This is a genomic window from Brenneria goodwinii, assembly GCF_002291445.1.
Taxonomy (GTDB): domain Bacteria; phylum Pseudomonadota; class Gammaproteobacteria; order Enterobacterales; family Enterobacteriaceae; genus Brenneria; species Brenneria goodwinii.
Window position 1 is genome coordinate 4,433,294 of sequence record NZ_CP014137.1, and the last position, 57,671, is coordinate 4,490,964.

General features: G+C 52.7%; 51 protein-coding genes and 2 pseudogenes (2 of these 53 running past the window's edge). 24 read left to right on the forward strand and 29 right to left on the reverse strand.

The features are described from left to right. Together ACN28R_RS19620 and ACN28R_RS19625 are read right to left on the reverse strand one after the other, a co-directional pair. On the reverse strand, positions 1-506 hold the 5' portion of the coding sequence (locus ACN28R_RS19620) for an ABC transporter permease (RefSeq protein WP_095835272.1). Its footprint begins 442 nt before the window's first position; 506 of the gene's 948 nt are visible here — the first part of the coding sequence; it begins with the start codon at positions 504-506; its stop codon lies beyond the left edge, outside the window. 57 nt (positions 507-563) lie between these two features. Then, entirely contained in the window at positions 564-2,186 is a 1,623-nt protein-coding gene (locus tag ACN28R_RS19625; RefSeq protein WP_095835273.1) for an ABC transporter substrate-binding protein, read from the reverse strand. 731 nt (positions 2,187-2,917) lie between these two features. Here ACN28R_RS19625 and ACN28R_RS19630 point away from each other — a divergent pair. Then, on the forward strand, positions 2,918-3,817 hold the full coding sequence (locus tag ACN28R_RS19630) for a LysR family transcriptional regulator (protein ID WP_048636972.1): 900 nt from the start codon (positions 2,918-2,920) through the stop codon (positions 3,815-3,817). Positions 3,818-3,850: 33 nt separating this feature from the next. Here ACN28R_RS19630 and ACN28R_RS19635 read toward each other — a convergent pair whose 3' ends face one another. From ACN28R_RS19635 to ACN28R_RS19655, 5 genes are all read right to left on the reverse strand, one after another. Continuing rightward, entirely contained in the window at positions 3,851-4,600 is a 750-nt protein-coding gene (locus ACN28R_RS19635) for an amino acid ABC transporter ATP-binding protein (RefSeq protein WP_095835274.1), read from the reverse strand. Between the two features lie 65 nt (positions 4,601-4,665). Continuing rightward, positions 4,666-6,183: an argininosuccinate lyase gene (argH, locus tag ACN28R_RS19640; RefSeq protein WP_183096806.1), complete on the reverse strand. Its 1,518-nt coding sequence runs from the start codon at positions 6,181-6,183 to the stop codon at positions 4,666-4,668. 16 nt (positions 6,184-6,199) lie between these two features. Then, the gene (locus ACN28R_RS19645) at positions 6,200-6,871 is read right to left on the reverse strand and encodes an amino acid ABC transporter permease (protein ID WP_095835276.1); all 672 of its coding nucleotides are present in this window, start codon (positions 6,869-6,871) and stop codon (positions 6,200-6,202) included. Beyond that, complete coding sequence (locus tag ACN28R_RS19650; RefSeq protein ID WP_095835277.1) at positions 6,871-7,530, reverse strand: amino acid ABC transporter permease; 660 nt, start codon at positions 7,528-7,530, stop codon at positions 6,871-6,873. The genes ACN28R_RS19645 and ACN28R_RS19650 overlap by 1 nt, the downstream gene beginning before the upstream one ends. A gap of 32 nt (positions 7,531-7,562) precedes the next feature. Continuing rightward, positions 7,563-8,399, reverse strand: a complete 837-nt coding sequence (locus ACN28R_RS19655; RefSeq protein WP_095835278.1) for a transporter substrate-binding domain-containing protein — start codon at positions 8,397-8,399, stop codon at positions 7,563-7,565. A gap of 258 nt (positions 8,400-8,657) precedes the next feature. On the opposite strand from ACN28R_RS19655, the gene ACN28R_RS19660 reads away from it, so the two are divergent. Next, positions 8,658-9,593 carry a LysR substrate-binding domain-containing protein gene (locus ACN28R_RS19660; protein WP_095835279.1) on the forward strand — a complete coding sequence of 312 codons (936 nt, stop codon included), beginning with the start codon at positions 8,658-8,660 and terminating at the stop codon, positions 9,591-9,593. Between the two features lie 276 nt (positions 9,594-9,869). Here the strand turns inward: ACN28R_RS19660 and ACN28R_RS19665 are convergent, their stop codons facing one another. Next, on the reverse strand, positions 9,870-10,478 hold the full coding sequence (locus ACN28R_RS19665) for a TetR/AcrR family transcriptional regulator (protein ID WP_095835280.1): 609 nt from the start codon (positions 10,476-10,478) through the stop codon (positions 9,870-9,872). Positions 10,479-10,581: 103 nt separating this feature from the next. Between ACN28R_RS19665 and ACN28R_RS19670 the strand changes: the two genes are divergently transcribed. The 7 genes from ACN28R_RS19670 to ACN28R_RS19700 all read left to right on the forward strand — a co-directional run bounded on the left by ACN28R_RS19670 (position 10,582) and on the right by ACN28R_RS19700 (position 21,916). Then, positions 10,582-12,033, forward strand: a complete 1,452-nt coding sequence (locus ACN28R_RS19670; protein ID WP_236840154.1) for an efflux transporter outer membrane subunit — start codon at positions 10,582-10,584, stop codon at positions 12,031-12,033. Positions 12,034-12,055: 22 nt separating this feature from the next. After that, entirely contained in the window at positions 12,056-13,249 is a 1,194-nt protein-coding gene (locus tag ACN28R_RS19675; RefSeq protein WP_095835281.1) for an HlyD family secretion protein, read from the forward strand. 11 nt (positions 13,250-13,260) lie between these two features. Next, on the forward strand, positions 13,261-14,796 hold the full coding sequence (locus ACN28R_RS19680; RefSeq protein ID WP_048636982.1) for a DHA2 family efflux MFS transporter permease subunit: 1,536 nt from the start codon (positions 13,261-13,263) through the stop codon (positions 14,794-14,796). 844 nt (positions 14,797-15,640) lie between these two features. Then, positions 15,641-16,915 (forward strand): HlyD family secretion protein, encoded by a 1,275-nt coding sequence (locus ACN28R_RS19685; RefSeq protein ID WP_095835857.1) that lies wholly within the window; start codon positions 15,641-15,643, stop codon positions 16,913-16,915. After that, entirely contained in the window at positions 16,908-19,019 is a 2,112-nt protein-coding gene (locus tag ACN28R_RS19690) for a peptidase domain-containing ABC transporter (RefSeq protein ID WP_095835282.1), read from the forward strand. The genes ACN28R_RS19685 and ACN28R_RS19690 overlap by 8 nt, the downstream gene beginning before the upstream one ends. Positions 19,020-19,579: 560 nt before the next feature. Continuing rightward, the gene (locus ACN28R_RS19695; RefSeq protein WP_156186727.1) at positions 19,580-19,726 is read left to right on the forward strand and encodes a hypothetical protein; all 147 of its coding nucleotides are present in this window, start codon (positions 19,580-19,582) and stop codon (positions 19,724-19,726) included. Positions 19,727-20,776: 1,050 nt separating this feature from the next. Continuing rightward, a complete protein-coding gene (locus ACN28R_RS19700) occupies positions 20,777-21,916 on the forward strand; it encodes a PIN domain-containing protein (RefSeq protein WP_048636984.1) in 1,140 nt (379 codons plus the stop codon). 538 nt (positions 21,917-22,454) lie between these two features. Here the strand turns inward: ACN28R_RS19700 and ACN28R_RS19705 are convergent. From ACN28R_RS19705 to ACN28R_RS19715, 3 genes and pseudogenes are all read right to left on the reverse strand, one after another. Beyond that, positions 22,455-22,769 (reverse strand): annotated as a pseudogene (locus ACN28R_RS19705) (STM2901 family protein); the annotation flags it as partial. A gap of 250 nt (positions 22,770-23,019) precedes the next feature. Beyond that, positions 23,020-23,421 carry a hypothetical protein gene (locus tag ACN28R_RS19710; protein ID WP_095835283.1) on the reverse strand — a complete coding sequence of 134 codons (402 nt, stop codon included), beginning with the start codon at positions 23,419-23,421 and terminating at the stop codon, positions 23,020-23,022. Next, positions 23,418-24,111: pseudogene (locus tag ACN28R_RS19715) on the reverse strand (hypothetical protein). Before ACN28R_RS19715 ends, ACN28R_RS19710 begins: the two are co-directional and overlap by 4 nt. 719 nt (positions 24,112-24,830) lie before the next feature. On the opposite strand from ACN28R_RS19715, the gene ACN28R_RS19720 reads away from it, so the two are divergent. Then, the gene (locus ACN28R_RS19720) at positions 24,831-26,726 is read left to right on the forward strand and encodes a P-loop NTPase fold protein (RefSeq protein ID WP_095835284.1); all 1,896 of its coding nucleotides are present in this window, start codon (positions 24,831-24,833) and stop codon (positions 26,724-26,726) included. A gap of 1,410 nt (positions 26,727-28,136) precedes the next feature. Here the strand turns inward: ACN28R_RS19720 and ACN28R_RS19725 are convergent. Then, entirely contained in the window at positions 28,137-28,400 is a 264-nt protein-coding gene (locus tag ACN28R_RS19725; RefSeq protein ID WP_039550300.1) for a helix-turn-helix domain-containing protein, read from the reverse strand. 121 nt (positions 28,401-28,521) lie between these two features. Here ACN28R_RS19725 and ACN28R_RS19730 point away from each other — a divergent pair, with 121 nt between their 5' ends. Together ACN28R_RS19730 and ACN28R_RS19735 are read left to right on the forward strand one after the other, a co-directional pair. Then, positions 28,522-28,785 (forward strand): helix-turn-helix domain-containing protein, encoded by a 264-nt coding sequence (locus tag ACN28R_RS19730; RefSeq protein ID WP_095835285.1) that lies wholly within the window; start codon positions 28,522-28,524, stop codon positions 28,783-28,785. 129 nt (positions 28,786-28,914) lie between these two features. Beyond that, positions 28,915-29,166, forward strand: a complete 252-nt coding sequence (locus ACN28R_RS19735; protein ID WP_034918379.1) for a helix-turn-helix transcriptional regulator — start codon at positions 28,915-28,917, stop codon at positions 29,164-29,166. Here the strand turns inward: ACN28R_RS19735 and ACN28R_RS19740 are convergent. The 4 genes from ACN28R_RS19740 to ACN28R_RS19755 all read right to left on the reverse strand — a co-directional run bounded on the left by ACN28R_RS19740 (position 29,148) and on the right by ACN28R_RS19755 (position 33,776). Further along, positions 29,148-30,431: a tyrosine-type recombinase/integrase gene (locus ACN28R_RS19740; protein ID WP_095835286.1), complete on the reverse strand. Its 1,284-nt coding sequence runs from the start codon at positions 30,429-30,431 to the stop codon at positions 29,148-29,150. The two genes, ACN28R_RS19735 and ACN28R_RS19740, sit on opposite strands and share 19 nt — an antisense overlap. A gap of 236 nt (positions 30,432-30,667) precedes the next feature. Next, positions 30,668-31,531 carry a YicC/YloC family endoribonuclease gene (locus tag ACN28R_RS19745; RefSeq protein WP_095835287.1) on the reverse strand — a complete coding sequence of 288 codons (864 nt, stop codon included), beginning with the start codon at positions 31,529-31,531 and terminating at the stop codon, positions 30,668-30,670. Between the two features lie 132 nt (positions 31,532-31,663). Further along, positions 31,664-32,572 (reverse strand): LysR family transcriptional regulator, encoded by a 909-nt coding sequence (locus ACN28R_RS19750; RefSeq protein WP_095835288.1) that lies wholly within the window; start codon positions 32,570-32,572, stop codon positions 31,664-31,666. A gap of 127 nt (positions 32,573-32,699) precedes the next feature. Continuing rightward, on the reverse strand, positions 32,700-33,776 hold the full coding sequence (locus ACN28R_RS19755) for a dipeptidase (RefSeq protein ID WP_095835289.1): 1,077 nt from the start codon (positions 33,774-33,776) through the stop codon (positions 32,700-32,702). Between the two features lie 207 nt (positions 33,777-33,983). On the opposite strand from ACN28R_RS19755, the gene ACN28R_RS19760 reads away from it, so the two are divergent. Genes ACN28R_RS19760 through ACN28R_RS19785 form a run of 6 tightly spaced genes read left to right on the forward strand, consistent with a single transcriptional unit; the run spans position 33,984 to position 40,561 of the window. Further along, positions 33,984-35,579, forward strand: coding sequence for an ABC transporter substrate-binding protein (locus tag ACN28R_RS19760; protein ID WP_095835290.1), 1,596 nt, complete (start codon positions 33,984-33,986; stop codon positions 35,577-35,579). Further along, the gene (locus tag ACN28R_RS19765; RefSeq protein WP_048636990.1) at positions 35,579-36,589 is read left to right on the forward strand and encodes an ABC transporter permease; all 1,011 of its coding nucleotides are present in this window, start codon (positions 35,579-35,581) and stop codon (positions 36,587-36,589) included. Before ACN28R_RS19760 ends, ACN28R_RS19765 begins: the two co-directional genes overlap by 1 nt. Beyond that, positions 36,586-37,488, forward strand: a complete 903-nt coding sequence (locus tag ACN28R_RS19770; protein WP_048636991.1) for an ABC transporter permease — start codon at positions 36,586-36,588, stop codon at positions 37,486-37,488. Before ACN28R_RS19765 ends, ACN28R_RS19770 begins: the two co-directional genes overlap by 4 nt. Then, the gene (locus ACN28R_RS19775) at positions 37,489-38,316 is read left to right on the forward strand and encodes an ABC transporter ATP-binding protein (RefSeq protein WP_048636992.1); all 828 of its coding nucleotides are present in this window, start codon (positions 37,489-37,491) and stop codon (positions 38,314-38,316) included. Next, the gene (locus ACN28R_RS19780; protein WP_048636993.1) at positions 38,316-39,056 is read left to right on the forward strand and encodes an ABC transporter ATP-binding protein; all 741 of its coding nucleotides are present in this window, start codon (positions 38,316-38,318) and stop codon (positions 39,054-39,056) included. Before ACN28R_RS19775 ends, ACN28R_RS19780 begins: the two co-directional genes overlap by 1 nt. Continuing rightward, a complete protein-coding gene (locus tag ACN28R_RS19785) occupies positions 39,053-40,561 on the forward strand; it encodes a serine hydrolase domain-containing protein (RefSeq protein WP_095835291.1) in 1,509 nt (502 codons plus the stop codon). The genes ACN28R_RS19780 and ACN28R_RS19785 overlap by 4 nt, the downstream gene beginning before the upstream one ends. Before the next feature lie 192 nt (positions 40,562-40,753). On the opposite strand, the gene ACN28R_RS19790 is transcribed toward ACN28R_RS19785, so the two are convergent. The 10 genes from ACN28R_RS19790 to ACN28R_RS19835 all read right to left on the reverse strand — a co-directional run bounded on the left by ACN28R_RS19790 (position 40,754) and on the right by ACN28R_RS19835 (position 51,315). After that, positions 40,754-41,686, reverse strand: coding sequence for an Rpn family recombination-promoting nuclease/putative transposase (locus ACN28R_RS19790; RefSeq protein ID WP_095835292.1), 933 nt, complete (start codon positions 41,684-41,686; stop codon positions 40,754-40,756). 254 nt (positions 41,687-41,940) lie between these two features. Beyond that, entirely contained in the window at positions 41,941-42,891 is a 951-nt protein-coding gene (locus ACN28R_RS19795; protein WP_095835293.1) for an isoaspartyl peptidase/L-asparaginase family protein, read from the reverse strand. Positions 42,892-42,948: 57 nt separating this feature from the next. After that, positions 42,949-43,770: a M55 family metallopeptidase gene (locus tag ACN28R_RS19800; RefSeq protein WP_095835294.1), complete on the reverse strand. Its 822-nt coding sequence runs from the start codon at positions 43,768-43,770 to the stop codon at positions 42,949-42,951. Positions 43,771-43,780: 10 nt separating this feature from the next. Next, positions 43,781-44,839 carry a DmpA family aminopeptidase gene (locus ACN28R_RS19805; protein WP_095835295.1) on the reverse strand — a complete coding sequence of 353 codons (1,059 nt, stop codon included), beginning with the start codon at positions 44,837-44,839 and terminating at the stop codon, positions 43,781-43,783. Between the two features lie 9 nt (positions 44,840-44,848). Continuing rightward, a complete protein-coding gene (locus ACN28R_RS19810; RefSeq protein WP_048636999.1) occupies positions 44,849-45,748 on the reverse strand; it encodes an ABC transporter permease subunit in 900 nt (299 codons plus the stop codon). Positions 45,749-45,756: 8 nt separating this feature from the next. Then, positions 45,757-46,677 carry an ABC transporter permease gene (locus ACN28R_RS19815; RefSeq protein WP_095835296.1) on the reverse strand — a complete coding sequence of 307 codons (921 nt, stop codon included), beginning with the start codon at positions 46,675-46,677 and terminating at the stop codon, positions 45,757-45,759. Between the two features lie 19 nt (positions 46,678-46,696). Then, the gene (locus tag ACN28R_RS19820) at positions 46,697-48,238 is read right to left on the reverse strand and encodes a glutathione ABC transporter substrate-binding protein (RefSeq protein WP_095835297.1); all 1,542 of its coding nucleotides are present in this window, start codon (positions 48,236-48,238) and stop codon (positions 46,697-46,699) included. Positions 48,239-48,278: 40 nt separating this feature from the next. Then, complete coding sequence (locus tag ACN28R_RS19825) at positions 48,279-50,168, reverse strand: ABC transporter ATP-binding protein (protein WP_095835298.1); 1,890 nt, start codon at positions 50,166-50,168, stop codon at positions 48,279-48,281. A 20-nt stretch (positions 50,169-50,188) separates the two neighbouring features. Further along, positions 50,189-51,154, reverse strand: a complete 966-nt coding sequence (gene dgcA, locus ACN28R_RS19830) for an N-acetyl-D-Glu racemase DgcA (protein WP_095835299.1) — start codon at positions 51,152-51,154, stop codon at positions 50,189-50,191. 2 nt (positions 51,155-51,156) lie between these two features. Next, positions 51,157-51,315 (reverse strand): hypothetical protein, encoded by a 159-nt coding sequence (locus ACN28R_RS19835; RefSeq protein ID WP_156186728.1) that lies wholly within the window; start codon positions 51,313-51,315, stop codon positions 51,157-51,159. 323 nt (positions 51,316-51,638) lie between these two features. On the opposite strand from ACN28R_RS19835, the gene rph reads away from it, so the two are divergent. Next, on the forward strand, positions 51,639-52,355 hold the full coding sequence (gene rph, locus ACN28R_RS19840) for a ribonuclease PH (RefSeq protein ID WP_048637004.1): 717 nt from the start codon (positions 51,639-51,641) through the stop codon (positions 52,353-52,355). Between the two features lie 146 nt (positions 52,356-52,501). Continuing rightward, positions 52,502-53,143: an orotate phosphoribosyltransferase gene (gene pyrE, locus ACN28R_RS19845; RefSeq protein ID WP_095835300.1), complete on the forward strand. Its 642-nt coding sequence runs from the start codon at positions 52,502-52,504 to the stop codon at positions 53,141-53,143. 226 nt (positions 53,144-53,369) lie between these two features. Here pyrE and slmA read toward each other — a convergent pair whose 3' ends face one another. The 3 genes from slmA to coaBC all read right to left on the reverse strand — a co-directional run bounded on the left by slmA (position 53,370) and on the right by coaBC (position 55,786). Beyond that, complete coding sequence (slmA, locus tag ACN28R_RS19850; protein WP_048637006.1) at positions 53,370-53,966, reverse strand: nucleoid occlusion factor SlmA; 597 nt, start codon at positions 53,964-53,966, stop codon at positions 53,370-53,372. Positions 53,967-54,084: 118 nt separating this feature from the next. After that, positions 54,085-54,543 (reverse strand): dUTP diphosphatase, encoded by a 459-nt coding sequence (gene dut / locus ACN28R_RS19855; protein ID WP_095835301.1) that lies wholly within the window; start codon positions 54,541-54,543, stop codon positions 54,085-54,087. Beyond that, the gene (gene coaBC / locus ACN28R_RS19860; RefSeq protein WP_095835858.1) at positions 54,512-55,786 is read right to left on the reverse strand and encodes a bifunctional phosphopantothenoylcysteine decarboxylase/phosphopantothenate--cysteine ligase CoaBC; all 1,275 of its coding nucleotides are present in this window, start codon (positions 55,784-55,786) and stop codon (positions 54,512-54,514) included. Before coaBC ends, dut begins: the two co-directional genes overlap by 32 nt. A 186-nt stretch (positions 55,787-55,972) precedes the next feature. Here coaBC and radC point away from each other — a divergent pair, with 186 nt between their 5' ends. The 4 genes from radC to mutM all read left to right on the forward strand — a co-directional run. Next, a complete protein-coding gene (gene radC / locus ACN28R_RS19865; protein WP_095835302.1) occupies positions 55,973-56,638 on the forward strand; it encodes a RadC family protein in 666 nt (221 codons plus the stop codon). Positions 56,639-56,876: 238 nt separating this feature from the next. Beyond that, complete coding sequence (gene rpmB, locus ACN28R_RS19870; protein ID WP_048637009.1) at positions 56,877-57,113, forward strand: 50S ribosomal protein L28; 237 nt, start codon at positions 56,877-56,879, stop codon at positions 57,111-57,113. 11 nt (positions 57,114-57,124) lie between these two features. Next, positions 57,125-57,292 (forward strand): 50S ribosomal protein L33, encoded by a 168-nt coding sequence (rpmG, locus tag ACN28R_RS19875; protein WP_004392084.1) that lies wholly within the window; start codon positions 57,125-57,127, stop codon positions 57,290-57,292. Between the two features lie 254 nt (positions 57,293-57,546). Then, on the forward strand, positions 57,547-57,671 hold the 5' end (the start) of the coding sequence (gene mutM, locus ACN28R_RS19880) for a bifunctional DNA-formamidopyrimidine glycosylase/DNA-(apurinic or apyrimidinic site) lyase (protein WP_048637010.1). It continues 685 nt past the right edge of the window; 125 of the gene's 810 nt are visible here — the first part of the coding sequence; the start codon lies at positions 57,547-57,549; its stop codon lies beyond the right edge, outside the window.

Below are 57,671 nucleotides of genomic sequence, written 5' to 3' on the forward strand. Positions count from 1 at the left end.
GGGTTATAGCCCTGCACCGGCAGCCATTGCAGCTTGAGCGCCAACACATAGATCAGCAGATAGCCGATGACGAACACCGGGATGGAAAACCCCACCACGGAGCAGGACATCACGCAGCGATCCAGCCAGCCGCCCATGCGCCAGGCCGCCAGCGCCCCCAGCGGCAGCGCAATGATGACGGTGAACAGCAGCGTGCCGAACGTCAGCGACAGCGTGGGTTCCATCCGCTGCATCAGCAGCGCGGTCACCGGCTGATTCATGAAAAAGGAGTAGCCGAAATCGCCGTGCAGCACCCCTTGCGCCCAGATGGCGAACTGTTTCCACAGCGGCAGGGTCAGGCCCAGCTGTTCGCGGATGCGGTCGATATCCTCATTGGTCGCGCTATTGCCGCCGATAACCGCCGCCGGATCGCCGGGAATCAGCCGGACTATCATAAAAATGGCGACCGCCACCACCAGCAAAACAGGGAGTGTCGCCAGTAGGCGTTTGCCGGTAAATGTCAACATGCTCGTTCCTCGTTCTTTGTTGCGACTGGCCGACTGGCGCCAGTGCGTCCGTCAGGTTTACTGTTTGCGAATATTCCAGTACACCTGCGCGCCCGATGGCACCAGGCCGGTCACGTTCGAACGCACCGCCACCCGCAGCTCATACTGCCCCAGCGGCACATGAGTGACGGTTGCAAAGGCGCGCAGCTGAATTTGCGCGGCGATTTTCTTTTTCTCATCTTCATCCATGGTGCGGGCGAAGCGGGCTTTCATCGCTTCCAGCTCGGGATCGTCCTGCCAGCCGAACCAGCCCTTTTCCCCACGGGCGTTCATCATCGCCATGGTGAGCGGATTGAGCACGTCCTCCGCCGCCCAGGCGGTCATAAACGCATTCCAGCCGCCGGCCGACGGCGCGTCTTTTTTGGCGCGACGCGCCACCAGGGTCTGCCAGTCCATGTTCTGCAAATCGACCTTGAAGCCGGCCTGTTCCAACTGCTGTTTGGCGACCAGCGGCAGTTTGGCGATGGTCGGGGAGTCGGTGGGGCGCATCAGGACAATCGGCTGACCCTGGTAGCCCGCTTGTTGCAGCAGCGCTTTGGCTTTTTGCGGATCGGCTACGCCGGTAAACTCGCCGGTTTCGTCCGAAGCGAAGGCGGTGCCGCAGGGATACATGCTTTTGCAGAATTTTTGCAGTTCCGGCACGCCGATCTGCACGCGCAGCATTTGCTGTTCGCCCAGCGCCAGCATGGCGGCGCGGCGAATACGCACATCGTTGAACGGCGGCTGCAGGAAATTAAAGCGGATGATCTGCAACATGCCTATCGGCTGCGATTTGACCAGATTGATATTGGGCGCTTTGCCCAGCGACGGGATCTGTTCGAACGCCGGCTGTTCCAGAATATCGGCTTCGCCGTTAACCAGCGCGTTATATTGGGTTTGCGGATCGCGGATGATGAGCCATTCTACGCGGTCAATGTAGACTTTTTTCCCGCCCGCGGTGCCGGATGGCGGCTCATCGCGCGGCACGTAGTTGGGGTTTTTAACGTAGACCACCCGTTCGCCGGATTTGTACTCGTCGGTCTTGAACATATAAGGGCCGGAACCGACGGTGTTGCGGATTTGCACGTCGCCGGAGGTCTGCGCGACCGCTTTCGGCATAATAAACGGTACGTTGGAGGAGGGTTTGCCCAACGCTTCCAGCATCATGCCAAAGGGCTCTTTCAGCGTGATGGTAAAGGTTTTCGCATCCACCGCCTGATAATGGTCGATGAACGACGCCAGCACGCTGCCGAAGCTGTCGCGCGTGGACCAGCGTTGCAGCGAAGGGATAACGTCATCGCTGGTCACCGGGGAGCCGTCGCTGAATTTCAGCCCGTCGCGCAGCACGAATGTCCAGGTCAGGCTATCGTCCGATATTTTCCAGCTATCGACCATTTGCGGTTTGATGTTGCCGTCGATATCGGTACCGAACAAGGTGTCGTAAATCATATAGCCATGATTGCGGGTGACATTGGCCGTGGTCCACATGGGATCGAGTGAAACCAGATTACTGCTGGGGATGATTTTCAATACGTCGGCAGGCGTTGCGGCAAAGGACGATGTGCTGAAAAACAACGCCAGCACGCCGTAAATAATTCGATGTGAGGTTAATTGTGTGGTTATTTTATTGATGAATGCATTTTTAACCATCATGAGTTTCATAGTATCCCCGATGTTATCCAACAGCCGGTCCGGCTATGGCATTAAGTGGAATTGAAAGTAAAACGCATTATTGAGATATCACGGTGTTTATAAAATAAAAGATCTTCTCCTGATATTAAAAACACTACAAAAGTATGGCTCACTAGGCTATCACAACATCAGCGACCCGGTGTCTACAAAAAGTAGACGCTAATTTTTTCTTATGGGACAGGTCATTAAATTATTATTGTTTATTATCATGATGTTATTTTTTATATCGCTCATGCGGTGCTGGTAAAAAGTAATCAATAAAGTAGATTTTTGCAGTGACGATGCATATTAGTGCAGTTTGAAAAGAGATATTACTATTAATTATGAATCCTATTTTCATAGTAAATTGATGTTTTTAATTGATAATTGATCGGCAATAGCGGCCATGTTAATCGTTTTATTCTTTGTCGCGGCGTGATGCACCTGTTTCCGGCGATAGTTTGCACTGGCATAGTGCAAATTATCGCAAATACATTAGGTTACTCAGCCATAAGAAAATAGCCTGTCTTGGTCGGAACAATAAAAAACCGGTGCTAATGAAATTAGCGTGGAGGGAAATAAACAGGGAATGGCACGTTTATTGCTGGTTTATACTCTGAATAATTAATTCGAGTTGCAGAAAAGCCATGCGCCTGCGGCTTGAAGTATGACGAATATATTGACTGATAGTCAGCATCGATCCACGGGTTTCAGGAGCCGCCATGCAACTCAGGGCATTAAGATACTTTAACGAAGTGGCGCAATGTGTTTCGTTGCGTAAAGCGGCCACCCGTTTATATGTGACGCCCAGCGCGGTAAGCCGTCAGATTGAGCAACTGGAACATTTTTATGGCGCTTCGCTGATTGAAAGAAATCCGCGTGGTATCCGCTTAACGCGCGAGGGCGAATTCCTGGCTCAGGCCATCAATGCCACGTTGCGTGAACTGGACCATGTGAAGGAGCATATCGCCAACAGCCAGGGAGTGGTGGCGGGAACCATTCGGATGTTCGTCAGCGAGGGCTTAATTTCCAGCATGCTGGCGCCGGTGCTGGCTAAATTTTCCCAGCAGTATCCCAAGGTGCAGTTTCAAATCGAAACCGGCAGCGCGCCCCGCATCGCAGATGCGTTTCGCGCCGGTGAAGCGGATATCGGGCTGACGTTCTACATGCCGCCCTGCGCCGAAATTGAAGTGACCCACCATTGCGATTTATGGCATCGCATCCTGGTGCCGCAGGGACATCCGTTCACCGAGCGCCACTCCGTCACCATCAAGGATCTTGCCGGGCAGCCGCTGGCCATCCCCAACGCCACCTTCTCCACCCGGCAAATCATCGAAGCCGCCGCCAGAAAAGAGGGGGTTCAGCTTAACGTCGCCTACACCACCAGCTCGGTGGAAGTACAAAAGTGCCTTGCGCGAACCGGTATCGCTCTGCTGGTTCTGCCGCAGGCCGCGCGTCAGGACAGGGATCTGGGCGATGGCCTGATTGCCGTACCGTTGCTCGATCCGCTGATTGAACGCGTGCGGGTCGATCTGTGTTTGCCCCGGCAAAGAACGGCATCCATCGCCATCAAAACCTGCCAAAGCATGCTGGCGCAAATCATGGCGGACTGCGCAATTTAACGCCCTGCGTTGCGCTTTCAATGCGCGGTGAACTCATGTCATCATATGGCCCAGAAACGCTTTGATCCGCGGCTGAGCGACCGCGGAGAAAAACTCCTCCGGCGGCAAGTCCGCCGCGATTTTCCCCCGATCGATAAAAATCATCCGGTCGGCGACTCTCCTGGCGAAGCGCATTTCATGCGTCACGCACAGCATCGTCATACCGTTTCCCGCCAGATTGACCATGATGTCGAGGATTTCGTTGACCACTTCGGGATCCAGCGCCGAGGTGGGTTCATCGAATAACATGATGTCCGGCGCCATGCATAGGGCGCGGGCAATGGCGACGCGCTGCTGCTGTCCGCCGGAAAGCTGCTCGGCATACTTGTCCGCGTGTAACGTTAGCTTAACCTTGCCCAGGAAATGGCGCGCCCGATCTTCCGCCTCGGCGTGCGATATGCCCAGAACCTTGAGCGGGGCCAGCATGCAGTTCTGCAATGCCGTCATGTGTGGGAACAGATTGAAGCTCTGGAAAACCATACCTACACGGCGCCGGATGTCGTGGATATTATCGATGCCCTTGCCGGTCAAGGTGTCGATGACGGTTATCCGCCCGCCCTGATAATCCTCAAGGCCGTTGATACAGCGGATAAAGGTTGATTTCCCAGAGCCGGAAGGGCCGCAGATCACGATCTTTTCGCCCTTTTTGACGAAAAGATCGAGACCCTTCAGAACTCTGGTGTCGCCGTAATACTTTTCCAGACCGCTGATACGGATAATGATGTCGGAATTGTCAGGTGTCATTTATAGATACCTTATTAATCATGGCCTTGCGTGATTACGCGCAAGTCGTTGCCGCCGGGGATAACTCATGCAGACAGTTGTTCCAGGGCGTTGCGGAGCGTATCGGCGGTATCCTTATGACGATCGATCCGTTGCTGATTGAGTCCGGCGGCATCCGCGATCGCGGCGAGGGAATCCGCTATCATCGCGTTTACCGATGCGGCGGACGGCCCGCCGGAAAGACGCCCCTGGACGCATTTCACCGGGTCGAGACACGCCTGTATCTCTTGCGCGGACATCCCCAGCGTACGGCCGATTTCATCTTGCGCCGCTTTGTCGATCATCTGCGTGTTAATGCGATCGGCGGTAAGCCCCTGCGCCAAGGCTTCATGGACCACGGCTCCCACAATATGGTGCGCTTCGCGAAAGGAGATGTCGTAGTGTTTGACCATGGCGTCGGCCAGATCGGTGACGGTACAGAAATCCGCATAGGCTCTGGACAGCATGGCCTGCCGGTTTGGTCTGCCGGTGCGCACCAGCAGGGTCAGGATTTCCACGGCGTCGGCGCACAGCGCGAGCATATCGGGAAATGAAGAGATGCTTTCCCGGTTGGCGTCGCCGGAGTGGCTGAAGTTGGTGATCCGCTGTGCGCTCATGGCGGCGGTATACATGCCGAGCACATGGGCGGCCCGGCCTTTCAGATACTCCAGCGCCACCGGATTCTTTTTCTGCGGCATGATGCTTGAGGTGCCGGCGACGCTATCCGGGAAATCAATAAAATTGAATTCATTGGTCACCCAGATGAAGTAATCCTGCGCGATGCGGCTCCAGGTGGTCGCCAACTGGGTCATGGCCGACATGATTTCGAACAGGCCATCGCGCGAGGCGACCGCGTCCAGGGTATGCTGGGTGACGGAAGAAAAGCCCAGGGCGCTGGCGGAAGTCTGACGATCGATAGCGAAGGTGGTGCCGGCTAATGCGCAGGCGCCCAGCGGACAGCTGTCAATATGCGCGTAGGCCGCTGCCAGCCTTTCGGTATCACGGGCCAGCGCCTGCTCGATGCCCGCCAGCCAGAATCCGTAGGTAATGGGCTGTGCCGGCTGCAAATGGGTGTAGCCCGGCATAACGGCATCCGCATATTGTTTGGCCTGCTGAACGAGCAACCGCCGTAGCGTCAGCAATTGCGCGATCAAACCCGTCAGCCCTTCTCTGGCCTGAAGGCGGTCGATGGTCGCCAGAATATCATTACGGCTGCGCGCCATATGCAACCTGCCCGCATGGTCCATGCCGATACGATCCACCAGACAGCTTTCATAATTTAAATAGGCGTCTTCTTTAAAGGGATCCAGCTTTACCGCCGCCGGCCCGTCATTAACTAAATCCAATAAGCCGCGCGCCAGGATTTTTACCGATGCGGCGGGTAAGAGATGCTGTTGATTCAGCATGATTAAATGTGCCGCATTAATTTGCGTAATAAAGAAAAAGTTTTTCTCAAAGCTTTTGGTTAAGCGCGGCAGATAAATAAGACGGCATATTTCTTCCGCAGTGGGTTCCGACAGGCGTGGGCTTACCGGCGATCCTGATGGTTGACGATCGATAGACATGATATTACTCCAATGATTACTGATATTTTTTGCCGACTCTTTTCTCGTATAAACGGCCAGCCTGGGTGAATAAGGAACAAATAACAAAATAGGTCGCCAATATTCCGGCATAAACGAAAAACGAGGGATTATTGCCAGACATTAATGTCGTCTGCTCGATATAGTTTTTCCCATTGAGAAATAATTCATCAACGCCGACGAGCGCCCCCAGCGATGACGCCTGAATAAGCAGCGTAATTTGTCCAAGATAGGCGGGAATGATTGCCCGCAACGCCTGCGGCCAGATAATCAGCAGATAAATTTTCCAAGCTGAAAGCCCCAGAGAAGCGGCGCTTTCGCGCTGGCCTTTGGAGACTGAAGCAATACCGCCGCGCACGATTTCAATGCCGTTGGCGCTGGCCCAAAACGTCAGGCCGACAGAAACCGACAGAAACGGCGGCAGAGTCAATCCCAGCAACGGCAGGGTAAAGTAAATAAAAAATACGATAACAACGAGTGGAATGGAGCGAAAACACTCCACATAACCGCGAATGATAAAACGCAGCCAGGGTAAATCAACCGTTGAGAGCGAGCCGAATATAACGGAAATCAGGGTGGTGGCGACCAGCGTGACGATAGATATTTTAAAGGTGCCTAATAAACCATAGCCAAATAATGCGAGCTCGGTGAGGAAAGTATAGGTATTCATTATCTGGCCCCCCTGTTTAGACGCATTTCCAGGCGGTGGCCAATAAATACCAGAATCAAAACCAGGGCGATGTAGATCACCGCGATCGCGGCGAACATTTCGAAGGCTTTAAAATCAAGAGAGATACGGTCCACCGCAACATAGGTCAGCTCGGCGAAGCCGATGGTTTGCAGATAAGACGAGTTTTTCAGCATGGATATCGCCGTATTCAATACCGCCGGCAAACACGACTTTAAGGCAATGGGTAAGGCGATATAGATAAAATAGTGTAATCGGCTCAAATCCAATGCCATGGCGGCTTCTTTTATGCCATGATGAACCGTTATTAATCCACCGCGAAAGTTTTCTACCTGATAAGCGCCCGCCCAAAGCGAGAGACATATTATCCCCGACCAGAATGATGATAACTGTATGCCAATACTCGGCAGGCCGTAATAAATAAAAAACAGTTGAGCCAGGATGGGCGTATTTCTAATAACTTCAATATACCATTTAAATATTCCACTGATGATGGGTATAGATAATGTTCTGCATATCGCCCCCAATATACCGATAAATAATGAACAGAATAAGGCAATGACGGTAACGATAAGCGTCATTGCCAATCCGTTCATCAACATTGGGATATGCTGATAAATATAGATGAAATCAAAACCCATTCGCTATCCCCTGATTTATCAATACGGCTGTTTTATTTCCCGTCCGGACGGGGATTCTGAAACATATTGATGTAATATCCGGTTATCTCTTGAGGGACCGATTGATTAATCCATTGCCTGAATAAATCATCGCTGCGCATTTTATCGATTGATGCATCGATAAAGGCTTTCCATTGCGGTTCATTTTTACGTAATCCGATCCCGGTATTGGAATACTGATAGGCATCGTCAAGCATATAAACGGACGTGTCTTTGGTGGTCAGCATCTTCAATGTCGCGCCGTCATGGGCATAGGCGTCGGCGCGCCCTTGTTTTAATGCCTGCAATGAATCACTGGAGCTATTGAGCCGCAATGTCGTAACGGTCGGCATATTTTCCTCGAACCACTGGGCCTGAACGGAGCCTTTCGGGGTGGCGACGATATGGCCGGCCAGATCGGCGACCTTTTTAAGCGTGCTTCCCTGCTTGACCAGCACGCCGCTCTCGCCCCAGCGGTAAGGTTTGGAGAAATCGATGACGCGCTCGCGTTCCGGGGTGATGCCCAGCGTGGCTATCAAGAGATCGACCCTGCCGGCGGCCAACTGCGACACCCGGTTTTCCGCGGTCACGCAGGTTAAATCCAACTTGGCGGCGTCGCCGAATAGCCATTGCGCTATCTGCCGCGCCATATCGACCTCGACTCCCGCCGGAGAACGCGTTGCATCGATGAAGCCATAGGGCGGCTGGTCGCAGCGGACGCCGGCTTTTAACACCCCTTTGGCTATGATGGACGGCGGGGCCGGGGGCAGCTCGGCCGAAAACAGCGGAAAGGAGGATAGGGCGATGGCCGTGAACAGGACGCAACGACTTGTTTTCAGGGGCAAATTCATACATTGACTCCTTACACAAAAGATGACTGACAGAGGCGGCGCCGCATGGATAGCGCGCGGCGGCCAAAACCGGATCCTGTGATGAAATTGAGTCTAAAAGGTTTGAATCCGCAAAGATAATTCCGATGTATGACCGCCCTATGCGTTTTTGATATACAGTGGCTTGGGCGTAAGACGGGAAGAAAAAAGCGTTGGCGTTATAAAAACGGACGGGATTGCTCTTATATCAGGGACGGGCTCTGTTTTTATGAGGTAATAATGATTAATTTCAAACAAATAGAAGCCTTCCGCGCCGTTATGCTTTCGGGCTCCATGACCAAAGCGGCCAAACAGCTCCATACCTCGCAGCCGAATGTCAGCCGGATTATCGGTCAGTTGGAGCGCCGTATCGGTATCCGCTTGTTTGAACGGGTAAGCGGCCGGCTGATACCCACTCAGGAGGGGAGCGGCTTTTTCAACGACGTGGAGTATGCCTTTTCGGCCTTACGCAGTCTGGAGGATTCGGCGGCGTCCATTCGTAATTATCTCACCGGTAGACTGCGGATTGTCGCGGTTCCTTCGTTGGCGGCGATCCTGGTGCCGACGGCGATAGCCGATTTCACCCAGCGGTATCCCAATGTGTCCGTATCCCTGCACGTCAGCGATTCACTGACCGTCTGCCAGTCGGTGGCTAATGGCAACTTTGATATCGGCATCGCCTCCGAAACCTATGACAGCGTCGGTTCAGATTCCGTGGTGCTCTGCCAGTCCGAAGGGGTCTGTATCTTACCGCAGAATCACCGCCTCGCGCTGCGCGATACGCCGCTTACCCCCGATGACCTGAACGGCGAGCGGTTTCTGTCCATGGCGCGCGGTGATAGCATGCGCCGCCGGATAGACCTCCTGTTTAACCAGGGCGGGGAAGATCGGCGCAAACTTATCTATGAAACGCACTATGCCACCGCCCGCAATAATATGGTGGGGCTGGGCATGGGGGTAAGTCTCGTTGATCCATTGACCCTGCAAGATGTCGGCGGCGGCGACAGCGCGATAAAAGTGCTGCCTTTTGCGCCGACGATCTATTTCCACACCTTCCTGGTGTTCTCGCAAAACCATCCGAATACCATATTGGCAAAACAGTTCTCCGGTTACCTGACCAGTTGCATTGAGAAAAAACTGGAAAAGCACAAAGGTCAGGTGCGGCATCTTGTTTAGAACTGAGCATTATTCATTCGCGTGGCAAACGCGGTGCGGCTTTTGTGTTTTAAAGGATGCCGTTATCGCCGCAATGGTTGCCTGAACGCGGCCCGCCGACCAGACATCCGGATTGACCACCAGCCAGATATCGGCGGATTCGCTGCGCGCGGGCATGACAGTGGTGGGACTGCGGGAATGACCGCGGTGGGGCCGCGGAGGGTGACAAGGGGATATTGTGGGTTTTGTCGCAGTCTGAAGCGTATGGCGACATACGCTTTTTTATTGCACGGGGAATTATGCTTTATCGGCCCGATAGGCGAGCAGAAATACCGTAACGGCGCGGGAGATGACGTCTTCAATTTTCTTCGCGTCCGGGACGGATTCGACGCCCAGCGCCACGCCAAGAAACAGCTCTGCTTCAATCAGCCCTTTCAAATGCATGGCGCAAATCCAACTGTCTGATTTACGCAGCACGCCTTCCTCGATTTTCTTGCCCAGATAATCGCTTAACAGCGTCCAGCCACGTTGCGGCCCCTGCGCGTAGAAGCGTCGGCCAATGTCGCTGCGCTCCGATTCACTGACGGCCATACGCCAGATAGCCAGAATACTGCTGCTCAATATCGACGAGAGATACTGGCGGCCAAACTTGTTCAACGTAAATTCAATATCTTGTTTCAGATCTAATGATTCGAACGCATCCGCGATCTCTGTTTTTGCCGATGCTTCTACCACCGCGGAGAAGATATCTTCTTTGGAACTGAAATAGTTATAAAGCGTCGATTTCGAACCGCCCACCCGACTGGCGATTTCCGACATTGAGGCATTGTTAAGCCCCAGCTCAATAAAGGCATTGGTCGCGACGTCCAGGATTGTTTGTCGCTTCGTTTCACTTTTAACCCGCATACGCTTCTCTTTTCGCTTCATCCATCCCGCAAGTTTCGCTTGACTGTGAAGTTATGTCAATTTATAACGAAATCGTACGGTACGGTACGAAAAAGGATGAATCTTGAAAATTAATAAATTGATATCCCACCGCCGCCGGTTATCCTCTGTCGCCCGGTTTACCCTTCTTACGGCATTACTCATTCTGGCGGGATGCTCCGTCGCGCCAGATAGTCGACTCGGCCATATTAAGAATGCCGATGAATTTGCCTCTTCGCAGTCGCTGACGACGGAGAAAGCGGACAACTGGCCCGACACGCAATGGTGGCGGCGCTATCACGATAACCAACTGAATAGCCTGATGGAAAAAGCGCTGGCCTCAGCGCCGACGCTGAAAGTAGCGGAAGCCCGCCTGCGGAATGCGGCCGGGATTGCCGAACAGATTGGCGCGATTCGCTCCGTGCAACTGGGCGCTGCAGCATCGGCCTCGAAAGACAAAGTCAGCTATGCCTACCAGGCCTATATGCCGCCGCATGGCTGGAATGATTATGGCTCAATTACCGCCAACCTCAGTTTTAGCCTCGATTTTTGGGGGAAAAACAAAGCGGCGGTAGCGGCTGCGACATCTGATTACGCGGCTGCAGAGGCGGAAATGCAGTCGGCGAAGCTGCTGATTCAAACCTCGCTGGTGCAGGCATACGCGGAACTGACCCGCTTATATCACTACCGCGATACCACGCAAAACGCGCTGGAAATTCGCAGCAAAACCGTTGAGTTGATGACGGAGCGCAATAGCAATGGGTTGGAAACGGATGGCGTCGTCAGGCAGATGCAGGCGCTGAAAGAGCGGGCGGAAGCGGAACTTATTGCCGCCAATGAATCCATCCAGTTGCAGAAAAACGCCGTCGCCGCACTGCTGGGCGAAGGGCCGGACGACGGCCTGGCTATTCAGCGACCCGCTATCAATCTCGACGAATCATTCAATCTGCCCGCCAATACCGGCATCAATATTTTGGGCCACCGCCCGGATATCACCGCCGCCCGCTGGCGCGTTGAAGCCGCTGCCAAACGCATTCACGTCGCTAAAGCGGCGTACTACCCCGACATCAGCATTAGCGGTTTTATCGGTTATCAGGCGTTTGGTTTGAATAACTTAACGCGCGCGGGTAATGACGCAGGAAGCATCGGCCCGGCGCTGTATCTGCCAATTTTCACCGGTGGGCGCTTATCCGGCCAATTAACCTCCGCCGAAGCGAATTACGAAGAGTCGGTTGCGACCTACAACAACACGCTGACGCTGGCGTTGCATGATGTCGCCAACGTCGTGATCCGTTCGAAGGCGCTGAAAGAGCGTCTGGCGAAAACCGAGAGCGCGTTTGAAAACACCAGGGCCGCCTATGACATTGCCGACAAACGCTACCGCGGCGGATTGGCAACCTATCTGGATGTCCTGACGGCGGAAGACGCCATGCTGGATACCCAAAGTGCGTTAGTGAATTTGCAATCCCAGGCGTTCTCCCTCGACGTTTCATTAATCCATGCGCTGGGCGGTGGGTTTGTCGCGTCAAAATCCTAATTCGAATTGCAGGAAATTTTTTATGGCACAGGTAAATAACGCTCCGGCCAACGACCACTTTGATATTTCGCGCGCCACATCATCACGCAAAAAAGGCTTTATGGGGTTGGCCGCCGTGATTGTGATTGCCGCCGTGGGCTACGGCCTTTGGTACTACTTTGTCGGCTCACGCTATGTCACAACCGACAACGCCTACAGCGCTGCCGAAGTGGCGGAAGTGACGTCTTCTGTCACCGGTATCGTACAGACCGTCAACGTGGTGGATACACAGTCGGTGAAGCAAGGCGATGTGCTGGTGCAACTGGATGACACCGACACACGGCTGGCGCTGGCGCAGGCTGAGGCCAATCTGGGGCAGGCGAGACGCCGGGTCAGCAGCTATATGGCGACCGACGAAGGACTGGCCGCCCAGGTCAAGGCGCGTGAAGCCGATGAGACGCAGGCGCAGGCCCGGCTCGTTGCCTCACAGTCTGATTTCACCAAAGCGCAGGTGGACTTAAAACGTCGCGAGGCGCTGGCAAAATCCGGGGCGGTGTCCGGTGAAGAGCTGACCAACGCGCGCAATGCGATGGCACAGGCCGAATCCAATCTCAATGTCGCTAAGGCCGTTGCCGCGCAGGCGGTGGCGAATCGCCTGTCCACTCTCGGCGCGAAAAAAGCCAATGCCGCGTTAACCATCAATGCGACGGTCGAAACCAACCCGGAAGTGATGCTGGCAAAAGCGAAGGTAGAACAGGCGCAGGTGGACCTGGCGCGTACCGTCATCAAAGCGCCCGTCGATGGCGTTATCGCTCGGCGCCAGGTCCAGATTGGTCAACGGGTACAAAATGGCGAGCGTTTGATGAGCGTGGTGCCGCTGCATGATGTGCATGTTGACGCCAACTTCAAAGAGGTCGAATTGCGCCACGTGAAACCTGGTCAGCTGGTTAAAATCACCGCTGATATCTATGGCGACAAAGTGGTCTATCACGGCGTGGTAAGCGGCGTCTCTGGCGGCACCGGTTCGGCGTTTTCAATGATTCCGGCGCAGAACGCCACCGGCAACTGGATCAAGGTGATTCAGCGTCTGCCGTTGCGCATCACGCTGGATAAAAATGAACTGGCAAAACATCCGCTGCAGGTCGGTTTGTCGATGATTGCCACCATTGATACCCGTAAAGTCGTAGACCTGAATGCGTCCGGCAATGAAGGTTTGGCGATGGCCCATCAGGATTAAGGCGCCAAAAAATGAGTGACACGACGAAAAAGACATTCTCTCAGCCGCTAACGGGCGCGGCGCTGGTGCTCGGGACGATCGGTTTAGCCATGGCCAATTTTTTGGCCATTCTCGATACCACTATCGCCAACGTCTCTGTGTCGAATATCGCCGGGAGCCTGGGAACATCAACCAGTCAGGGGACATACGTCATTACCTCCTATGCGGTGGCGGAGGCGATTTCTGTTCCACTCACCGGGTGGTTGGCCTCGCGTTTTGGCGCATTGCGCGTTTTCGTTATCTGCCTGCTGATGTTCGGCGTCTTTTCCACCCTCTGCGGCATGGCGACCAGTATGAACATGCTGGTGCTGTTCCGCGTCTTTCTGGGGTTTTCGGGCGGCCCGCTGATGCCCTTGTCCCAGACGCTGATGATGCGTATTTTCCCTAAAAGCAAAGCCCACGTGGCAATTGGTATCTGGAGCATGACGACGTTGGTGGCACCGATTATGGGGCCTATTCTTGGCGGCGTTATCTGCGATCAGCTCAGTTGGCACTACATCTTTATCTGCAAAACGCCGTTCGCCATCGTGGCGGGGTTTATGTGCTGGAAGATGCTACAACGCTATGAAACGAAGACGGCAAAATCACGAATCGACGTGGTGGGATTGGTGCTGCTGATTGTGTGGGTCTCCGCTTTGCAGATCATGCTTGATGAAGGCAAAGACCACGACTGGTTCGGCTCTACCCGCATCGTGGTGTTGGCAATCATTGCGCTGATTGGTTTTATCTCGTTCCTTATCTGGGAACTGACGGAGCGCAATCCGGTGGTGGATCTGAAAGTCTTCCGCCATCGTGGTTTTACCACCAGTATGGTCACACTTTCGCTGGCGTTCGGCGCGTTTTTCGGCATTACCGTGCTTACCCCATTGTGGCTACAAATCTATATGGGCTATACCGCGACCATTGCCGGTTATTCGACGGCGACGATGGGGATTCTGGCGGTGTTCCTCGCACCGCTGATTGCCAATTTGGCGACCAAAATAGACCCTCGTTCACTGGTGTTCACGGGAGTGTTGTGGCTGGGTCTGTGGACATGGTTTCGCAGCCAGACGGACATGAGCATGACTTTCTCGCAGATTAGCCTCCCGATGCTGTTTCAGGGGATCGGCATGCCGCTCTTTTTTGTGCCGCTCACCGCGATTGCGCTGGGGTGCGTACTGGATCGGGAGATGGATTCCGCCGCCGGGCTGATGAACTTTATCCGTACGCTGTCGGGCGCGTTTGCCACCTCGATGGTAAACACCTCCTGGGAGAACCGGACCCGTTATGTCCATGCGGAGCTGGCGGGATTAACGGACAGAAGTTCAGCCGCCACCGACGCCATGCTAAACAGCGGTATGCGGATGGGCGAGATTCGCAGTTCGATTGACTGGATATTGCAAGAGCAGAGTGTGATGGTTGCGACAAATCAGATCTTTATGGCAATAGCCGTTATTTTTGCCATCGCCGCGATGATTATCTGGCTCGCGCCTAAACCGAAAAAAGTGGGTATCTCCGCAGCTCATTAGTAGTGCTTTTCTTTTTAACCCGCGCTCTGATAATGGTGTCGTCATATTATCAGAGCGTTTTTTTCGGCCTTTTCTCCTATACGATGGGCCGGCTGGATTTTTCTTCCCGGCTCGCGGCTTTTTTCGATGGCGCCCGCATCGTCCACCTTGATTGCGGTCTGCGCGAAAAAGTAGGTAATACAGGTTGTAAAAAGAATATTTTGGCTGGTAAAGCGAGGGTGCTACTCACTCAGCAGTGGATTTCGGTAGTACGCGATAGACGTCGATAGCAACAAAAACGCCCTGACAATAGGGCGTCGTGGCAGTCGGTGGAGGAGGGTGGAAATTACTCGATATTGGATCTAAATATTGAATGTATTAATATGATTATTTTAAATCAAATAATTAAATTTTAATTATAATTTATATTCAAGGTTTACTCCCCAATCCCCCCATGCAGTTTCACCTAAACATTGAATCGAGAGTATTCAAAAATTCCGGGGAAACCCGTCTTATAAAGAAACCAGCTTCGAATCTTCTGCTATGAAGCCTGTTGCATACTATTTATAGCTCTTAAAAGTAAGTGGCTTATCAAACTACCTTGCGGTGAAAGTTTGTTCGCTGATGCATCATATGCACTGATATTTTCCCGGCGCTAATACAGCGATTCGCCTTATCATGCAAAATTAAATTATAAAAACATTATGAAGAGAGGCTATTAATTAGTGGGGGATAAATAATAACCGCAGTGAATTAAATTTTATTTCACCACATACTTGCGCATAACCTGGAATAATGAAATCATTATGACATCTCACGAAATATCGGCCGCCTTTCTCAGCATTCACTAGTGGGAGGTTATTTTTTGTTCAGGCAGGAAGCATTAGAAAATAAAAAATTGAAATGGCAAGGAAGAGCTATTTTACTTTCAGGAATTCCATCTTGGCTAATTATGATAATTTGCGCCCTCTTTCTCGTAATATTTATCATTTTCATTACCCAGGGTGCCTATACGCGCCGGGCTAACGTCAGCGGTGAAATATCAACCTGGCCGCGTACGGTCAGCATTGCCTCCGGCGTACAGGGATTTGTAGTAAAACAGTTTGTGTCCGAAGGTCAGATAATAAAAAAAGGCGATGCTATTTATCAGATTGATGTCAGTAAAAGTACTGTCGACGGCGTAGTGAGCGACAATCAAAGACAGGATATCGAAAGCCAACTGGTGCGCATCGACAATATTATCTCACGGCTGGAACAAAGCAAACAAACCACCCTGGAAACGCTGGGAAAACAAAAAATACAATATATCAATGCATTTAAACACTCATCTGAGATTATCCGCCAATCAGAGGAAGGTATAAAAAAACTCAAACGGTACATGGACAGTTATCAGCAGTACCAGGCGAAAGGATTAATTAATAAAGACCAATTAAGCAGCCAGATAGCGCTGTACTATCAGCAGCAAAATGACTTATTAACTCTCAGCGGACAAAATGAACAGAACGCTTTACAGATTACCAGTCTGGAAAGCCAGCTTCAGACAGAAGCGGCGGAGTTCGATAACCGGATATACCAAATGGAACTTCAGCGCTACGATCTGCGAAAAGAGCTGGTGAATACCAATGTGGGCGGAGAAATCATTATTCGCGCCTCATCGGAAGGGAAAATAGATTCATTAAGCGTAACCATCGGGCAGATGGTCAATCCTGGTGACAGTTTATTGCAGATTATTCCGAGCAATATAAAAAGCTACTATTTAGTTATTTGGGTGCCCAATGACGCGGTGCCCTATGTCGCGGTTGGCGATAACGTCAATGTGCGTTATGAGGCGTTCCCCGCCGAAAAATTCGGCCAGTTTGCCGCAACGGTCACTATGGTATCGAAAACGCCGGCGTCGCCACAGGAAATGCAAACCTACCAGGGCGCGCCCAAAAGTACTCAAACGGCGTCCATTCCCTACTATAAAGTCATTGTGAAACCGGAAAAACAGACTATCCGTTATGACGGTAAATCCATGCCCCTTGAGAACGGTATGAAGGCGGAGATCACTCTCTTCCTGGAAAAAAGAAAAATTTATCAGTGGATGCTTTCGCCATTCTACGATATGAAACAGAGCGCCGCGGGGCCGGTAAATGAATAAGGCATTATTTAAAGCCATCCTCGGCAAACTGGATTTAAAGCTGTGCCGCCGAATTCCTCTGGTGCATCAGACCGAGGCATCGGAATGCGGGCTGGCCTGTCTGGCGATGATCTGCGGGTATTATGGCAAGAACATCGACTTGATGGCGCTGAGGCAGCGCTTCAACCTCTCCGCGCGCGGCGCCACCCTGGTCGGAATAAATGATATCGCCGTACAACTGGATATGTCGACCCGGGCGCTGTCGCTGGATCTTGATGATATCGATGAGTTAAAAACGCCGTGCATTCTGCACTGGGATTTTAATCACTTTGTGGTGCTGGTAAGCGCCAGACATCGCCGCTTTGTGCTCCATGACCCGGCGCGCGGCCGACGTACGGTCGGGCTGGCTGAGATGTCGCAGTATTTTACCGGTGTGGCGCTTGAGGTCTGGCCAAGCAGTGAGTTTACCGCGGAAACGGTGAAAAACAGGGTGCGCCTGGGAACGTTGATCCGCAGCGTATATGGCATTAAAGGGGCGCTGACAAAGATTTTTTGCCTGTCGGTGGTGATTGAAACCATCAATTTGGTGGTGCCGATAGGCACGCAACTGGTAATGGACCACGCCATTCCGGCGGGCGATAGCGGTTTACTGACGCTGATATGCGCCGGTCTGCTGTTTTTTATTTTGCTGCGCACCGCAATAAGCACGATGCGCTCCTGGTCGTCGATGATCATGGAGACGCTGATCAATGTGCAGTGGCAGGCGGGGCTATTTAACCATTTGCTGCACCTGCCGCTAAGCTACTTCGAACGGCGCAAACTGGGAGATATTCAATCCCGTTTCGATTCATTGGACAAACTGCGCAAGACGTTTACCACCAGCCTGGTGGGCGCGATCATGGATGGCATTATGGTAGCGTGCGTGCTGGTCATGATGGCGCTGTACGGCGGCCGCCTGACCCTGGTGGTGCTGGGATTCAGCGCAGTGTACGTTCTTATTCGTCTGTTCACTTACGACCGCTATCGCCAACTGTCGGAAGAGTCGTTGATCAGGAGCGCGCGAGCCGGTTCATTTTTTATGGAAACTTTGTATGGCATCGCCACCGTCAAAATGCAGGGAATGAGCAGCCGACGAAGCAGCCACTGGCTTAATCTGGAAATCGACACCATCAACACCGGCATTAAGGTCACTAAAATGAACCTGCTTTTTGGCGGCCTCAATACCTTTATTTCCTCCTGCGATCAGGTGATGATTCTGTGGCTGGGCACCAGTCTGGTCATTGATAATCAGATGACCATCGGCATGTTCGTGGCGTTTGGCGTATTCAGGGAACAGTTCTCCGAACGATTGGCGTCATTGACCAACTTCCTGCTCGAATTACGCATGATGAGTCTGCACAACGAACGCATCGCCGATATCGCCTTGCATAAGCGTGAACCGAAAAAGATGGATATTCGCTATGACGCCGAAATGCGGCCGATCTCGCTGGAAACCCGTAATCTGAGTTATCGCTACGACAGCCAATCCAAAGCGGTATTCAGCGAGCTAAGTATTCGTATCGCCCCCGGCGAAAGCGTGGCGATAACCGGCCCGTCCGGGGCGGGGAAAACGACGCTGATGAAGGTACTGTGCGGTCTGTTCGAAGCGGAGGCCGGTTGCGTAATGATCGACGGCGTGGATATACGGCGACTCGGCGTAAACAACTATCATAAAATGATTGGCTGCGTGATGCAGGACGATCGGTTATTTTCCGGCTCGATAATGGAGAATATCTGCGGATTTGCAGAGGATTTCGACGCCGAGTGGATGGTTGAATGCGCCAAAGCCAGCTACATTCATGACACAATCATGGAGATGCCGATGGGCTATGAAACGCTGATAGGCGAATTGGGCGAAGGGCTTTCCGGGGGGCAAAAACAACGTATCTTTATTGCCCGGGCGCTGTATCGAAAACCGGGAATATTGTTTATGGATGAAGCGACTAGCGCGCTGGACAGCGAAAGCGAGAACTATGTAAGTCAGGCAATTAAACAGCTAAATATTACGCGAATTATTATTGCACATCGGGAATCGACGATTAATTCCGCAGACAGAGTGATAACGCTACAGACGACGCAGATATAAATTAATATGGATGGAGTTCATTTGGTTACGATAAATATCGTAATATCTACCGATTATTAGAGGAGTAAGCATTAGCTTATTTGGCTAATAATATAACGATGGATACCATCTAAAAGCAGTATCATTTCATAAGTATAGATATTTAAAAAATTACCCGATAATTTGTTGTCTCCTTGCTTTGCTTACCATCATGGTCTATAAATTAAGTTAAGGTTTATTAATAAAAGAGAATTAATAGAAAATGAAAAAACAGGGTAGCCTACGTGAACTTTGCCCACAAGAAATGAAAGCCGTTTCTGGTGGTATAGAAGTTATATTTCACAAAACCAAAAACAGTATATTTCTTCAATTTCGCCCAGGACATATAACACCGAAAGGTTGATCGATAGATTCTTGATGCGGAATGTTAGCGACAAGCCTATAAAACTTTCGATTATGAAACTGAGAGTCATTTTAGTCGAATGGTTTATTGTGAACTTAAATTCTGAAAAAATTTAATGTTTAGAGTTAAAGATAAATAATATAACCATGTTGGTTTTTATTTTCCTAAGGAGATACAAATGAAAGCACAAAATAAACTGCGTGAACTAAACCTTAAAGAAATGAAAGCGGTTTCTGGTGGGATCGGCGTTAAATGGGGTGGAGTTAAAGGTGGTAACGGCGGTTATGTTCAATTCTTTATGGGTTCTAGACCTGGTAAAGGTTGATAATCAACCTATTTATAGCGCTAAATTATAAATATTGAATGACAAAACCGACCTTTATTACGGTCTCTATTAACCGGATAAAGGCGGTTTTATTTTTTATCAGGCAAAATACTCGCTGAATCTCTCCCTATCTGTTCTCAGGTATAAATATCGATTTCCCGCTTAACTTATCTTTTTAACCTGCATATGCGCTTGTAAACATCAGCCAGATATTGCGGGCAGCCAGGCCTCATCAGCGCGGAAAACTCAGCATATTTTTTTCTTTCTCCGGCAAAATATTTTTAACCGCGCTGATATCGTCATCTCTAAACACGATAGACACCTTTCCTAACGTGATCTCCCGTCTCTTGGTTTGCTGAGTGTATCTCAGCATCTAGTAGGATCCTCCTTTGGAGGGAACTTTCAGATATAAGCCATTACCATCACCATATTTTCTGGTTTGTCCTGACTTCAAGACTGCCTGAACGGTCTTAACGGTCAGTGACCCATCTCATTTCTCTTTCAAAAGCGCTACAACCCTTATGGTATAAGGATCCACATCTTTGGGAGGGGGAGTATGGCTATAATCCGGGGATTTCTTCTTGTAAAGAAAAATACGTCCCGATTTACCCCCCACTTGGCGGTAGTTTTTGATGGTTTTCAAGCGAACTGAGTAGACGATGTTTTTGATTAAATGCCCTTAAAAACAGGGCGTTATAGGATTTGATGGACTTGAATGGAAATTTTTCGATATTTTGGATCTGTTTATTGAATATGAATAAAAGGTATTAGGAATTAGCTTGTTAGTATGATTTTGTCTGTGGTTTCGGCGGTTTACTACCCGATGTACTATCCATAAATCAAATGTCCATCGTCACCAATAATTAGCATGGCAATAATGAAAGTTTCACTTGGTAGTAACCTCATTTACAGAGGTCAACGTATTATGATTAAATATTTATATTGTAAGTTCGCTAATCAAGAGTTATTCTCATATTTAATTAAGATGCTTTTTCAGGTGCTGTAGGCTATGCAGATAGTAATATATTAATGTACGTCTAAGGATGAATAATGACGCATGAGTGTAACGTCATCAATAATAATGTGAATGGCGTATTTTCTGATGAAGAAGCGATATTGGTTGACTTGGTTCGGTTGGGGGAAATTACCGCCATTACAATAGATTCGGTGATTTTTACCGAGAATGGATATAAACTTAATTCAGGAATTATAGGTCAATTATCACAATTTAAAGATGAAAAATTTACTTTTTTGCTTACCGAAGTCGTTTTTGAAGAAACAATAAAACATATAGCTGGTCTACATGAAAATCGAATTAAAAAAATTGAGAATCTTTTAAAAATAGCCTCTGACTATATTAGTGAAGATCTCTTAAATGAAGTTGAAGATGAAATTTTATCACTTTCTTCTCCTAAAAACATTGCCATGTATGAACTTAATCAATTCATGTTGTCAACAAATGCTGAGTTGGTCCTCAATGAGGAAACCTATGTCTCTGAAGTTACTGAGTTATATTTTTCATGTAAAGCTCCGTTCGCTCAAACAGGAAACAAAAAAAATGAGTTCCCAGACGCGATAGCTCTACTTAGCCTGCGTTCATGGGCTAAGGCAGGTAACGGTATTATTGTCGTCTCAAAGGATGATGATTGGGCTAGATTTTGTGCTGATTCACATAATGATAAATTGTATCATGTTAAAGATTTATCGACTGCACTTGCAATCATAAATGCCAGTAAGCTTGAAAGATATTCTATTGAGACGCAACGCTTAAATAAATTTCAGGAATATATTGCAAGTGAAGCCTTTCATAAGGATGTTATTGATGGTTTAAAATTTAAAGCAATTGAAAATATAACGCCGAAAGGACATGCTAATTATATATATGAAGCTGAATTGTCTGAAGTGGATGTGAAAGATTTTGCATTTACGGAAAATGATTCTTTTTCTCGAATTCGAGATGACGCTTTTTCTTTGGTTTATCTTTTTGACATTCAAGTCATTTTCTATTTTAAAGCGAATTTTTCATTTTTTGATGCAGTGAATAAAATAGAACTTGGAGAAAAGAATTATCATCGTAGCGAGTTATTTAATGCATCGCTTATCATAAAAGTAGAATCCCATAATATATCTGTTGAACCTCTTATTAAAAAAGATAGTGTTATTGATTTTGGCATCATTCATCCTGATTAATAACATATCAATTGAAGTCTGACTCAGAGTACTCATTGCTAACTTTTTCATGAAAGATAAACTGTTTTTTGATGTGTTGTTCTTATTATGTGTTTTTTTAAATTATAATTCCTGCACTATATCATGAAGTAAACAATGCTATATTGCAGTTTTTATTGTGAACGTATTATCATTAGGTAAGTTTAAATTATGGCTAAAAAACGTGACTTCATTTCCAATATAGCGCTGTTGAGCAGTATAATTCAAATTATAGCTTAATGACTTGCTTAGCCGGTACATATCACATATTTCGGCCGTATTATCATAAGAAACAATCCAAGGATAATTAAATTTATGCGATTGTAATTCGATCGAAATGGCTAGATGATCATCATGTTCGTAATAGTTTCGGTATAATCCTTTCTCTTTTAAATAATACGGAGGATCAAGATAAATTAACGAATATTTAGGTGGAAACTCGACACATCTTTTTAAGAGTGATAAGGAATCCTCACAATATACAGAAATATTTTTTGAATAAGATGCAATTTTCCTTATTCTAGATGCAATAACGTCTTTTTTTAAATCTTGCATCCAATTTATATGTGCCAGATTGTCCTTTACCACCAATAACTCCCGCTTTTAAAATACCAGAAGGTATTGAGCGGCCAACAAACGTTCCCAGTTTGTGCGTCATGATGACTTTCATCTTGAAAGGGTTACCAATGATCGCTGGTAACGGAAATGGTAACTTATATTTTTGCAAACGTTGCCGGGCCAATTTTGATGCCCAAGATGTCCCGGGCGTGGCGGTGGCAAACTTCCCGGATACTGCAATACTGTTCCTTCTCGCGTAGATTGCTGCTGCGGCCAAGTAGGTAGCAGTATCAAAAAAAGTGATATATCTCCTGTGCGCGGTATCGGAAAGGCGATATTTCATACAGACATGGTAAAAGCAAGACGGAGAACACCTATCCAACTGCCATCTTCGATTTTTCGAACTTTTAAAAACCCATGACCTAACAGGATTTCCTCAATTACATCGTCGCTATTGCCTTCAAATGCTGCTCTATTGAAGTGGAATGACAGTACTCCACTGACACATAGGCAATCAATACAAAAAATTAATCTGTGAAGGTCAGTTTCACCGCGTTTTCAGTTTTGGTTATGTATGCGCTTTTGTTTGAGTCTTCTTTCGCCCACCGCATACCAAACACAGGATCCTCAACTTGGCTGTACCCTAAAGAATTGAGGTAATCGGCCAACATAGTCTCATTTGTGTCTTTGCTGTACTCGATCTCATCAATCTGAGGCGCATTTCCATCTGTCGCTCTGAAATGGATGGTTGTATCGTCAGTTAAAAGCGGGGCGCCCTTAATCTCGTCTGGGGCGATCAGTTTATACGTTAACCAGTCAGAACGTGAGTAATCTGCGCTGTCGGTAAGAGCGATGGATGCAGTTTTGTAAGAACCGAATATCAGTGCAGCAATGACTACAACTGAAGCAATTTTAACAATTTTAGTCATCGGTAATCCTTCATTGGTTCCACAGCAATATTCATATGGATGCCTTCGTTGGTGATGACATTAACCGTACCGTCACTAAAGTTGTTATACGGTGTAATAGCTTTCATGAACTGAGGTAGTTCTCCGTATGTCGGTCTTACCGATTTATTTTTTTCCGGATCTGGGAAGAGCATCGGGCGGAATAATTTGTTTTTGTAATTACCGATCGCACCGTAGTGATCCCAGCGCTTTAGAGCGTTTTGCTTGCTGATTAAACGGAGTTGTGCGAAATAGTTCATAGGACGGACTACACGATAAAAACCTAAGAGGTCAGATACTAAATCTTCTGAGCTAAAACCGCTATCTGTAGTCCAGCTAAACGGAATAGATGCCTGTAGATTCTCAAATCGTAGTGCCGTGCGCATCATCATAGCGAGAGCTATGCTATGCCTAGTTGCTAGATCTCTGCCTTTCTTCACATTCCAACGTGCGTGAACACCTATGCCCAAATTTGTACATTGATTGTGAATAAACAATTTTGTAGTAGGGTTCAGATCGCTTTTCGCCAGCATCCATTTGGTCGAGAACAATGCGGATGTCATTGCCGGCAGCATGGCCAAGGTCGATCCATCCTAAAATTTCAGAGTAAACAAGCCCGTATGTAGCCGTCAATACATCTGAAAGCTCTATCAAATCCCCTCTTTTGCTCATTAATCTTCCCTCTGCATAATCTAAAATCGCGTAATTGTACGATTGAGAATAGTGCTGATGAAAAAAGATAGGTGATGTCGCGGAAACCTTAAGGCACCTTCGGGTGCCTTTCAGACTGAGTGAGACAACACGAGATCGCGTGAAACGTTATTCGATATTCTGGATTTGTTTGTTGAATATGAATAAAAGGTATTAGAAATTAGCTTGTTAGTATCATTTTGTCTGTGGTTGCGGCGGTTTACTACCCGATGTACTACCCGTTTGGGTTAGGATATTTATAGGCCTGTAGAGTCGTTATCTGGCTTCATAGGTTAAGGAATGTAACTGGCTGTTTGGCTCCAATTCGCTCTGATCGTTGGGTCAGTGCCCAGGCTGTGTGAAAACGTTTTTTTGATCGCAGAGACTGCCAAAAACCGCGCTCATACGTGAAATCCGGCTCTACTAAAACCAGTCGATCAATTTCAGATTTTGCGTAGACGCGCGCATTTCAGTTGTAGAAATTTTTATTGAACCACTGGCTAAAATCACAAAAATAGCCAATGAGTTAAAATTTGCACAACTCGTGCCTGTCTGTATAGATTTTTTCGATTGACACATCATCAGACTCAGAGGAAAACATTGAGATATAGGCAAATAAACGTTAGCTTGGTATTATTGCAAACCTACACCTGCTGGGTGCGTTAGTTTCCTAATTTTAGAATTAAGGTCAAGCATTCATTATGGATAATCCAAATTTTCATATCGAAGAATTCCTTCAATATTACTACTCGTTTGGACAAGAACCAGGTTATGCGGTTTTATTAAAAGGTAAATGGGGGACTGGCAAGACATGGTTTATTAATCAGACGCTGAAAGTTCATGAGCAACAAGGTGGCAAACACCTTTATGTAAGCCTATATGGTGTCACTTCTTTTGATGAAATAGAAGATGAATTTTTTAAACAGTTGCATCCATTACTTTCTTCAAAAAGTATGGCTTTGGCGGGTAAAATAGCTAAAGGATTAATAAAAGCCACACTAAAAATTGATTTAAATGGTGATGGTAAAATGGATGGTAGTGTTTCTGCACAAGTACCAGAGTTAGGTCTGCCTAAATATCTCACAAATACATCTGGTTTTGTAATAGTATTCGATGACCTTGAGAGAGCGTCTATAAAATTAGAAAATTTACTTGGGTATATAAACCACTACGTAGAGCACCAAGGTTATAAAGTAATAATAGTGGCAAACGAAGAAGAGATATTGACTCTGCAAGAAAAAAATGAAGACTTTAAGCACTCATACAGAAGAATTAAAGAAAAGCTTGTTGGTAAAACCTTTGAGATAAACCCTAACTTAAAGGGGGCGTTATTAAACTTTATCTCTGAGATAAAAAATTGCGATGCAAAATCTCTCTATGAAAAAAATATCGATGTTATATCGGAGATTTATGAAAACTCAGAATACCAAAATCTAAGACATTTAAAACAATCTCTTTGGGATTTTGAAAGGTTTTTGAGATTTGTCAGCAAGGATGCGCTATCGAAAAATGATTTATTAGACCATTTAATGAAAATATTCCTCATTCTTTCATTCGAGATAAAAAGTGGAGAAATCCTCCCCAAAGATATATCTCGATTTAAGAGTGACTACTTTTCAAGCATTCTTGAACTCGGGTCAAAAAATAAAGAAGATACACCGTATCAAAAAGTAAGTAAGAAATACAACAACATAAATCTTAGAAATCTTTTGATTGAGGAATCAATATGGATTGATTTCTTTGATAAAGGCTGTTGTTCGATAGAAAAAGTACAGGAATCACTTGAAAAATCTGAATACTACCTCTCAGAAAACACTCCCAACTGGGTGAGGTTATGGCATTCAATGGATTTAAGTGATGAAGAGTTTGATGCTGCTCTTGAGTCTGTGGAAAAAGATTTTTACGAAAAGGTATTTTCGGAATTAGGTGTAATCAGGCATGTGGCTGGGACTTTTCTTTGGCTTTCAAAAATAGGATTAATTAAAAAAGCTAAACGAGAAATATTAGAGTTTTCCTGTGCTTATATTGATCACCTTAAAGATCGTGGACAACTTAATACAGATACTTTTAATAGACCTAGATTCAGAGAGCACGAATCATGGGGCGGCCTTGGTTTTCATGAAAGTGAATCTGAAGAATTCATAGAATTAACTAAATACATAGAAAAACTGAGCGAGCAGGCCGTAATTGAAGATTATCCTAAAGCTGGAAGTGAATTACTTCGCCTTATAGATAAAGATCCTGATTCATTCTATAATAAGGTAGTTCTTTGCAACAGTCCAGATAATATTTACTACAAAACACCAATATTCCAATATATTGATAAAAATAGTTTTGTAAGTTCATTCGTAAGCGCTAGGCCAAGTTCAAGAAACATTGTTTGCTATGCCTTCTCTGAAAGGTATAAATTCGATGAATTTAATTCATTACTTGCTCCTGAACTAGACTGGCTAATAAATGTTATTAATCTACTAGAGGAAAAAAGACAGTTACTTGAAGGGAAAATTAGTGGTTATCAGATTCAATCCTATATTAACAATTATTTTAGACCTGCTATGGAAAGACTAGAAAAATATGAAGCTAACAAGAAAAGTTAGTCGAATTGTTAAAGCTACTGCTACTTTGGGCATTAGAGTAAAGAATTTATCTTGAGGTTAAAACGGCTAAAGATATTAAATAATTATTAAATATGTAGATCCTATGTGCCTACTACAAGATCGGAAGCAATTGCATTTGGATAAGTCTATCGCCTGAAATGGATCATTATTCGGTAATTTACAAAATTTTTCATCATACTGTTTGTGGACTCCAGCGCTCCTGAACGGATTTCTATGGAATGGAAATCCGTTCAGGAGCCAACAAGCGTAGCGCGTTAGCCGCTTGATATACGGATTTTGGCGCAGTAAATTGTCAGTGTTACACCGGTGCTGCAAGCAGCACTCCCATGTTGCCACGACCTTCAAGGCAACGCTCAGGCCCAACCTGTGTGGTCAACTCCCAACCCGCCCCGCTACCGGTTTGCGGGTGATCGCTGCGGCGATGGTAGCTACCTTATCCCAACGCCTTAGGGCTGCATCCTGTTTATTTTTCGTGAAGCAACTGTTCTGCCGTTGTTCGCACACTCACTGATGCGTACCACCCCTATAGCTGGCGCAGCCATCTGCCCTTTTGCTGCCTCAGCGAATGCATCCATGAGGCAGCGGCGTCACTTCATACGGCGCAAAGCCGTTGCAAGTGACGCCGCGAACGATCTCTGCGCCAGCCCTTACGCCACAGCGCTTTCCGGCGTGCCCTGTCATCTGACGCACATTTTCTGCGTCAATTCTCATCAACCCACTTATCAGAGGAGGACTGAACCGATACCTGAGGCAGGCTTTCAGCCTGAGGGGATTACCCTGCTGATGCAGGCGGCTGCACCGAGTGCATAACCGATATCTCCGTCATACCTCAACCACTGCCGCTCCGGCGCGCAGGTATTGTTCAGTGCGGCACGGTTTCCCCGTGTCGTAAATCGCCGTGCGCCGGAGAACAGAGGTTATTGAGGATGAGGGGATAGCATATGTCACGATTAAGCCGGGAGATGCAAACGCTAGTCCGACAGGCTGGCGGCAGCCATACCCGGTTTCAGCAACCGGTAAGCCAGCTCACTGGTGTCGATGGATTTAGGGCATGGAGACGGGCGCGGGCGGTATGTGCAGCAGGTCTACGGCAGAACGGCGTAGGCCCTTTCCCCTAGCTGGCCCATCAGTTCACGTTCTTCAGGTAACCCCGCCAGCCAGGGAAAAAGATCAGATTGGCACTGAAATGGGGAATTAAGTGTTACCTATGTGGTACTGGTGGGGGAACCCGGCCCAAAAAAACCGGGTTCCCCCACTATCCACGTATATAGCGGAGTCAGGTGGGGAGAATGACCAAAAACCGCATGCTGACGGGGTTGAATGCCAGATCGCCGTTTTCTGGTGGGGGAAAACACGATCCGTCTGCAAGTCGGGTGAAAATGGGGGAAGTCAGGCGGATTTTTTTCTGATCTGCTTGTGGCGTTCAATCAGGTTGCCTTCTTCATCGAAGTAGCGGCTCGGCCAGATCTCCGACGGATGAATACCTAATGCCTCCGCGATCAGAAATTCGCCTTTCGGCCACGGGCGGGTAAGCACGTTCGCCAGCGTTGAAGAGCTTAATCCTGCCTGCCGGGATACCGCTGCCATCGTTATCTTTTTCTTGTGTAACGAGGCAATTATGTCTGCCGGATGCATATCAATTTTGTTAGTCATGCTCCCTCCTTGATCGTAGAGACAGAATAATTTTTCAACATCAATACTAAGTAATACTTAGTACATTTTCAACAGGCAGACATGAAAATCACCGCTGGTTATCCAGTCGGTCGGGATTCTCATGCTGCCATATCGTTTGAAGGAAGCCAGATTAAAAGCCGGTTTATCGCAGCAGCAGCTTGGTGTGCTCGCCGGTATCGATGAGGCGACGGCCAGCGCACGGATGAATCAATATGAGCGCGGCGTGCATACTCCTGATTTTGAACTGGTGTGCAGGTTAGCCGCTGTGTTGAATACCCCTGCCAGTTATTTTTACACCGTTGAAGATGATTTAGCGGAAATCATCCTTACTTACGCCCGCCAGAAAAATACCGACGCTTTTTAAATCTCCCTCTTTCTGGATTTAAGCAATAAAAACGAGTAGTTGAGAAAGCATCACTAAGTAATGCTTAGTATATTTTCAATAGGTTAGCGTGAAAACTACGGCTTACATATCGTGTAAGTCGGGATCCTCATGCTGCCACATCGTTTAAAAGAAGCCAGACTAAGAGCGGGCCTGTCGCAACAGCGGCTTGGGGTTCTGGCGGGTATTGATGAAGCCACGGCCAGCGCGCGGATGAACCAATATGAGCGCGGTGTGCATACGCCTGATTTTGATCTTGCCTGCCGACTGGCGGCGGTGCTTGATGTTCCTGCCTGCTATTTTTATACCGTCGAAGACGATCTTGCCGAAATCATTCTGAATTATCACCCTACGAAAAAATAGCGCTTGTCTGCGTTATTGCTCTGTTCGTTCGAAGTGCTGTGCCGCTCGTTGTTCTCAATAATCGGCTTAACGAGCTCTGCCAGTTTACAATGCGCTTCCCGCCGTTCCTCAAAGTAATCATACCGATCATAAATGCCTTCAACGCCTTTCAGCTTATGATTAAGGCACCGTTCGGCGACATAACCCGGAACGCCTAACGCGGCCAGCAGGCTGCGGCAGGTGCGGCGCAGGTCGTGTACGGTGAACGGTTCAAGTTCACCCATGCGGTTGGGCGGTTGAATTTTCCTTCCCGGTTCGCGGCCGAAAAGTTTGGCGATCGCCCGGTTGAGGGTATCGCTGCCCATATGCGGCGAACCGCTGGCCCGGCGGTTGGGGAATACATATGCTGAACCGTAGGCGCGTATCTTCAATTCCCGCAGCCATTCCAGCGTCAGCGGGGGTAGGGGAATCACAATGGCGACGCCCGATTTGCTCCTTGTCGCAGGCAGTTCCCACGTTGCGTCTTCGAGGGAAAATTCATCCCATTGGGCTTCGGTCAGTTCGCTTTTGCGTACGCCAAGCACGATCAGTAATGCGCAAGCCAGATAGTTATCGCGAGTGAAGCTGTCGCTCTGGTTGCGGAATACCTGAAAAACCTGCGTCAACTCTTCCAGACTCAACGCCCGATCGCGGCTTTTTTCAATGCCGCCCGCATCATCCACCTTGAACGCCGCCGCCGGGTTATGGACGAGAAGCCCAAGTTTTATGCCGTGATTAAACAGTTGTTTCAGGTACATCAGCGCATCGTTGGCGGTGCAGGGTCTGCCGCTGGCGGTGATTTGCTGGATGATGGCGCGTATGTCCAGCGGTGTGACCTTGCCTAACGCCAGCTCGCCAATGTGTGGCGCGATCTCTCTGGCGAAGATCCGCTGTGGGATATGCGGGTGCTTAAGGCGTCGCGCCAAATCCTGTTTCCAGTCGTTAAACAGATCGTTGACGGTATGGATTCTGGCGGGGCGATTGTGTTTACGTTCGGCTATGGGATCGTCGCCTTTTCTGACCTTCCTGCGGGCGTCTTCGGTCTGAGAGCGGGCTTCCGCCAGCGACAGATCGGACGATTTGCCCAGCGTGAGCGAACGGCGTTTGGCATTCAGGGTATAGCGCAGCATCCAGTAAGGTTCGCCGCGCTGCGGCAGCATCAGATACAGCCCCTGACCGTCGCTGTATCGTCCGGGACGGCTTGCTTTCAGGATGGACTGTATGGTTTTAACGGTCAGATTTCCCATGCCCTGCCTCCCTAAGGTATCCCGCCAGCGCCCGTCAATCGTGGCCTGCGCGAAAAAGTGGGTAGTACATAGGTTATAAAACGAACATTTTGGCTTGTAAAGCGATTGTACTACCCAATGTACTACCCGTTTGGCAGTGGATTTCGGTGGATTCGGGTAGCACGCAGTAGACGTTGATGGCAACAAAAACGCCCTGAAAACAGGGCGTTGTGGCAGTCGGTGGAACAGGGTGGACGTTACTCGATATTCTGGATTTGTTCCCGCATTTGTTCGATAAGCACTTTCAGTTCGATGGCGGAGGTGGTGACGTCGGCGTTGATGGATTTGGACGCCAGCGTGTTCGATTCGCGGTTGAATTCCTGCATCATAAAATCCAGGCGGCGGCCCACGGCTTCCTCTTTCTTTAGGATTTTATAGGTTTCCGCCACGTGGGCTTCCAGGCGATCGAGCTCTTCCGCGACGTCGATGCGCTGAGCCATGATGACCAGTTCCTGCTCCAGCCGGTTGTTTTCCAACTGAACCTGCGCGTCTTCCAGCTTGCTGAGCAGCCGTTCGCGTTGCCATTGCAGGATGTTCGGCATCTGCGCGCGGACTTTGGCGACTTCGGCGCTGACGCCGGCCAGCCGTTGTTCAATCAGCGCTTTTAAGGCATTGCCTTCGCTTTCCCGCGCGCTGATGAAATCATCCAGCGTGCGGTCTAATGCTTGTAACAACTCGGCGCTGATGGCATCCAAATCCTGCTCTTCCGCCGCCATCACGCCGGGCCAGCGCAGGATATCGACCGGGTTGATTTCCCCTTCATCGCTTTGCATTTTTACCCAGTTGGCGGCGTTAACCAGTTGTTTAGCCAGGTTTTCATTCAGAATCAGCGAGCTTTGCGCCCGTGGATCCAGATCAAAACGCAGGTTGCATTCAATTTTACCGCGGGTCAGGCGGGCGCGGATGCGATCGCGGATAACTGGCTCTAGACTGCGGAACTGTTCTGGCAAACGGATGTAGGTTTCCAGATAGCGCTGGTTAACTGAACGCAGTTCCCAAGCTGCGCTGCCCCAGTCACCCTTGACTTCTCGTCGGGCGTAAGCGGTCATACTGCGAATCATTGGTGCATACCTGTAAAGCGAATGATGAGGGGGATTATAACGTTGTGTCTCCGGGCAGGGTAGAACAAAATCGACGGGCAGGCCGTCGGGCCGCCTGAAAGCGGGGCTTGATGCTATCGATGTCAGTGCGGGTTATGCCGCGTGCAATAGCGCTTCGTTCTGTTTGGCGATCTCCTGGCATTTGCTTTTCATCATCTGTTTTAGCTGCAATGTCGCCCGCGACTGCGGATTATCCCGGCGGCTAATCAGCGTCACTTCGAACGGTAAGGGCTGGTCGATAGGAACGATTTTAAGCAGGTCGGCATAACGACAGGCGGTAAAAAGATCGACTACACCGACGCCGCCGCCGGCCAATACCATATCGGCAATCACCGAGTAGGTCTTGATGTACAGCGAGGCCGCCGGTTTCAGGTTCCGATCGCGTAACGCCCGGTGTAATACCTGGCCGAGCGGATCCTGATGCTGCATCATCAACAGATTATTGGCGCACAGCCATTCGAGCGAAACGGGACCGTTCACCGGGCTGTCTTTCGGCAACAACGCCACCATGGAAGATTGAAACAACGGTTCCGCCAGCAATGCCGCAGGCACCTGCTGACCGAAAACCAGGGCGAAATCCAACTGATCTTGCAGAATATTCAGGCAAAGGGTGCTGAAGTGCTCCGTGACCAGCTCCACATCGATCCGCGTTTCCTGTTTATGAAATTCCACCAGCGCAGGTGCGACAATCATCTGCCCGAAAGCATGTGCGGCGCCAAGACGGACGGATTGCTCTTTGCCGGTTTTGATCTGTTCGGTCAAGGAGCTGATCGTTTGCAAATGTTTGAACAACTCCTGAACTTTGGGGATCAGGCGGCGGCCCTCTTTCGTGGCGATCATGCCTTGCGTATGCCGTTCAAACAGCGCGAAGCCAAGCTGTTGCTCAGCGTGATTAAGCACCCGGCTGACATTAGGCTGGGAAACATTCAGCAAACGGGCGGCGCCGCTGATGGTTCCCGCCTGCACGATAGCCTGAAAAATTTCGATGTGTCGTAAACGCATGGGAGTACGCCCTGTGTATCTTTTGGGTGGTGGTTGTGCCGTCAGGCACAACGTTGTCGGCAATATATATGCAATATCCACGCCATACAGCAGGGGTCATACTCCCTTTGCGGTGCTGAATTTTAAACTAGGCTCCCCAGGTGGTTTCCAGCACGCGCAGCCAGTTGCCGTAGCAAATCTTTTCCAGCAACGGGCGATCGTAGCCCCGTTGCGCCAGCGCATTGACCAGCCGCGGCAGCCCGGCGACATCGGCCAGATCCGGCGGGACGGTGGTGCCGTCGAAGTCCGAACCTAAACCGACGCCGTCTTCGCCCAGTTTGGTCAGCAGATAATCAACATGGCGAACGATCTCTTCCACCGTCGCATTAGGATCTTTTTTCCCATCTTCGCGCAGGAACATGGTGCCGAAGTTCACGCCGACAAAGCCATGGCTTTCCCGAATAGCGGCCAGTTGGCTGTCCGTCAGGTTACGCGATTGGGCGCAGAGCGCGTGCGCGTTGGAATGACTGGCGACCAGCGGGGCGTCGGTGATGTCGGCGGTTTGCCAGAAGCCTTTTTCATCCATATGCGAGAGATCCACCATAATGCGCTTGGCGTTGCAGGCCCGCACCAGGCGTTTCCCCGCTTCCGTCAGCCCGTCTCCGGTATCCGGCGTTGAGGGGAAACGGAACGGCACGCCCTGACCAAAAATATTCGGGCGGCTCCATACCGGCCCCAGCGTGCGCAAGCCGGCCGCGTGCAAGATATCCAGCAGTTCCAGATCGGGATCGATCGCTTCGGCGCCTTCGATATGCATCACCATGGCCAGCACGCCCTCGGTCATACACTGGCGGATATCCGCCGCGCTACGGCAGATTTTGGCCTGCCCGGCGGATTCCGCCTCAATGCGCAGCAGGGTGGAAATCAATGAAAACGTTACCTCTCTGGCGTTTTCCATCGTCGGCGTGGCGTGGGGAACAAACAGCCCTCCGCTTTCTGGTACAGATTTTGCTGCTGCCTTGGGCGAAGGAACATAGGCGGCAAACAAACCGCCGGCAAAACGGCCCTGCCGGATGCGGGGCAGGTCGATCTGGCCTGCCGCCGGACCGTTTAGAAAGGCCTCCGCCGGGTTAGCCCGGTGAGAAGACCAAAGACGCAGGAGTACGTCATTATGTCCGTCGAAAACAGGGATTGGTTCACTGATGGGTAGCTGATTGTCTGGCATAGTCACAAGTACCGGCTCTGGATGCGATGTAATGGGGCGTTGGTTTGTTCCATTTTGGTGCTAATGCACCAAAATGGAGAACCGCCGCTAAGGAAAAAAATCACGCCTTAGTTCATTCATTTTAAGCCCGCCTTGTTTGTCGATGTCAAGACGAAAATATGAAATAAAAAACAAAAAATTATTTAATATCAACAGGTTGAGGTGTTTATGATTACCAGGAGACATTTTCTTGCCGGATGCGGCGCCGTACCATTCCTTTCCTATCTGAATCTTCACTCTGCGTTTGCCGCCACCCCGCCCACCATGTTGGTGATGGCGATACAACTGGATAACATGACCAGTCTCGATCCGCATGAAAGTTTTGAGTCTGTCGGTTCTGAAATCGCCGGTAACCTTTATCAGCGTTTGGTGATGCCGAATCCGGAGAAACCGAGCGAAGTGAAGGGCGAGTTGGCGACCAGTTGGGAAGTGAGCAACGAGGGAAAAACCTTTACGTTCCACCTCGATCCCAACGCCAAATTCTCCGACGGCAGCGCGGTAACGGCGGAAGACGCGGCGTTTTCATTGCAGCGCGCGGTCAAGCTGGATAAAAGCCCGGCGTTTATCATTAACCAGTTCGGTTTCACCAAGGATAACGTTGAGCAGCACGTTGCCGCGCCGGACGCTCATACGCTGGTGATTAATCTGGACCAGCCCGCGGCGGAAACTTTCCTGCTGTATTGTCTGTCGGCGCCGGTGGGCAGCATTGTGCAGAAGAAAACGGCGTTGGCCAATCAGCAGGGGGACGATCTGGGCAACGCCTGGGTGAAACAGCACAGCGCCGGTTCGGGGCCGTTTACCCTGCGCGCATGGAAAGCCAGCGAGAGCGTGATCCTGGAGAAAAATTCCCATTACCCGACCGACAGCAAAATTCAGCGCATCATCATGAAGCATATTGTCGATCCGTCCGCCCAGTTGCTGATGTTGCAGAAAGGGGACGTCGATATCGCCCGCGATCTGACCAGCGAACAGCTGCGCCCGATTCTGAACGACGACAATTACCATGTTATTCGCAAGGATGTCTCCACCATTATGCTGATGTCCTGCAACACCACCAATGAACTGCTGAAAAAACCGCAGGTCTGGCAGGCGCTGAAGTGGGCGGTGGATTATGAAGGCATCCAGAAAAACATCATTCCGCTGACGCACCGCGTGCATCAAAGTTTTCTGCCCGGCGGGTTCCCGGCCGCGCTGGACGATACCCCGTTCCACCAGGATATCGCCAAGGCTAAAGCCCTGCTGGCGGAAGCGGGTTACCCGGACGGCTTCGAGATCACCCTCGATCACTACTCCGCCCAGCCTTATCCCGATATCGCCCAGGCGATCCAGACGCAACTGGGGGCTATCGGCATCAAAGTCAGGCTGATTTCGTCGGAGAACCGTCAGGTATTGACCAAAATGCGCGCCCGTCAGCATCAGTTGGCCATTACCGCCTGGGGCGCGGACTATTTCGATCCCAACTCCAATACCGAAACCTTCTGCGTAAACACCGATAACAGCGAAAATGCCCGTAACCGCACGCTGGCATGGCGTTGCGGCTGGTCAGACGAGAAGTTCAATACGCTGACCGAGCAGGCGCTGCATGAAAGCGATGCGGATAAGCGTATTGCGCTGTATGAAACCATCCAGCGTGAACACCGGGAACACAGCCCGTTTATTATGCTGATGCAGAATACGCTGCCGATTGCCTGCCGTAAGAATATCAGTGGCGTCAACATGACGGTACTGCGTGATAGTGCTTATGATCAGGTGAAAAAAGCGTAATGTCGGTATTCAAACGTTTCCTCAGTACGCTGGGGAGCTTGATTCTGACGCTGTTCGGCCTGTCGGTGCTGACATTCTTCATCGGTCGGGTCATGCCGACCGATCCGGTGTTGGCGGTGGTTGGCGACAACGCGCCGGAATCAGTCGTGGCGCGCGTGCGTCAGGAAATGGGGCTGGACCAGCCGTTATGGGTACAGTTTATTCGTTACCTGCACCAACTGCTGCAAGGCGACCTGGGTAATTCGGTACTAACGTCCAACCCGGTGATAACGGATATCGCGCGCTTTTTCCCCGCCACGCTGGAACTGGCGACCGCCGCGATTATTATCGCCGCGCTGGTCGGCATTCCGCTCGGCGTATGGGCGGCGGTGCGTCAGGGCTCCTGGATCGATCAAACCATCCGGGTGGTCTGCCTGGCCGGACATTCTCTGCCGGTGTTTGTGCTGGCGCTGCTCAGCCTGCTGATTTTCTATGCGGTGCTGGGCATCGCGCCGGGGCCGGGGCGTCAGGACATTATTTTCCAGGACATGGTGCCGCAGGTGACCGGGCTGTTGACGGTGGATTCCCTGCTGGCCGGCGATTACGACGCCTTTAAGGACGCCGTCGCCCATATGGCGCAGCCGGTGCTGATACTGGCGTATTTCAGCATGGCCTATATCACGCGCATGACGCGCACCTTTATGCTCAATGCGCTGAGCGGTGAATTCGTCATTACCGCGCGGGCTAAAGGGTTGTCATCACGCCGCGTCATCTGGCGTCACGCCTTCCCGACGGTGGCGGTGCAACTGGTGACGGTGCTGGCGCTGACCTATGCCGGTTTGCTGGAAGGCGCGGTGGTGACGGAGAACGTCTTCTCCTGGCCGGGTCTGGGGCAATACCTCACCACGGCGTTGATGAACGCCGATATGAACCCGGTGGTTGGCACCACGCTGTTAGTCGGCACGCTGTACGTCTTGCTGAATCTTTGTGCCGATATTCTCTACCGACTTTGGGATCCCCGCGTAAAATGATTTTTCCTGTATCACGAGCTTGGTTGCTCGACGAAACGCCCGTAACACGCCGCCAGGCAGTATGGGGCCGGCGCTACCGGCTGTGGCTGGGATTACGGGCCAATCCGATGGCGATGATGGGGCTGGTCGTTATTTTGTCCGTGCTGCTGTTGTCGCTGGCGGCGCCGTTATTAACCTCTTTCAACCCGGGTTTTCAGGATCTGGCTAACCGGCTGGCGCCGCCTTCCGCCAAGCACTGGCTAGGCACGGATGAACTGGGGCGCGATATCTACACCCGCATCCTGTACGGCGGCCGTACCACGCTGGGTATGGTGATTGCCGTTGTGGCGCTCACCGCGCCTATCGGTTTGCTGGTGGGCTGTGTCGCCGGTTACGCCGGCGGGCTGCTGGATAAGATTCTGATGCGCGTGACGGATATCTTTCTGTCATTTCCGCGCCTGATTCTGGCGCTGGCCTTCGTGGCGGCGTTAAAGCCCGGCGTGGAAAGCGCCATTCTGGCGATCGCCCTTACTTCCTGGCCGCCGTATGCCCGGCTGGCGCGGGCGGAAACCATGCAGTTCCGCCACAGCGACTTCATTGCCGCCAATCGCCTGACCGGGGCGACGCCAATGCGCATTATTCTGCGCCATATCATGCCGTTGTGCGTACCCAGCCTGATCGTGCGCATCACGCTGGATATGAGTTCGATCATCATCACGGCGGCCAGCCTGGGCTTTCTGGGCATGGGGGCGCAGCCGCCGTCGCCGGAATGGGGAACGATGATCGCCACCGCGCGGCGTTTCCTGTTTACCGAATGGTGGGTGCCGCTGATGCCCTGTGTGGCGATCTTCCTGACTTCGCTGGCGTTTAACTTTTTAGGTGACGGTCTGCGTGACGTACTGGATCCAAAGGAGCGTTAAATGCTGGTGGAAATTGAAAATCTTCGCATCACGTTTACCAGCCGGAGCGAAAGATCCGAGGCGGTGCGCGGCGTTTCTCTGAGCATTGGTAAAGAGAAGTTCGCCATCGTCGGGGAGAGCGGCTCCGGCAAATCGCTGACCGCCCGCAGTCTGATGCAGTTACTGCCGGGCAACGCGCAGATCCAGGCGGATAAGCTCAGCTTTGACGGTATCGATCTGCGCGGCGCCAATGAAAAAACCATGCGCCGGATCCGCGGTAAGCGCGTCGGATTCATTTTGCAGGATCCGAAATACTCTCTGAATCCGGTGATGACCATCGGCCAGCAGATTGCCGAAGCCTGGCGGGAGCACAAAGGCGGCAGTAAACGGGCGGCGATGGCGGCGGCTATCGAACTGTTGGAACAGGTGCGTATTCGGGATCCGGAACAGGTCGCCGCCCGCTATCCGCATGAGGTGTCGGGCGGGATGGGGCAGCGGGCGATGATCGCCATGATGCTGGCGCCCGATCCGGAACTGCTGATCGCCGATGAACCGACCAGCGCGCTGGATGCCACCGTACAGGCTGATATTCTTAAGCTGATTGACGATCTGGTTTCCCAGCGGGGAATGGGGCTGATTCTGATCAGTCACGACCTGCCGCTGGTATCGCATTTCTGCGATCGGGTGGCGGTGATGTATGCCGGCCGGATTGTCGAAATGCTGGCCGCCAGCGAACTGCATCAGGCCCAGCACCCTTATACTCAGGGATTGCTGGCATGTCTTCCCTCTCTGAAACATCCGCGGGATCGGCTTCCGGTGATGAAACGTGATGCGGCCTGGAAAAACTGATGATTATACTTGATAACTTACGTATTTCATTCGGCTCGACCGCCGTGGTGAAAGGCGTCTCTTTTGAGGTGGAAAGCGGCGCCAGTTTTGGCATTGTTGGTGAAAGCGGTTCGGGAAAATCGACGATTTTGCGCGCGCTGGCCGGGCTTAACCATGACTGGCAGGGCAGCATGCTGTTCGGCGGCATGGCGCTGTCGGCCCACCGCGGCCGCGATTTCTTTCGTCAGGTGCAGATGGTGTTTCAGGATCCCTACGGTTCCCTGCATCCCCGCCAGACGATCGACCGTATTTTGCAAGAGCCTCTGCTGGTGCATCACATCGATCGCGCGGAGCAGCGTATTGCTCAGGCGCTTGACGACGTGGGGCTACCGTCAACGGTGCGTTTTCGTTTCCCTCATCAGCTGTCCGGCGGCCAGCGTCAGCGTGTCGCCATCGCGCGGGCGCTGATCGCCGAACCGGAGGTGCTGCTGCTGGATGAACCGACTTCCGCTCTGGATGTGTCGGTACAGGCGGAAATTCTCAATCTATTGATGGATATCCGTCAGGAGCGCAAACTCACCTATCTGATGGTGAGTCACAATCTGGCGGTGGTCACCCATTTGTGCGAGCAGGTCGGCGTGATGCAGCACGGCGAAATGGTCGAGATACTGAGCGCCGAGGATTTACGCGCGGGCCGCATGCGGCACCCGCACACCACAGAACTTTATGCGTTAAGTATGGCGTTAGAGGAGCCCGCATGACATTGAACTGGAAACGGGCGACCGAGGTCGCCCAATCAATAACCGAATGCTGGGATCACAAGCATCAACCCGGCGGCGCGATTGTGCTGTTTGACCGCGAACAGATCCAGGCCGCCTGCTGCGGCGGGCTGGCGGATCTGGCGCAAGGTACGCCATTCAGCACCAGCAGCGTGGTGCGTTTTGCGTCGGTCACCAAGCATCTGTTCGCGGCGATGGTGACCGGGCCGATGGCCGGCAAAATTTCACTGACGGATACGCTGGCGCAGCATCTTCCGCAACTGACCGGCGCGAATGGCCGGGTTAGCGTGGGGCAGGCGCTGGATATGACCGCGGGTCTGGACGATATTCGTGAAACGCTGTCCCTTTTGGGATTATCGGTTTACAACGCGACGCAGGCCGCCGATTTGCTTCAGTTTGAGGCCGATATGGGGGAATTGAACTATCCGGCCGGCAGTGAAATTTCCTATTCCAATACTGGTTATCGGCTGGTGGAAGAGGCGTTGAAAGCCAAAGGCATCCTGTTTGCCGATCTGCTGCAACAGTACGTTTGCGAGCCGCTGAATATTCGCCTGTACGCGCCGGAAACCTGGTTTGATATCGTTCCCGGTCTGGTGCCCGGCTACTGGCAGGGGAAAAGCGGCTGGCAGTTGGCCAGCGCCGGCCTGCATTTGTCCGCGTCCGGCAGCGTGGCCGGCAGCGTGCGCGATCTGAGCGTCTGGCTACAAACGCTGCTGCGCGATGATGGGCCGGGAGCCGGCGTTCTGGCCCGGCTTTCCGCGCCGCGCCGGTTAGCGGATGGACGCACCACCGGGTATGGGCTGGGCATCGCCCGCACGCAGCTTGGCGACGCGCATCTGGTCGGGCACGGCGGTTCCCATGCCGGCTATAAAACCTATTTCCTGCTCGATCCACAGCAGGGAGCGGGGGTGGCGCTGGTGGCAAACCGGGAAGACGTCGCCACCTATGATAGCGCGCTGTACATTATGGCCGCTCTGCTGGAGCAGCCGTTGCCGCAGCCGGGACATGCGTTGACCAGCGGTCTGTATGCTTCCGACAGCGGCAGCGATTGGCTGGAGATTAGCGGCAATACCGCCTGCTGGCTGGGGGCGGGCGATACGCTGTACCGCGATCGCGATCCGGCGCAAGCGGTATCGCTTTCCAGCCATATGCCGATGCGGCTGCGGCAGAACGGGGCGGCGATAGAAGGGGAGATTGGTCATGTGCCCCGTCGTTTCCTGCCGGTAGAAGCGGATGACAGCATTGAGCAGGCGCAAGGGCGCTGGTTCTACCCGCAGTGGCGCAGCGAACTGGTGATTACGGGCGACCGGCTGGTGATGGGGATTGGCCCGGCGGCCATTACCGCATCGCTGATTTCTCTGGGTAAAGGCCGCCTGCTGGCAACGGCGCAGGATGGTCCGTGGGAAAAACGTTTTGCCATCCAGCTCGAGGGCGACGGTATGAGGCTATTGCTGAACCGCAGCCGGATCGTGAGATATCGGCGCTGAAGGGACTCGCGGGGCCGCTGGTTTTCGCAGGCTCCGTCGTCCCCACGGTAGTAAGCGGGAACCTGCTTTCGCTGGCGGCGTCGAGTATGAGAGATTTCCGGTTACCCGTTAGTCCTTCGGGCCGCCGCAAGCGGCGTTCAAAAACATTCCCGATGTTTTTATGCGCGGGAATGACGGATGAGAGCGACTACCTTAGATGCCGGCATCCGGCGTAATGTCGTCGGATAATTGAGCCATCTCTTCATCGGAAAGCTGGGTGATTTGCTGGATCTGCTCGCGGGCCATACCGGTCAACAGTAGCTGGCGGGCGATCTGCCGCGCGCTGGTTTTCATCCCTTGTTCTATTCCTTTCTCAATACCGCTCTGAATTCCTTTCTCAAACCCAATCTGTTCCAACTGTTGTGCAATCGTCATTATCTCCTCCCGATCCGTTGATAGCGGCGCTGACACTCTCTCGATAAAGTCGGCTGGTCTGGATGTATTGCCGGTTTGCGCAATATAAAACAGCAATGCCCGTTTCTGCGTCAGCGGCACCTGCCAGCGCTCAAATAATAACCCGATATCTCGCGCCAGTTCCAGCATATCCCGCGTGCGGATATGTTTTTGCACCAGCTCCAGCAGCGCCGCCCGCCGATGGGTTTTGATCTCATCATCAGGGATAACGGTCAAGTCCACCAGTGGAAAGGCTTTTGCGTACAGTTGTTGCGCCAATGATGGGTCGGCAAAGCTATCCAGCCAGCACAGGCTGTACGGATACGGGCTGCGTCCTCCCTGATAGAACAATAACGGCACCACCAGCGGCAACTGCTTATGCCCCTGTGTCAAATGTTGTTGCATCGCCGCCAGACTGTAGCGCAGCAGACGGAAGGCCATCAGCTTTTCCGGCCTGCTCTGGTGTTCGATTAAACAATAGATATAACTCTGTCCGGCGGTAGTGCGCAGGGAATAGAGCATATCGGAAACCCGTGCGCGCAGTTCTTCATCAATAAACGAGGCGGACTCCAGTTGCAGCGTGTTGAAATCACAGCGGGTACGGATATCCGGTGGCAGGTGGATGGAGAGAAAATCCCGAGCTACATCAATATCGCTGAGAAATTGTTTACAGATTGCATCGTGTGATTGCATGTCGTCCCTGACCGTTTATATTCCTTACGACAGTCAGAGTAGCGAATGGCGTTCGTGCGTAAAGGCCGTATTGCTCATTCTGGAAAGCGGCTCGAAAGAAAAGCCATGAGGAATGATATTTTCCTATTGCGCGCAGGCTTTCACTATGCTTGAAAATCACAAACCCCCTTTTTCTGAGGGGGAGGGTTGGAGGGGTTAGAACCTGCAAACTCCCCTCCTCTTAAGAGGAGGTTGCCCGAGCCGCTTACTTCCTATCACCGATAAATACTGGCTACCGGATCTTCGCCGACATAACCGTAACCTCGGTACATCCCTTCGCTATTAAACGGCAGCGTAATGTTGCCGTCGCCATCGACGGCGATCAGGCCGCCGCTGCCTTCCAGCCGCACTAGCTTTTCCATCACTACGCGATCGGCGGCCTGTTGCAGCGACAGTCCGGCATATTCCATCAGCGCCGAGATATCGTAGGCGGCGACGGTGCGCATAAAGATTTCGCCGGTGCCGGTGCAGGAAACGGCGCAGGTGTGGTTGTTGGCGTAACATCCGGCGCCGATAATCGGGCTGTCGCCTACGCGTCCGGCCTGCTTATTGGTCATGCCGCCGGTGGAAGTGGCCGCCGCCAGATTGCCGTTGCAGTCCAGCGCCACGGCGCCGACGGTGCCGAATTTGCGATCGGGATCGATAGGATCCTGGGACTGACCGTCGTGATCCAGTATCACTTTTCCCTGTCCTGACTGGGCGTTATGCAGCTGTTGCCGGCGTGCCTCGGTGGAGAAAAAGTCCGGCTCCACCATGTCTAAATGGTGCTGACGGGCAAATGCCTCCGCGCCCGCGGCGGTAAACATCACGTGCTGGCTGCTTTCCAACACGGTTCTGGCGGCCAGCACCGGATTGCGGATATGGCTGACGCAGCTGACCGCTCCCGCGTTCAACGTGCGTCCATCCATAATGCTGGCGTCCAGTTCGTGGGTTTCATTATGGGTAAACACCGCGCCGTGTCCGGCATTGAACAGCGGACATTCCTCCAGCAGTCTGACGGCTTCGGTCACCGCGTCCAGCGCGCTGCCGTGCTGCGCCAGAATCTGCTGTCCGCTGGCGACGATCGCGCGCAGTTCGGCCAGATAGCGTTGCTCTTGCTCCGTGCTCATCGCTGAGCGGGTCAACGCGCCGGCTCCGCCGTGGATCACAATTACTGCTTTTCCCATACTGCAATTTCTCTTTTCAATCAGTTATAACGGAGGAAGCGGGAATGGCGCCGCATGTCAATTCTGCGTCGTCGCCAGATAAGAAAACGCGCTTAACAGGCTGATCAGTTCCGCCATGCTCTGCGCGGTATAACCGACGGTGACGGCATCCAGTCGTTCTATGCCGGGCAGCAGGCAAAACAGATCCGCCAGTACCGGTTTCGCCACCATCAACTCAAGGCGATAGGGCGCCTGAATACGCGATGTCACGTTGTTGTGCGCCGTCTGCACCGCTTTCTTGGCGGACTGCCGGATAAGCTCGCGGGCGGATTGCGGGCTGAGCGACTCGGCCGCATTTTGCGAAATGGCGCGTTTGACGCAGGCATAACCGGCGGCGGGATAATAACGGGCGATCCACTGCTGCAGCGTATCGTCGCCGCTGACTAGCCAGAGCGGCGTGTTGTATTCCGCGCCCGCCGCGGCATAGATATCGCTTTCGCCCATGATTTCACCGTTGATGCGCACCCGGTAAAACGCCCGGCCGTTGATGGTATGGGCCAGTATGCCGAACTCGCCGGCGGCGCTGTGATAGCCGATAAACATCAGGCCGTCGTACTGCTGCTGTTCCAGCCCTTCGACCATCGACAAACCGCGTGGCTTACCCTGCACCAGCCGGGCGCGGGAGTCGATATTCTCTGCCCGCAGATTCACCATGGCGGCATGGCTGTCGGCGACCACGACTTCGGTGGCGCCGCCGGCAAAGGCGCCGTCAACCGCGGCGTTGACCTCCTGCTCCATCAGCCCGCGGGCGAGCTGATATTCCGCCGTCCCAGGGCTGCACTGTTCCGGGCGCATTACCCCGGCAATACCCTCAATATCTGCCGAAATGAAAATCTTCATGACCAATTCCTTAATCAGATAACGTTGTTACCAGACGATCCAGTACCTGACGTAATGCCGGGCGATAATGCCCGCGAAAGCCAGTCACGGCGTCCGCATTCAATAGGGCGTCAAGCACCGCGTGTTCGGTGGCGTCGGCGGCGGCGCTCAGCAACGGCTCAAGCTGGCTGTCCGCCGGCGGTTGTGGCTGCGGACGGGTCGAGAACGCCACGGCGATATCGCCGGAGCCGTGGCCCCAGTAGCTGCCCAGGCGGCCTAGCCCCGCGCCGGCGCGTTTGGCGATGCGCCCGAGCTGGCGGGCATCCAGCGGCGCGTCGGTCGCCATAATAATGATGATCGAACCGGCGTCCTGCTGCGGCGCCAGCTCGGGCAATAGCGGCTCGATGGCTGCGCCGATCTGTACGCCGTCCAGCGTCAGCGCGGAGAGCGCGCCGAAATTCGCCAGCACCAGCACGCCCAGCGTGGCGTTGAGTTCCGGTATCAGGCGCGACGCGGTGCCGATACCGCCTTTCAGGCCGAAACAGCTCATGCCGCGGCCCGCGCCGACGCTGCCTCGCGCAAAGGTTTCATCGGCGCAATCCAGCGCTTCGCGCGCCATTTGTTCGGTAACGGCCAGCGCCTGAATATCGTTCAGCCAGCCGTCATTGCACTCCAGCGCCAGTGGGTTGACGGTGGGAAGGGTGCGCCCCAGTTCGGGGTTATGGGCAATCGCATCCCGCGCCAGCGCGGTAAACAGCGTCCCCACGGCCAGCGTATTGCTGAGCAGAATCGGCGTCTGCAATAGACCGAGTTCTTCAATCTGCACCAGTCCGACGGGCTTGGCGAAGCCGTTCAAGACGGCGGCGCCGCAGGGCAGGGGATGCGCAAACAGATTCCTGTCGGCAGGCACAATCGCGGTGACGCCAGTCTGGGTTTCGCCTTTCGCCAGCGTCGCGTGTCCTACGCGCACGCCGGCCACGTCGCTGATGCTATTGCGCGGCCCGCTGGCGGAGCGGGGCGTTCCCAGTTGCCGCTGTGTCTGCCAGCGGCGCAGCAGCAGCGCTATCTGTTCCTGTTGATAGGATGCCATGTCGGTTCCTTAGCTTTTCAATTTGGGATCGAGGGTATCGCGCAGCGCGTCGCCCAGCAGGTTGAAAGCCAGTACGGTGAAAAAGATCGCCAGACCGGGGAAAACGCTGACGTGCCACAGGCCGGCCATCATCAGGCTGCGGCTCATAGCCAGAATATTACCCCATTCAGGAACGTCCGGCTCCGGGCCAAGGCCGATAAAGCTGAGGCTGGCGGCGGTCAGGATGCTGGTGCCGATACGCATGGTGAAATAAACGATCACGCTGGGCAGCGTACCCGGCAGAATATGGCGCATCAGCACAATGCGATCCGGCGCGCCGGCGCAGCGTACCGCTTCCACGTAGGCCGCCTGCTTGAGCGACAGGGTGGAGGCGCGCACAATGCGGGCAAACACCGGCACGCTGAAGACGGCGACGGCGATGATCACGTTATTCAGCCCCGGACCGAGGATCGCCACCACGGCGATCGCCAGCAGCATGCCGGGGAAGGCGAACAGTACATCGGAGCCGCGCATGATCAGCATATCAATCCAGCGGCCGTAATACCCGGCCAGCAGGCCCAATACAATTCCCGCCAGCATCCCCAGCGTGACGGAAAAAATGCCGATATACAGCGAGATACGCGCACCGTAGATAATCCGGCTCATCACGTCGCGCCCCAGGTCGTCGGTTCCCATCCAGTGGGCCGCCGACGGCGGGGAAGAGAGCGCCATCCAGTCCGGTTCCTGCGGATTGTACGGCGCCAGCCAGGGCGCCAGGATCGCCACCAGAATCAGCAGCAAAATAAACCCGCCGGAAGCCAGCGCCATCGGGTTATGGAAAAAAACCTGGGCGAAATCGCGCCAGGGCGAACGAATGGTGTTTTCGTCAAGAGTTGCAGCCGCCACGGCGGGCTCGGAAGGAAGGTTCATCTTATCTCCTAACGTAAGCGAATCGCCGGATTGACCACCGCGTACAGCAGGTCCACCAACAGGTTAATGACAATGAATTCGAACACAAACAGCATGACCAGCGCCTGAATAACCGGCTGATCCTGCGTCTTAATGGATTCGATCAGCAGCCAGCCCAGCCCCGGCCAACTGAATACGCTTTCCACCACAATGGAACCGCCGAGCAGAAAGCCGAACTGTAGCCCCAGCATGGTGATCACCGGGATCAGCGCGTTGCGCATTACATGTTTCCAGACGATCAGCCGGTTACGCAGTCCTTTAGAACGTGCGGTGCGCACATAGTCTTCCTGCGAAACTTCCAGAAAGGCGGAACGGGTAAAGCGCGCCATCACCGCCGCCACCGACGCGCCCAGCGTCAGCGCCGGCAGAATAATATCGCTGGGCTGATTGAAGCCGCTGACGGAAAACACCCCGAACGGCATGGCGACAAACTGAATCAACAGTAAGCCCAGCCAAAACGGCGGCATGGATATCCCGCCGATGGCGAAACTCATCAGGGTCCAGTCCTGCCATTTCCCTCGCCTGAGCGCAGAAATGACGCCGACCAACAGGCCTAATACCACCGACCAGGCAAAACCGGCCAGCGCCAGCCACATGGTGGGCATAAAGCTGTTGCCGATCACCTCAGTAACCGGCTGCTGGGTGCGGTAAGTCACACCCAGATCGCCTTTAAACAAGCCGCCGAGCCAGTTAACGTACTGCTGCGGCAGCGGATCGTTCAGTCCCAGTTGCTGACGAGCCGCTTCCACCGCTTCAATCGGCGCGTCGGAGCCGGCGTAAATGCGTGCCGGATCGCCCGGCAGCAGTTTAATAAAGCCGAACACTAACAGGGAGACCACCAGCAGAACCGGGATCATTTCCAGCAAACGTCGGACTATATAGGCAAACATGGCGTTCTCCCCGGAGCTGTTACTTAAATTCCGCCTGATCGAAGATCAGCGAACCATCGGCCAGCATGTAAACGCCGGACAGGTTTTTCGCTTTGCCCACCAGGTTGTCCGGCGAGCCGAGGAAAGCGACGGCCGCATCCTGCCAAATCAGCTTTTGCGCTTCGGCATACGCCGTGGCGCGCTTCGCCGGGTCGGCGGTTTCCAGACCGGCCATAATGGCTTTATCTACCGCAGGGTTGCTGTAGTAAGAGACGTTATAGGCGGTCGGTACCCAGGATTCGGTGGCGAACAGCGGACGCAGCGCCCAGTCGGCATCGCCGGTGGACGTTGACCAGCCGCCGTAGTAGAGGTCGTATTCCGCCTGTTTCGGATCCTGCACGCCCCACAGTTTGGCGTTGCGCGCGCCGGAGTCCATCGGCGTGACGGTGGCGCGGATGCCTACCTGAGCCAGTTGCTGTTTGAGGAACTGTGCGCTACGAACCGCCGCCGTTGCGTTGGTGGTCCACAGTTTCAGATCGAGCCCGTTGGCGTAGCCGGCTTCTTTCAGCAGCGCCTTGGCCTTTTCCGGGTTGTAACTGTAATCCGGCGAGCTTTGCTTCTGGTAGAACTGGACGTTAGGCGGCATAGCCGAAGTGGCGGGTACGCCCATGCCGGCGAATCCGACTTTCAACCACATATCGCGATTGATGGCGTAGTTGATGGCTTGACGCACGCGCACATCCTGCAACGGTTTATGCTGGGTGTTGAGCGACATGTAGTAGAGATAAATCCCTTCATCACGCTGTACCGCCAGCTTGCTGTCGCTTTGCACCGCGTTCAGCAGATCGGACGGCAGCGGGTAGATGGCGTCGACCTGACCGGACTTCAGCGACGCCACGCGGGTAGAGTCTTCCGGCGCCGGGAAGAAGGTCACGCTGTCGACTTTCGGCCAGCCCTGCTGCCAATAGCCGTCATATTTCACCAGCTTCACGTCTTTACCCTGCTGCCAGGCGTCGAATTTGAACGGGCCGGTTCCCACCGGATGAAGACGCAACTGGGCTTCGTCAGGATATTTTTTCAGCGCTTCCGGGCTGTGCATTACCGCCGACGGGTGAGCCAGGGTATTAACAAAGGCGCCGAACGACTGGTTAAGATCGATTTTTACCTCGGTAGGAGAGACGACCGTAACCGTTTTGATCATTTTAAACAGGCTATTACGTTTCAAACCTTTGTTCTGATCGGCCAGCCGGTCGAGGTTGGCTTTAACCGCATCGGCGTTGAACGGCGTGCCGTCCTGAAAGGTGACGCCTTCGCGCAGCGTAATGACGAATTCGGTGGCGTCGTCATTGCTGGTGTAGCCGGTAGCCAGTTTGGGCGCCAGCTTCATTTTGTTATCGAACTGGAACAGACGCTCAAAAATACCGCTCTGAATGGAATAACTCAGCGTATCGGAAGTGTCGTGCGGGTCTAGTCCGGTGATGTCGGCGTAGATGGAAATACGAAGATCCTGTGCCTGGGCAACGGCTGCCAGACACAATGAGAGCCCGAGGGCAACAGCGGTTCTGCGAACAAATAGCTTCATGGTTTCTCCTGGTTAGCAATAGATATGCGATAAAAGAACGTCAACTCATAGGCTGGGCGTCAGATCCGCTGTCTGCCACCCAATGGTGTGGCGCTACCTGTCGATAGCGCGTTTTGGCAACGCTCTCACCTGCTTTGCGCAGCGGAGAGGGGATTTCACTGTCATCAAACTGGCGCGTGCCGCGCTTGCTGGGATCGGCGATCGGCACCGACGCCAGCAAGCGGCGGGTGTAGGGATGCTGTGGCGAATTGAACACCGACTGACGCGGCCCGATTTCCACAATCTGACCGAGATACATGACCGCCACCCGATTGGCGATGCGTTCGACGACGGCCATGTCGTGGGAGATGAAAATCCACGATACGCCGGTATTCTTTTGCAGATCCATCATCAGGTTGACCACCTGCGCCTGAATGGAAACGTCCAGCGCGGAAACCGCCTCATCGGCAATGATGACCTGCGGTTGCAGCGCCATGGCGCGGGCGATGGCGATGCGCTGACGCTGACCGCCGGAGAATTCGTGAGGATAACGGCGCGCGTGTTCCGGCAACAGCCCCACGCTTTTCAGTAACGCCTGCACCTGCGGCGTGGCCTCTTCCAGCGATTTCACCAGACCGTGCAGCATCAACGGCTCGGCAATGGTGAACCCGACGGTGAGACGTGGGTTAAGCGAGGCATAGGGATCCTGGAATACCATCTGGATTTCGCGGCGCAGCGGCTGGAAGTCGCTGTCTTTCATCAGGGAAATTTCCTGCCCCTGAAAGTAGATACTTTCGGCTTCGCTCTGCACCAGACGCAGCAATGCCCGCCCGGTGGTGGATTTGCCGCAGCCGCTTTCGCCCACAATGGCCAGGGTTTCGCCCGGCCAGACGTTGAAATCAATCTGCTCTACGGCATGGACATGGTGGGTGACGGACGAAAAAATACCGCTGCGCACGGGGTAATAGACGCGCAGACCGCGGATATCCAGCAACGGGTCATCGTCGTAGCGGGCGGTGATCTGTTCGCTATTATCATCGTCGGACTGTTGACCGAGCAACGGGAAGCGTTTCGGCCAACGGTTTGCGCGCATATCGCCCAGTTTGGGCACGGCGGCCAACAGCGACCGGGTATAAGGATGTTGCGGCCGGGTGAAAATCTGCTCGACGTCGCCTTGTTCCACCACTTCGCCTCGATACATCACCACGACGCGATCGGCGATTTCGGCCACCACGCCCATATCGTGGGTGATGAACAGCACCGCCATATCACTTTGCTGTTGCAGATCGCGCAGTATTTGCAGAATACGCGCCTGCACGGTGACGTCCAGCGCGGTGGTGGGCTCATCGGCGATCAGCAGTTGCGGGTCGCAGGCCAGCGCCTGGGCGATCATCACGCGCTGGCGCATGCCGCCGGAAAGCGAATGGGGATAGCTTTTCATCACCCGATCAACATCGGCGATGCGTACTTTATGCAGCAGCTCGCGCGCTTTTCTATCCGCGCTGGCCCGATCGCAAATCTGGTGGTCGCAGAGCGCTTCCGTCAACTGATCGCCGACTTTCAGCACCGGATTCAGCGAGGTCATCGGCTCCTGAAATATCATCGCCATTTCACGGCCGCGTAGCTGACGGCGCTGGTCGGCCTTCATGTTTAACAGATTATGTTGCCGCCCGTCGCGCGCGGTAAATTTAATGCCGCCCCGTTCAATGTCGGCGGCATCGGCCAGCAGCCCCATTACGGTTAGCGAGGTGACGGATTTCCCCGAACCACTCTCACCCACCACGGCAACCACTTCCCCCTTATTCAGGGTGAATGAAACGCCTTTCAGCGCCAGATGCTTGCCGGAGCGCCCGCTGAAGCTGACGCTCAGATCGTCGATTTCCAGCACCGGCCGAGGCGCGCCACCGGGTACCGTGTCGGTTACCGCACCCGTTTGCATGATATCCGTCATTGTCACTCCGGTTGGTTGGGTCATAGCCAGATTCGTCCGCGGTTATAGGTCAGGTAAGGCGAGCTGTCCGCCGCCAGCCAGATGGGGCCGTCGAGATCGACGTATTCGGCCGCCGTGGTGATCGGCAACGCGGCCTCCATCGCCATGGAGGAACCCAGCATGCAGCCGACCATCACCCGCAGGCCGTAAAGTTTCGCTTCTTCCACCATGGCCAGCGCTTCGCTTATGCCGCCGCATTTATCCAGCTTGATGTTGATCATGTCGTAACGGCTGCGCAGTCCGGCGATATCGCCGCGGTGATGGCAGCTTTCATCGGCGCAAATCGGAATGGGGTGCGCAAAGCGCAGTAAATCGTCATCTTTGCCGGCCGGCAGGGGTTGTTCCACCATGGCGATTTGATAGCGGGTCAGCGCATTAAACAGGCTGCCGAGATCCAGTCCGCCCCAGGCTTCGTTGGCGTCGATAATCAGTTTGGTGTTGGGCGCCGCTGCGCGAATGGCGGCGACTTTCTCCAGAATCAACTCGCGATCCAGCTTGATTTTCAGCAGCAAAGCATTACGGGAAACCGCGTCCGCGGCGGCGGCGACCATGTTTTCCATGCTGTCGAGGGAAAGGGTTTCTGCGGTGATGACGGATTTCGGCGGCTGAATGCCGAGATTCTGCCACAGGGTCTGTTTTTTCAACGCCGCGTTGAGCCGCCATAGCGCGCAGTTCAGCGCGTTTCTGGCGGCGCCCGGCGGCAAATGGGTTTGTAGCTGCTCAATACTGAGGCCGTTTTCTACCGCCCCGGTGACTTCTTGCAACTGCCGACAAACGCTTTCTGGCGATTCGCCATAATGGGGCGTCGGCGTACATTCGCCCTGACCGATGAATCCCCGTTCCTCCAGCATGACCCGAACAACGGCGACGGCGCTGCGGGTGCCGCGGGAAATGGTGAAGGGGCGCGCCAAAGGCAGGTTTACCGTTTCGATTTGCATATGACGCATGATTAACCTTGCCCCCGCTGCTGTTTAACGCTGATACCGGTAGCAAGGTGTTGCGAAAAACCCATAAGGCGCAGATGAGACGTGGCGGCGGCTGGCTCGTTTAACGCCAGGAGTTCAGGCTTTTCACTGAAGAGCGGCAGGTAAGGCCGGGGGATCGACATAACGCTTTTCTCATCTATGGGTAGGTGATGCTAAGAATATTTCACGCGCTATTGGCATTGACGAATACTTGTTCATCGGTAGGGTATAACTTGAGGTTATACCCATCAGGGGTATGACTTTGTGTTATTGCGCGAGGGGGCCGGACAGGGTTTTGGGAAGGTGTATTTTCGGGGAGTTTCGACTGCTTGGCGGAGGTTATTAAGGCTATAGAACGCGGCGTGTGTTTTGAAATTGTAATCAAGCGCCATGAGGCAAGGTAGGCATTGTCGCGCTAAGGCCGTATAATGCGCGCCAGTTAACGTTTACCCGCCGGAGATGATCCATGCGCCCTACAGGCCGAAGTGCACAGCAAGTACGCCCCCTTAAATTAACCCGCCATTACACCAAACACGCCGAAGGGTCTGTTCTGGTTGAGTTCGGCGACACCAAAGTTCTATGTAACGCTACGGTTGAAGATGGCGTACCGCGCTTTCTGAAAGGACAAGGCCAGGGTTGGGTGACCGCCGAATACGGTATGTTGCCGCGCGCGACCCACAGCCGTAACGCCCGTGAAGCGGCGAAGGGCAAACAGGGTGGCCGGACGATGGAAATTCAGCGCCTGATTGCACGTTCGCTGCGCGCCGCCATCGATCTGAAAGTGCTGGGTGAGTACACCATCACGCTGGACTGTGATGTGTTACAGGCGGACGGCGGTACGCGCACCGCATCGATTACCGGCGCCTGTGTGGCGCTAGCCGATGCGCTGAACAAGATGGTCGCCGACGGCAAGCTGAAAAAGAACCCGATGAAGGGCATGGTGGCGGCGGTATCGGTTGGCATCGTCAACGGCGAGGCGGTCTGCGATCTGGAGTATATTGAAGACTCCGCCGCGGAAACCGACATGAATGTGGTAATGACCGAGGACGGCCGCATGATTGAAGTGCAGGGCACCGCGGAAGGCGAACCCTTTACCCACGAAGAGTTGTTGTCTTTGCTGGCGCTGGCGCGCGGGGGGATTGAGAACATCATCCAGGCGCAGAAAGCCGCGCTGGTTGATTAATTTTTTAAACCAACAGGCCTGCCCGTTCTATCGCCACCCCCGCCTGCCGCCGCGGGGATGACGGCGCGAGTATTCGCAGGAACGATGGCAGCGGGCGCAGACCAGCCACGATCAATCAATTCACTCACATCTCAGGAGATGCAGTAATGAAAGCCTATCAGCGCCAGTTTATTGAATTTGCGCTCAGCAAACAGGTATTAAAGTTCGGTGAATTTACGCTGAAATCAGGGCGCATCAGTCCTTATTTCTTTAATGCCGGCTTGTTCAATACCGGGCGGGATTTGGCGTTACTGGGGCGCTTTTATGCCGAGGCGTTGGTGGATTCAGGGATCGCGTTCGATTTGCTGTTCGGGCCGGCTTACAAAGGCATTCCCATTGCCACGACCACGGCGGTGGCGCTGGCCGAACACCACGATCGCGATCTGCCTTACTGTTTTAACCGTAAGGAAGCCAAAGATCACGGTGAGGGCGGCAACCTGGTGGGAAGCCCGCTGCAGGGACGAGTGATGCTGGTCGATGACGTTATCACCGCGGGTACGGCGATCCGTGAATCCATGGCGATTATTGCCGCCAATGGCGCTCGGCTCGCCGGCGTTATGATTGCGCTGGATCGTCAGGAGAAAGGACGTGCCGATATTTCCGCTATTCAGGAAGTAGAACGCGACTACCAGTGCAAAGTCATCTCTATTATTACTCTGAAAGACCTGATCGCCTATTTGGCTGAAAAACCTGAAATGGCGGATCACCTGGCTGCGGTTGAAGCGTACCGCGATCGATACGGGGTCTGATCGGGTCTGCAGGGTGAAGGGCGCGCACGCGTCCTTTATCTCTTCCACAGCTTTCTCCGCCGGCCGCTCCGCGCCGTATGCCGGATGTGCGGAGATGAACTGAGCATCCGTCTGGGGTTTAGCCTATGCGGGCAAACCGGTCTACATACGGGGACGGGGAATCGCGGATCGGGAATTTTGCCGCAGTATGCGGTTAACTTGTGGCGTTCAGCCACAAGCATGGTTTTTAGTTCAGTTGCGCGGCCAGTAGCGGCCAGCGGGTATCGAACTCCTGGGTTGGGCGATAGCGGAATTCAGAGCGAATAAACCGCGAGAGCATGCCTTCGCAAAATGCCAGCAACTGGCTGGCCAGCAGCGTTTCATCATGCTGAAAGCCTTTGCCGTCACGTAATTTTTGCTCACGCAGCACCTGACGCAGTTGCGACTCGATGCGTTCGAAAAGCTGATTGATACGCCCCTGTAAACGATCCTGTTCAAACATCAACGCGTGCCCGGTCAGAATACGAGTCAAACCCGGATTCCGCTCCGCAAACCCCAGAATAAGCAATAAAATCAGACGCAGACGGTTAAACGTTTCTTTCTCATCTTGCAGAATCAGGTTGATGCGGGTAGTCAGGCTATCCTCAATAAACTCGATCAGGCTGTCGAACATCCGCGTTTTGCTGGGAAAATGCCGATAAAGCGCGGCTTCAGACACCCCAACGTTCGCGGCCAGCTTTGCAGTGGTAATGCGTTGGCTGCCGTCGCTGGATTCCAGCATTTGCGCCAACGCCTGCAAAATTTCCTCGCGGCGATTCCTTTTCGTATTTTCTTTTTCTGCCATGTATGAAAAGACCCTTGCTAAAAATTTGACGGACAAACACCCGCTAGCGCCATAGTCGCAATGTTGCGCTATGGCTTATATGTATTTTTTACTATGCCGGGTGAGGGGCAGAAACGCGTCAGTTGCGACCCGAATGGCCGAAGCCGCCTTCCCCGCGTTCGCTGCTGACGAAATCTTCGACCAGATTAAACTCGACCTGAACGACCGGAACGATGACCATCTGCGCGATACGTTCGCCGGGTTCAATAGTGAAGGTCTGTTGACCACGGTTCCAGACGGAAACCATTAATTGTCCCTGATAGTCCGAGTCGATCAACCCAACCAGGTTGCCTAACACCACGCCATGCTTATGGCCCAGTCCGGAGCGCGGCAGCACCATCGCGGCCAGATTAGGGTCGGCGATATGAATCGCCAGTCCTGTTGGTATCAGGACGGTTTTCCCGGCTTTCAGCTCCACGGCCTGATCCATACAGGCGCGCAGATCCAGCCCGGCGGAACCCGGCGTAGCATAGGTCGGTAACGGGAATTGTTGTCCAATACGCGGGTCAACAATCTTTACGTCGATTTTTTTCATCATAACGGCTGACAATCTCGTCGATTAAGTTTTGGCCAAGAAGACGTTTATCGCATTGTGGCAACTGCTTGTCTCCGTTGCGCCAGAAAAGATGTAATGCATTGGTTTCGCTATTGAAACCATGCCCGGAAAGGGAGACGTCGTTAGCGCAGATCAAATCCAGATTTTTACGCGTCAGCTTTTGCCGGGCGTATTCTTCCACATTCTGGGTTTCGGCGGCAAACCCGACGACATAAGGCCGATTTTCACTCATGGCGGCGACATCAGCGATAATATCCGGATTTTTTATCATGGCGACAGTCATTTCATCACCCTGCTTTTTGATTTTTTCATCGGCGATATGTTTGGCCCGGTAATCCGCCACGGCCGCACAGCCGATAACGATATGTTGCTCGGCGGCTGCGGCCATCACCGCCTGCTGCATATCCAGCGCGCTGTTGACGTCGATACGTTTGACGTTGTTCGGTGTCGCCAGGGTTACCGGCCCGGCGATCAGCGTCACGTTCGCCCCTCTGTCGGCGGCGGCCTGGGCGATAGCGAATCCCATTTTTCCTGAACTGTGATTACTGATGAAACGCACCGGATCCAGCGCTTCCCGCGTCGGGCCCGCGGTAATCATAATGTTCAGATGTTGCAGATCGTTGGCCGCGGTAAAATGGCTTCGGGCCAGTTCAATAATTTCCAGCGGATCAATCATTCTGCCGGGACCAACATCACCACACGCCTGGCTGCCGCTGTCCGGCCCCCAGATCGATAAACCCCGCGCGGCGAGCGTACGCAGGTTGTCCTGCGTCGGCGCGGCGCGATACATCTGCTGGTTCATGGCGGGAACCACGGCGATAGGCGCGGACGTCGCCAGGCAAATGGTGGTCAGCAGGTCATTTGCCATGCCTGCGGCCAGACGCGCGATGAGGTCGGCCGTCGCCGGCGCCAGAATAACCAAATCGGCCCATTTCCCTAGTTCGATATGACCCATAGAGGCTTCCGCCGCCGGGTCGAACAAATCGTCCGACACCGGGTGACCGGATACGGCCTGCAGCGTCAATGGCGTGATAAAGGCCTTGGCGGCCTGAGTCATGACGACACGCACTTCCGCGCCGTTGTCGCGCAGGCGTCTCACCAGCTCGGGGCATTTGTACGCGGCAATGCCGCCGCTGATGCCAAGCACGATTCGTTTGCCTGAAATACCTTTGCCAACAAGCGCTTTGTCAGAGGAGAGCCCGTTCGGGCTGGAAAGTGCCGTCATCATCATGGTCCGATAAAAACCCTAGAGAGGGCGTTATTTTATCATAACCTTGGCGCAGGAGATGAATCTTAAGACGTCCGTCCGCTTTTCTGACGAAATTGCGAACCGATTCGCAGGTTGTCGCCGCCGGCATCGCGACTCGATTCGGGCCGTGTCATGATGTCGGCCGGTCGGAAAGGAGGGGCGATGGACTGGAGAGATAAGCAGGCGCCGCGGGAGAAATTAGTGAATTTCGGGGCCGAAACGCTGACGGATGCCGAACTATTGGCGATTTTCCTACGCACCGGAATACCCGGCATGAACGTGATGCAACTGGCGGAGAGTCTGCTGGCGCAGTTCGGTTCGCTGCATCAGTTGATGTCCGCGGAGCAGGATGCGTTTTATCGCGCGAAAGGCATCGGCATTTCAAAATATACGCAGTTAAAAGCGGTGGTGGAACTGTCGCGTCGGCTGTTTTCGTCCCGTTTGGCGGAAGAGAATGCGATGCTGAGTCCTGAAATCACCGGTCAGTACCTGCAATTATTGCTCTCCCGTCAGGAACGGGAGGTCTTTTTAGTCATGTTTTTAGATAATCAGCATCGGGTTATTCGTCATCAGGAGATGTTTGCTGGTACTATTAACTGCGTAGAAGTACACCCGAGGGAAATTGTGCGTGAGGCGTTGAAGTCCAATGCGGCTGCATTGATTCTGGCGCACAATCATCCGTCCGGGAAAGCGGAACCCAGTCAGGCCGACCGTGCGATAACCGAACAAATCACTAAAGCCTGCCTGCTATTAGAGATTCGCGTGCTTGATCATCTGGTCATTGGGCATGGTGAATACGTCTCTTTTGCCGAGCGTGGGTGGATTTAACAGATATTTCCGCGATCCAACGGGATCTTTAGTTGTTCGGGACTTGAGCACTTACGCTTCAGAGCGTATACTACGCCACCTTTGAGAATCTTGGGTGTGGCGTTAAGAGCCTATCTCAGCAGGTTTACCCTGATGACGGAGTCTTTTCAGTGAAGTTGCTGAGATGGGCTCTATAGCCTGACGAGGCGGCCAACACCCATGACGAAGCTCGAGCTGATTTGATTTTTGGAGAATAGACATGTCCCGAGTCTGCCAAGTTACTGGCAAGCGCCCGGTGAGCGGTAACAACCGTTCCCACGCACTGAACGCGACTAAACGCCGTTTTCTGCCGAACCTGCACTCACACCGTTTTTGGGTTGAGGGTGAAAAGCGCTTTGTAACGCTGCGCGTATCCGCTAAAGGTATGCGTGTTATCGATAAGAAGGGTATTGAGACGGTTCTGGCCGATCTGCGTGCCCGTGGTGAAAAGTATTAAGGAACTGAATCATGGCTAAGGGTGTTCGCGAGAAGATCAAGCTGGTTTCTTCTGCTGGTACTGGTCACTTTTATACCACCACGAAGAACAAGCGCACGAAGCCGGAAAAATTGGAACTGAAGAAATTCGATCCAGTTGTCCGTCAACATGTGATCTACAAAGAAGCTAAAATTAAATAATTTTAGTGGATTGCTAAAAACCCTGCCTCGGCAGGGTTTTTTTATGGTTGCCGATCCCAACCATCATGTTTGTGAAGGCTGAGGCAGGTATGGTCGGCGCCGCATCGCAGCCAAAATGCTTCCCGGCTGCCGCTGTTTATCCTGCGGGCTGTTGTTGCGCGACGTTTAACATCACTCCCGATGATTTTTTACCGCGGATCGATGCCGTATGTTGTTTTATGTTAATGTAATCAGAATGTTCCAGGAGACGAGTCATGCCTGAATTACCAGAGGTTGAAACCAGTCGTCGGGGAATTTCTCCCTACCTCGTTGGCCATACGATTCTCTATGCCGAAGTCCGCAATTCCCGCCTGCGCTGGCCGGTTTCCAACGAAATTTT

Coding starts and splice junctions, on each gene's coding strand:
- ACN28R_RS19700 (WP_048636984.1), top strand. CDS start 20,777: ATGACGCATGAGTGTAACGTCATCAATAATAATGTGAATGGCGTATTT.
- ACN28R_RS19770 (WP_048636991.1), top strand. CDS start 36,586: ATGATTTTTCCTGTATCACGAGCTTGGTTGCTCGACGAAACGCCCGTA.
- rpmG (WP_004392084.1), top strand. CDS start 57,125: ATGGCTAAGGGTGTTCGCGAGAAGATCAAGCTGGTTTCTTCTGCTGGT.
- ACN28R_RS19795 (WP_095835293.1), bottom strand. CDS start 42,891: ATGGGAAAAGCAGTAATTGTGATCCACGGCGGAGCCGGCGCGTTGACC.
- radC (WP_095835302.1), top strand. CDS start 55,973: ATGGACTGGAGAGATAAGCAGGCGCCGCGGGAGAAATTAGTGAATTTC.
- pyrE (WP_095835300.1), top strand. CDS start 52,502: ATGAAAGCCTATCAGCGCCAGTTTATTGAATTTGCGCTCAGCAAACAG.
- ACN28R_RS19800 (WP_095835294.1), bottom strand. CDS start 43,770: ATGAAGATTTTCATTTCGGCAGATATTGAGGGTATTGCCGGGGTAATG.
- rph (WP_048637004.1), top strand. CDS start 51,639: ATGCGCCCTACAGGCCGAAGTGCACAGCAAGTACGCCCCCTTAAATTA.
- coaBC (WP_095835858.1), bottom strand. CDS start 55,786: ATGACGGCACTTTCCAGCCCGAACGGGCTCTCCTCTGACAAAGCGCTT.
- ACN28R_RS19665 (WP_095835280.1), bottom strand. CDS start 10,478: ATGCGGGTTAAAAGTGAAACGAAGCGACAAACAATCCTGGACGTCGCG.
- dut (WP_095835301.1), bottom strand. CDS start 54,543: ATGATGAAAAAAATCGACGTAAAGATTGTTGACCCGCGTATTGGACAA.
- ACN28R_RS19675 (WP_095835281.1), top strand. CDS start 12,056: ATGGCACAGGTAAATAACGCTCCGGCCAACGACCACTTTGATATTTCG.
- ACN28R_RS19790 (WP_095835292.1), bottom strand. CDS start 41,686: ATGCAATCACACGATGCAATCTGTAAACAATTTCTCAGCGATATTGAT.
- rpmB (WP_048637009.1), top strand. CDS start 56,877: ATGTCCCGAGTCTGCCAAGTTACTGGCAAGCGCCCGGTGAGCGGTAAC.
- ACN28R_RS19765 (WP_048636990.1), top strand. CDS start 35,579: ATGTCGGTATTCAAACGTTTCCTCAGTACGCTGGGGAGCTTGATTCTG.
- ACN28R_RS19635 (WP_095835274.1), bottom strand. CDS start 4,600: ATGACACCTGACAATTCCGACATCATTATCCGTATCAGCGGTCTGGAA.
- ACN28R_RS19835 (WP_156186728.1), bottom strand. CDS start 51,315: ATGTCGATCCCCCGGCCTTACCTGCCGCTCTTCAGTGAAAAGCCTGAA.
- ACN28R_RS19750 (WP_095835288.1), bottom strand. CDS start 32,572: ATGCGTTTACGACACATCGAAATTTTTCAGGCTATCGTGCAGGCGGGA.
- ACN28R_RS19680 (WP_048636982.1), top strand. CDS start 13,261: ATGAGTGACACGACGAAAAAGACATTCTCTCAGCCGCTAACGGGCGCG.
- ACN28R_RS19775 (WP_048636992.1), top strand. CDS start 37,489: ATGCTGGTGGAAATTGAAAATCTTCGCATCACGTTTACCAGCCGGAGC.
- ACN28R_RS19730 (WP_095835285.1), top strand. CDS start 28,522: ATGCTGCCATATCGTTTGAAGGAAGCCAGATTAAAAGCCGGTTTATCG.
- dgcA (WP_095835299.1), bottom strand. CDS start 51,154: ATGCGTCATATGCAAATCGAAACGGTAAACCTGCCTTTGGCGCGCCCC.
- ACN28R_RS19735 (WP_034918379.1), top strand. CDS start 28,915: ATGCTGCCACATCGTTTAAAAGAAGCCAGACTAAGAGCGGGCCTGTCG.
- ACN28R_RS19645 (WP_095835276.1), bottom strand. CDS start 6,871: ATGAATACCTATACTTTCCTCACCGAGCTCGCATTATTTGGCTATGGT.
- ACN28R_RS19655 (WP_095835278.1), bottom strand. CDS start 8,399: ATGAATTTGCCCCTGAAAACAAGTCGTTGCGTCCTGTTCACGGCCATC.
- argH (WP_183096806.1), bottom strand. CDS start 6,183: ATGTCTATCGATCGTCAACCATCAGGATCGCCGGTAAGCCCACGCCTG.
- ACN28R_RS19725 (WP_039550300.1), bottom strand. CDS start 28,400: ATGACTAACAAAATTGATATGCATCCGGCAGACATAATTGCCTCGTTA.
- ACN28R_RS19690 (WP_095835282.1), top strand. CDS start 16,908: ATGAATAAGGCATTATTTAAAGCCATCCTCGGCAAACTGGATTTAAAG.
- ACN28R_RS19740 (WP_095835286.1), bottom strand. CDS start 30,431: ATGGGAAATCTGACCGTTAAAACCATACAGTCCATCCTGAAAGCAAGC.
- slmA (WP_048637006.1), bottom strand. CDS start 53,966: ATGGCAGAAAAAGAAAATACGAAAAGGAATCGCCGCGAGGAAATTTTG.
- ACN28R_RS19805 (WP_095835295.1), bottom strand. CDS start 44,839: ATGGCATCCTATCAACAGGAACAGATAGCGCTGCTGCTGCGCCGCTGG.
- ACN28R_RS19760 (WP_095835290.1), top strand. CDS start 33,984: ATGATTACCAGGAGACATTTTCTTGCCGGATGCGGCGCCGTACCATTC.
- ACN28R_RS19710 (WP_095835283.1), bottom strand. CDS start 23,421: ATGACTAAAATTGTTAAAATTGCTTCAGTTGTAGTCATTGCTGCACTG.
- ACN28R_RS19785 (WP_095835291.1), top strand. CDS start 39,053: ATGACATTGAACTGGAAACGGGCGACCGAGGTCGCCCAATCAATAACC.
- ACN28R_RS19815 (WP_095835296.1), bottom strand. CDS start 46,677: ATGTTTGCCTATATAGTCCGACGTTTGCTGGAAATGATCCCGGTTCTG.
- ACN28R_RS19695 (WP_156186727.1), top strand. CDS start 19,580: ATGAAAGCACAAAATAAACTGCGTGAACTAAACCTTAAAGAAATGAAA.
- ACN28R_RS19660 (WP_095835279.1), top strand. CDS start 8,658: ATGATTAATTTCAAACAAATAGAAGCCTTCCGCGCCGTTATGCTTTCG.
- ACN28R_RS19745 (WP_095835287.1), bottom strand. CDS start 31,531: ATGATTCGCAGTATGACCGCTTACGCCCGACGAGAAGTCAAGGGTGAC.
- ACN28R_RS19810 (WP_048636999.1), bottom strand. CDS start 45,748: ATGAACCTTCCTTCCGAGCCCGCCGTGGCGGCTGCAACTCTTGACGAA.
- ACN28R_RS19630 (WP_048636972.1), top strand. CDS start 2,918: ATGCAACTCAGGGCATTAAGATACTTTAACGAAGTGGCGCAATGTGTT.
- ACN28R_RS19820 (WP_095835297.1), bottom strand. CDS start 48,238: ATGAAGCTATTTGTTCGCAGAACCGCTGTTGCCCTCGGGCTCTCATTG.
- ACN28R_RS19755 (WP_095835289.1), bottom strand. CDS start 33,776: ATGCCAGACAATCAGCTACCCATCAGTGAACCAATCCCTGTTTTCGAC.
- ACN28R_RS19650 (WP_095835277.1), bottom strand. CDS start 7,530: ATGGGTTTTGATTTCATCTATATTTATCAGCATATCCCAATGTTGATG.
- ACN28R_RS19825 (WP_095835298.1), bottom strand. CDS start 50,168: ATGACGGATATCATGCAAACGGGTGCGGTAACCGACACGGTACCCGGT.
- ACN28R_RS19720 (WP_095835284.1), top strand. CDS start 24,831: ATGGATAATCCAAATTTTCATATCGAAGAATTCCTTCAATATTACTAC.
- ACN28R_RS19625 (WP_095835273.1), bottom strand. CDS start 2,186: ATGAAACTCATGATGGTTAAAAATGCATTCATCAATAAAATAACCACA.
- ACN28R_RS19780 (WP_048636993.1), top strand. CDS start 38,316: ATGATTATACTTGATAACTTACGTATTTCATTCGGCTCGACCGCCGTG.